Origin of the sequence: Pseudonocardia sp. CA-142604 (assembly GCF_050948475.1) — a bacterium.
GTDB lineage: Bacteria > Actinomycetota > Actinomycetes > Mycobacteriales > Pseudonocardiaceae > Pseudonocardia > Pseudonocardia alaniniphila.
Genome location: NZ_CP192045.1, coordinates 3,512,664 through 3,569,264, shown reverse-complemented (window position 1 = coordinate 3,569,264; position 56,601 = coordinate 3,512,664). Strand labels below are relative to the sequence as shown.

The 56,601-nt window shown below is 68.6% G+C and carries 51 protein-coding genes and 1 pseudogene (2 of these 52 running past the window's edge); 25 read left to right on the top strand and 27 right to left on the bottom strand.

Annotated features, from left to right (window positions below):
* Window positions 1-41 carry the 3' portion of an AMP-binding protein gene (locus ACQPZQ_RS16345; RefSeq protein WP_433296542.1) on the top strand. 1,747 nt of this gene lie to the left of the window's left edge, so only the last 41 of its 1,788 coding nucleotides appear in the window; its start codon lies off the left edge, out of view; the stop codon is at window positions 39-41.
* A 126-nt stretch (window positions 42-167) separates the two neighbouring features.
* Here ACQPZQ_RS16345 and ACQPZQ_RS16340 read toward each other — a convergent pair whose 3' ends face one another.
* From ACQPZQ_RS16340 to ACQPZQ_RS16325, 4 genes are all read right to left on the bottom strand, one after another.
* Window positions 168-356: a hypothetical protein gene (locus ACQPZQ_RS16340; RefSeq protein WP_433296540.1), complete on the bottom strand. Its 189-nt coding sequence runs from the start codon at window positions 354-356 to the stop codon at window positions 168-170.
* Window positions 357-412: 56 nt separating this feature from the next.
* Window positions 413-1,147 (bottom strand): SDR family oxidoreductase, encoded by a 735-nt coding sequence (locus ACQPZQ_RS16335; protein WP_433296538.1) that lies wholly within the window; start codon window positions 1,145-1,147, stop codon window positions 413-415.
* Between the two features lie 344 nt (window positions 1,148-1,491).
* Entirely contained in the window at window positions 1,492-2,427 is a 936-nt protein-coding gene (locus ACQPZQ_RS16330; RefSeq protein ID WP_433296536.1) for a zinc-binding dehydrogenase, read from the bottom strand.
* Window positions 2,428-2,735: 308 nt separating this feature from the next.
* Window positions 2,736-3,653, bottom strand: a complete 918-nt coding sequence (locus ACQPZQ_RS16325) for an NADP-dependent oxidoreductase (RefSeq protein WP_433296534.1) — start codon at window positions 3,651-3,653, stop codon at window positions 2,736-2,738.
* 1,074 nt (window positions 3,654-4,727) lie between these two features.
* Here ACQPZQ_RS16325 and ACQPZQ_RS16320 point away from each other — a divergent pair.
* The 4 genes from ACQPZQ_RS16320 (at window position 4,728) to ACQPZQ_RS16305 (ending at window position 8,967) form a co-directional block, all read left to right on the top strand.
* Complete coding sequence (locus ACQPZQ_RS16320) at window positions 4,728-5,153, top strand: OsmC family protein (protein ID WP_433296532.1); 426 nt, start codon at window positions 4,728-4,730, stop codon at window positions 5,151-5,153.
* A gap of 185 nt (window positions 5,154-5,338) precedes the next feature.
* Window positions 5,339-6,634, top strand: coding sequence for an MFS transporter (locus ACQPZQ_RS16315; protein WP_433296530.1), 1,296 nt, complete (start codon window positions 5,339-5,341; stop codon window positions 6,632-6,634).
* A gap of 105 nt (window positions 6,635-6,739) precedes the next feature.
* A complete protein-coding gene (locus tag ACQPZQ_RS16310; protein ID WP_433296528.1) occupies window positions 6,740-7,957 on the top strand; it encodes an MFS transporter in 1,218 nt (405 codons plus the stop codon).
* Between the two features lie 188 nt (window positions 7,958-8,145).
* Complete coding sequence (locus ACQPZQ_RS16305) at window positions 8,146-8,967, top strand: isocitrate lyase/PEP mutase family protein (protein ID WP_433296526.1); 822 nt, start codon at window positions 8,146-8,148, stop codon at window positions 8,965-8,967.
* A 252-nt stretch (window positions 8,968-9,219) separates the two neighbouring features.
* On the opposite strand, the gene ACQPZQ_RS16300 is transcribed toward ACQPZQ_RS16305, so the two are convergent.
* Together ACQPZQ_RS16300 and ACQPZQ_RS16295 are read right to left on the bottom strand one after the other, a co-directional pair.
* On the bottom strand, window positions 9,220-9,996 hold the full coding sequence (locus ACQPZQ_RS16300; RefSeq protein WP_433299245.1) for an alpha/beta fold hydrolase: 777 nt from the start codon (window positions 9,994-9,996) through the stop codon (window positions 9,220-9,222).
* Window positions 9,997-11,020: 1,024 nt separating this feature from the next.
* The gene (locus ACQPZQ_RS16295) at window positions 11,021-11,491 is read right to left on the bottom strand and encodes a hydantoinase/oxoprolinase N-terminal domain-containing protein (RefSeq protein ID WP_433296524.1); all 471 of its coding nucleotides are present in this window, start codon (window positions 11,489-11,491) and stop codon (window positions 11,021-11,023) included.
* A gap of 520 nt (window positions 11,492-12,011) precedes the next feature.
* Here ACQPZQ_RS16295 and ACQPZQ_RS16290 point away from each other — a divergent pair.
* From ACQPZQ_RS16290 to ACQPZQ_RS16270, 5 genes are all read left to right on the top strand, one after another.
* On the top strand, window positions 12,012-12,671 hold the full coding sequence (locus tag ACQPZQ_RS16290; RefSeq protein WP_433296521.1) for a response regulator: 660 nt from the start codon (window positions 12,012-12,014) through the stop codon (window positions 12,669-12,671).
* 306 nt (window positions 12,672-12,977) lie between these two features.
* Window positions 12,978-13,415: a DUF6197 family protein gene (locus ACQPZQ_RS16285; protein ID WP_433296519.1), complete on the top strand. Its 438-nt coding sequence runs from the start codon at window positions 12,978-12,980 to the stop codon at window positions 13,413-13,415.
* 397 nt (window positions 13,416-13,812) lie between these two features.
* Window positions 13,813-14,208, top strand: a complete 396-nt coding sequence (locus ACQPZQ_RS16280; RefSeq protein ID WP_433296517.1) for a hypothetical protein — start codon at window positions 13,813-13,815, stop codon at window positions 14,206-14,208.
* The gene (locus ACQPZQ_RS16275) at window positions 14,205-14,453 is read left to right on the top strand and encodes a hypothetical protein (protein ID WP_433296515.1); all 249 of its coding nucleotides are present in this window, start codon (window positions 14,205-14,207) and stop codon (window positions 14,451-14,453) included. Before ACQPZQ_RS16280 ends, ACQPZQ_RS16275 begins: the two co-directional genes overlap by 4 nt.
* A gap of 549 nt (window positions 14,454-15,002) precedes the next feature.
* A complete protein-coding gene (locus ACQPZQ_RS16270) occupies window positions 15,003-20,000 on the top strand; it encodes an AAA family ATPase (protein ID WP_433296513.1) in 4,998 nt (1,665 codons plus the stop codon).
* Window positions 20,001-20,012: 12 nt separating this feature from the next.
* Here the strand turns inward: ACQPZQ_RS16270 and ACQPZQ_RS16265 are convergent, their stop codons facing one another.
* The 3 genes from ACQPZQ_RS16265 to ACQPZQ_RS16255 form a co-directional block, all read right to left on the bottom strand.
* The gene (locus ACQPZQ_RS16265; RefSeq protein WP_433296511.1) at window positions 20,013-20,396 is read right to left on the bottom strand and encodes a response regulator; all 384 of its coding nucleotides are present in this window, start codon (window positions 20,394-20,396) and stop codon (window positions 20,013-20,015) included.
* A 621-nt stretch (window positions 20,397-21,017) separates the two neighbouring features.
* Window positions 21,018-22,358 carry an NAD(P)/FAD-dependent oxidoreductase gene (locus ACQPZQ_RS16260; RefSeq protein ID WP_433296508.1) on the bottom strand — a complete coding sequence of 447 codons (1,341 nt, stop codon included), beginning with the start codon at window positions 22,356-22,358 and terminating at the stop codon, window positions 21,018-21,020.
* A 73-nt stretch (window positions 22,359-22,431) separates the two neighbouring features.
* Window positions 22,432-22,806 (bottom strand): hypothetical protein, encoded by a 375-nt coding sequence (locus ACQPZQ_RS16255; RefSeq protein WP_433296506.1) that lies wholly within the window; start codon window positions 22,804-22,806, stop codon window positions 22,432-22,434.
* Between the two features lie 487 nt (window positions 22,807-23,293).
* On the opposite strand from ACQPZQ_RS16255, the gene ACQPZQ_RS16250 reads away from it, so the two are divergent.
* From ACQPZQ_RS16250 to msrA, 4 genes are all read left to right on the top strand, one after another.
* Window positions 23,294-23,905, top strand: coding sequence for a sulfite oxidase-like oxidoreductase (locus ACQPZQ_RS16250; protein WP_433296504.1), 612 nt, complete (start codon window positions 23,294-23,296; stop codon window positions 23,903-23,905).
* An 85-nt stretch (window positions 23,906-23,990) separates the two neighbouring features.
* The gene (locus tag ACQPZQ_RS16245) at window positions 23,991-24,923 is read left to right on the top strand and encodes an NADP-dependent oxidoreductase (RefSeq protein WP_433296502.1); all 933 of its coding nucleotides are present in this window, start codon (window positions 23,991-23,993) and stop codon (window positions 24,921-24,923) included.
* Between the two features lie 149 nt (window positions 24,924-25,072).
* Window positions 25,073-25,474, top strand: a complete 402-nt coding sequence (locus ACQPZQ_RS16240) for a cupin domain-containing protein (RefSeq protein ID WP_433296500.1) — start codon at window positions 25,073-25,075, stop codon at window positions 25,472-25,474.
* Between the two features lie 422 nt (window positions 25,475-25,896).
* Window positions 25,897-26,460, top strand: a complete 564-nt coding sequence (gene msrA / locus ACQPZQ_RS16235; RefSeq protein ID WP_433296498.1) for a peptide-methionine (S)-S-oxide reductase MsrA — start codon at window positions 25,897-25,899, stop codon at window positions 26,458-26,460.
* 195 nt (window positions 26,461-26,655) lie between these two features.
* On the opposite strand, the gene ACQPZQ_RS16230 is transcribed toward msrA, so the two are convergent.
* Together ACQPZQ_RS16230 and ACQPZQ_RS16225 are read right to left on the bottom strand one after the other, a co-directional pair.
* A complete protein-coding gene (locus ACQPZQ_RS16230; protein ID WP_433296496.1) occupies window positions 26,656-27,312 on the bottom strand; it encodes a TetR/AcrR family transcriptional regulator in 657 nt (218 codons plus the stop codon).
* 774 nt (window positions 27,313-28,086) lie between these two features.
* On the bottom strand, window positions 28,087-28,884 hold the full coding sequence (locus ACQPZQ_RS16225; protein ID WP_433296493.1) for an alpha/beta fold hydrolase: 798 nt from the start codon (window positions 28,882-28,884) through the stop codon (window positions 28,087-28,089).
* Window positions 28,885-29,000: 116 nt separating this feature from the next.
* On the opposite strand from ACQPZQ_RS16225, the pseudogene ACQPZQ_RS16220 reads away from it, so the two are divergent.
* Window positions 29,001-29,174 (top strand): annotated as a pseudogene (locus tag ACQPZQ_RS16220) (DUF2255 family protein); the annotation flags it as partial.
* 93 nt (window positions 29,175-29,267) lie between these two features.
* On the opposite strand, the gene ACQPZQ_RS16215 reads toward ACQPZQ_RS16220, so the two are convergent.
* A complete protein-coding gene (locus tag ACQPZQ_RS16215) occupies window positions 29,268-30,176 on the bottom strand; it encodes an aldo/keto reductase (RefSeq protein ID WP_433296491.1) in 909 nt (302 codons plus the stop codon).
* Between the two features lie 508 nt (window positions 30,177-30,684).
* Entirely contained in the window at window positions 30,685-30,849 is a 165-nt protein-coding gene (locus tag ACQPZQ_RS16210) for a hypothetical protein (protein ID WP_433296489.1), read from the bottom strand.
* Between the two features lie 262 nt (window positions 30,850-31,111).
* Here ACQPZQ_RS16210 and ACQPZQ_RS16205 point away from each other — a divergent pair, with 262 nt between their 5' ends.
* Window positions 31,112-32,116 carry a mannonate dehydratase gene (locus ACQPZQ_RS16205; RefSeq protein ID WP_433296487.1) on the top strand — a complete coding sequence of 335 codons (1,005 nt, stop codon included), beginning with the start codon at window positions 31,112-31,114 and terminating at the stop codon, window positions 32,114-32,116.
* A 518-nt stretch (window positions 32,117-32,634) separates the two neighbouring features.
* On the opposite strand, the gene ACQPZQ_RS16200 is transcribed toward ACQPZQ_RS16205, so the two are convergent.
* The 6 genes from ACQPZQ_RS16200 to ACQPZQ_RS16175 form a co-directional block, all read right to left on the bottom strand.
* Complete coding sequence (locus ACQPZQ_RS16200; RefSeq protein WP_433296484.1) at window positions 32,635-33,546, bottom strand: DUF1028 domain-containing protein; 912 nt, start codon at window positions 33,544-33,546, stop codon at window positions 32,635-32,637.
* A complete protein-coding gene (locus ACQPZQ_RS16195) occupies window positions 33,543-34,301 on the bottom strand; it encodes an alpha/beta fold hydrolase (protein ID WP_433296482.1) in 759 nt (252 codons plus the stop codon). The genes ACQPZQ_RS16200 and ACQPZQ_RS16195 overlap by 4 nt, the downstream gene beginning before the upstream one ends.
* Window positions 34,302-34,832: 531 nt before the next feature.
* Entirely contained in the window at window positions 34,833-35,381 is a 549-nt protein-coding gene (locus ACQPZQ_RS16190) for a hypothetical protein (protein ID WP_433296479.1), read from the bottom strand.
* Between the two features lie 244 nt (window positions 35,382-35,625).
* Window positions 35,626-36,501, bottom strand: a complete 876-nt coding sequence (locus ACQPZQ_RS16185; RefSeq protein ID WP_433296477.1) for an alpha/beta fold hydrolase — start codon at window positions 36,499-36,501, stop codon at window positions 35,626-35,628.
* 291 nt (window positions 36,502-36,792) lie between these two features.
* Window positions 36,793-37,443, bottom strand: coding sequence for a VirK family protein (locus ACQPZQ_RS16180; RefSeq protein WP_433296475.1), 651 nt, complete (start codon window positions 37,441-37,443; stop codon window positions 36,793-36,795).
* A gap of 790 nt (window positions 37,444-38,233) precedes the next feature.
* Complete coding sequence (locus tag ACQPZQ_RS16175) at window positions 38,234-38,671, bottom strand: hypothetical protein (protein ID WP_433296473.1); 438 nt, start codon at window positions 38,669-38,671, stop codon at window positions 38,234-38,236.
* A 154-nt stretch (window positions 38,672-38,825) separates the two neighbouring features.
* On the opposite strand from ACQPZQ_RS16175, the gene ACQPZQ_RS16170 reads away from it, so the two are divergent.
* Window positions 38,826-39,272 (top strand): GNAT family N-acetyltransferase, encoded by a 447-nt coding sequence (locus tag ACQPZQ_RS16170; protein WP_433296471.1) that lies wholly within the window; start codon window positions 38,826-38,828, stop codon window positions 39,270-39,272.
* 237 nt (window positions 39,273-39,509) lie between these two features.
* On the opposite strand, the gene ACQPZQ_RS16165 is transcribed toward ACQPZQ_RS16170, so the two are convergent.
* Window positions 39,510-40,238, bottom strand: coding sequence for an SDR family NAD(P)-dependent oxidoreductase (locus ACQPZQ_RS16165; protein WP_433296469.1), 729 nt, complete (start codon window positions 40,236-40,238; stop codon window positions 39,510-39,512).
* A gap of 52 nt (window positions 40,239-40,290) precedes the next feature.
* Between ACQPZQ_RS16165 and ACQPZQ_RS16160 the strand changes: the two genes are divergently transcribed.
* Both ACQPZQ_RS16160 and ACQPZQ_RS16155 read left to right on the top strand, forming a co-directional pair.
* Entirely contained in the window at window positions 40,291-40,908 is a 618-nt protein-coding gene (locus ACQPZQ_RS16160) for a TetR/AcrR family transcriptional regulator (protein WP_433296467.1), read from the top strand.
* Window positions 40,909-41,517: 609 nt separating this feature from the next.
* Window positions 41,518-42,693 carry an FAD-dependent monooxygenase gene (locus tag ACQPZQ_RS16155; RefSeq protein WP_433296465.1) on the top strand — a complete coding sequence of 392 codons (1,176 nt, stop codon included), beginning with the start codon at window positions 41,518-41,520 and terminating at the stop codon, window positions 42,691-42,693.
* 262 nt (window positions 42,694-42,955) lie between these two features.
* Here ACQPZQ_RS16155 and ACQPZQ_RS16150 read toward each other — a convergent pair whose 3' ends face one another.
* The 4 genes from ACQPZQ_RS16150 to ACQPZQ_RS16135 are packed head-to-tail and all read right to left on the bottom strand — an operon-like array spanning window position 42,956 to window position 46,777.
* The gene (locus tag ACQPZQ_RS16150) at window positions 42,956-43,768 is read right to left on the bottom strand and encodes an ABC transporter ATP-binding protein (protein ID WP_433296463.1); all 813 of its coding nucleotides are present in this window, start codon (window positions 43,766-43,768) and stop codon (window positions 42,956-42,958) included.
* A complete protein-coding gene (locus ACQPZQ_RS16145; protein ID WP_433296461.1) occupies window positions 43,768-44,667 on the bottom strand; it encodes an ABC transporter permease in 900 nt (299 codons plus the stop codon). Before ACQPZQ_RS16145 ends, ACQPZQ_RS16150 begins: the two co-directional genes overlap by 1 nt.
* Window positions 44,667-45,791 carry an ABC transporter substrate-binding protein gene (locus ACQPZQ_RS16140; protein WP_433296459.1) on the bottom strand — a complete coding sequence of 375 codons (1,125 nt, stop codon included), beginning with the start codon at window positions 45,789-45,791 and terminating at the stop codon, window positions 44,667-44,669. Before ACQPZQ_RS16140 ends, ACQPZQ_RS16145 begins: the two co-directional genes overlap by 1 nt.
* Window positions 45,792-45,832: 41 nt before the next feature.
* On the bottom strand, window positions 45,833-46,777 hold the full coding sequence (locus tag ACQPZQ_RS16135) for a 2-dehydropantoate 2-reductase (protein WP_433296457.1): 945 nt from the start codon (window positions 46,775-46,777) through the stop codon (window positions 45,833-45,835).
* A gap of 208 nt (window positions 46,778-46,985) precedes the next feature.
* On the opposite strand from ACQPZQ_RS16135, the gene ACQPZQ_RS16130 reads away from it, so the two are divergent.
* Together ACQPZQ_RS16130 and ACQPZQ_RS16125 are read left to right on the top strand one after the other, a co-directional pair.
* Window positions 46,986-48,788 carry a helix-turn-helix domain-containing protein gene (locus ACQPZQ_RS16130; RefSeq protein ID WP_433296454.1) on the top strand — a complete coding sequence of 601 codons (1,803 nt, stop codon included), beginning with the start codon at window positions 46,986-46,988 and terminating at the stop codon, window positions 48,786-48,788.
* A gap of 160 nt (window positions 48,789-48,948) precedes the next feature.
* Window positions 48,949-49,779: a class II aldolase/adducin family protein gene (locus tag ACQPZQ_RS16125; protein WP_433296452.1), complete on the top strand. Its 831-nt coding sequence runs from the start codon at window positions 48,949-48,951 to the stop codon at window positions 49,777-49,779.
* A 534-nt stretch (window positions 49,780-50,313) separates the two neighbouring features.
* Here the strand turns inward: ACQPZQ_RS16125 and ACQPZQ_RS16120 are convergent.
* Window positions 50,314-51,042: an SDR family NAD(P)-dependent oxidoreductase gene (locus ACQPZQ_RS16120; protein WP_433296450.1), complete on the bottom strand. Its 729-nt coding sequence runs from the start codon at window positions 51,040-51,042 to the stop codon at window positions 50,314-50,316.
* 495 nt (window positions 51,043-51,537) lie between these two features.
* Between ACQPZQ_RS16120 and ACQPZQ_RS16115 the strand changes: the two genes are divergently transcribed.
* Window positions 51,538-51,888: a hypothetical protein gene (locus tag ACQPZQ_RS16115; RefSeq protein WP_433296448.1), complete on the top strand. Its 351-nt coding sequence runs from the start codon at window positions 51,538-51,540 to the stop codon at window positions 51,886-51,888.
* A 254-nt stretch (window positions 51,889-52,142) separates the two neighbouring features.
* Entirely contained in the window at window positions 52,143-53,423 is a 1,281-nt protein-coding gene (locus ACQPZQ_RS16110) for an acyl-CoA dehydrogenase family protein (protein WP_433296446.1), read from the top strand.
* Window positions 53,424-53,781: 358 nt separating this feature from the next.
* Here ACQPZQ_RS16110 and ACQPZQ_RS16105 read toward each other — a convergent pair whose 3' ends face one another.
* Complete coding sequence (locus tag ACQPZQ_RS16105) at window positions 53,782-54,498, bottom strand: TetR/AcrR family transcriptional regulator (protein WP_433296444.1); 717 nt, start codon at window positions 54,496-54,498, stop codon at window positions 53,782-53,784.
* Between the two features lie 100 nt (window positions 54,499-54,598).
* Here ACQPZQ_RS16105 and ACQPZQ_RS16100 point away from each other — a divergent pair, with 100 nt between their 5' ends.
* Both ACQPZQ_RS16100 and ACQPZQ_RS16095 read left to right on the top strand, forming a co-directional pair.
* Entirely contained in the window at window positions 54,599-55,009 is a 411-nt protein-coding gene (locus ACQPZQ_RS16100; RefSeq protein WP_433296441.1) for an aldo/keto reductase, read from the top strand.
* 4 nt (window positions 55,010-55,013) lie between these two features.
* Window positions 55,014-56,225, top strand: a complete 1,212-nt coding sequence (locus ACQPZQ_RS16095; protein WP_433296439.1) for a PQQ-dependent sugar dehydrogenase — start codon at window positions 55,014-55,016, stop codon at window positions 56,223-56,225.
* A 204-nt stretch (window positions 56,226-56,429) separates the two neighbouring features.
* Here ACQPZQ_RS16095 and ACQPZQ_RS16090 read toward each other — a convergent pair whose 3' ends face one another.
* Window positions 56,430-56,601 carry the 3' portion of an eCIS core domain-containing protein gene (locus tag ACQPZQ_RS16090; protein ID WP_433296437.1) on the bottom strand. The gene runs 1,178 nt beyond the window's last position, so 172 of the gene's 1,350 nt are visible here — the last part of the coding sequence; its start codon lies off the right edge, out of view — the gene reads right to left on this strand; its stop codon occupies window positions 56,430-56,432.

The following is a 56,601-nucleotide window of genomic DNA, read 5'->3' as shown; positions in this document are numbered from 1 at the left end:
TCCGACGCTGGCTGCGTGGCGAAGCCGCGCTCACGGAATGACCGACGGTGGACCACGACATGCCAATCGGCGTAGTACACGCTCTGAGCTTCCCCGATTGGCCGGAGTCCTTGGAAAGGTCACAGCCAGAATCGCCTCACAAGCCGGACCCGCCTGGAGCCGCGACCTCACCAATCAGCCCCGATCTTGGGTCGCAAGAGGGTGTCGCGTACCCACAGCGGCCAGCAGCCGGTGCGGCCGAGCTCGGCGAGTTCGCCCTCGATGTCGGCCTCGATGGCGCCGAAGAAGTTGATGTTCTCGCTGTGCGCTGGGGAGATGCGCCAGGACCTCGTCGTCGATGCGGCCCCCGGCCTCACCAGGCGACCGTACGGCCGGGGGCCCGCACCACGGAGGTCGTGCAGCCCCGTCTCAGTCATCGCGCGAGCCAGTCCCGATAGGTGGTCGTGGCGATGACGGCGTCGCCCTTGGCGATGAGAGCGTCACTCGAGGCGGCGGCGTATATGCCGGCGTTGTTGTCGGTGACGACGGTGCGCTGGTCGCCGTGGGCGGCCAGGGCGATCCGGCCCAGCTCGTCGAGCGTGAAGACCTCGGGGCCGGCGACGTTGCGGGTGCCCCGCAGCGGGGCTTTCACGCAGACCTCGGCCACGGCCTGGGCGACGTCGGCCGAGGCCATGGGCTGGATGCGCGTGGCGGGCAGGCGGACGGTCTTGTCGTCAGAGGTCCACGACAGTACCGCGTCCATGAACTCGAAGAACTGCGTGGCACGGACGATCGAGTACGGCACGGGACCGGCCTTGAGGATGTCCTCCTGCAGCACCTTGGCGCGGTAGTACACCAGGTCCGGCACCAGTTCGGCGCCGACAATCGAGAGGACCACCGCGTGGCCGACGCCTGCGGACTTCGCGGCCGGCAGCAGGTTGTCCATCGTCGTCTGGAAGAACGCGGGTGAGGCCTCATCGAAGGTCGGCGAGTCCGTCACGTTGACGACGACATCGAGTCCCGCGAACGCCTCGGGCAGGCCCTTCCCGCTCAACAGGTCCAGTCCGGTGGACGGCGAGTGTGGCACCGCCTCGTACCCGCTCGCGTTGAGGATCTTCACCACCTGTGATCCGATGAGCCCGGTCCCGCCGATGACTGCGATCTTCATGTCTTCGACCTTTCTCGCTTCTCGGGTGACTACGATCAGCTCGCGTGCTGGGCGCGGCCAAGCCGCGACCTTTCGTGGCTGGTCAGCCGACTTTGAGCAGCTCGGCGGTCACACCCGAGGTCGGGACAATGGGCCATGTGTGAGGCGTCGATGCGGGTGTGTCGGCGGCGGTGGACATGCGTTTCTGGTCGGTGACGGAATTGGCTCCAGTCATCGGGCGACCGTCGCGGCCGTCGGACGGATGTGGGGGTTCTCCGACGCCGGCCATTTCGCCCGCAGGTTCCGGGCTGGCTGCGGCAGCTGCGTCACGGGGCCGTCGGTGTCGCTAACCTCGGCCTGACCGGTCAGCTCACGTCGAGCACGGCCTTGCCCGCGATCCGGCGGGCGAAAAGAGCCTCCACCGCGCTCGCGACGTCCTTCCAGTCCCCGCGCCGGCCGATCTGCGGGTCGAGACGGCCCTCGGCGAGCATCGCGACGAGGACGGCGAGGTCGCCGGCCAGCTGCCCGCCCATCATGAACGACTGCAGGCTGCGCAGCTCCCCGACGGTCGCATACGGCTCGAACACGGTGGGCTCACCGGAGGTGGCACCGATGCACTGCACCGACCCACCCACCGCGAGCAGACCGAACGCGTGAGCGAGCTGAGGACCACCGACGTTGTCGAGCACGCCGTGCAGCCCCGGCTCGACCCCCTCCAGCCCGACGACGACCTCGGCCGCCCCCAGCTCGGCCAGGCCCGCGCCGCGCGCCGCGCTGCCGACCGAGGCGATCACATGCGCCCCGGCCGCCGCTCCCAGCTGCACCGCGAACCGCCCCACCCCACCGGACGCCCCCGTCACCAGCACCCGCTGCCCCGCCACGAAACCCAGCCTGCGCAGCGCCCGCAACGCCGTGACCCCGGCAACCGGAAGCGCCGACGCCGCTCCGAGATCCACCTCATCAGGCACCACCGCCAACTCGGCGACCGGGACGGCCCGCAGCTGCGCCCACGCACCCGAGGGTGCGAACGTCACGACCCGACTGCCCGAGGGCGGCCCGGAACCGTCGGCCGCGGGGGTGCGCACCACACCCGCGGCATCCCACCCCGGTACGTAACCCGCCGGTTGGTTCGCGACGCCACGCAGCTCGCCGTAGTTGAAGATCGCGCCGCGCAGCTCGCCGTGGTTCAGCGAGATCGCACGCACCTCGACGAGCACCTCGTCGGACGCCGGAACGGGATCTGCGGTCTCGCCGAGCCGCAGCCCGGCCGGGGCGTCGTGGTCCACCAGCAGAGCGAGCACGGTCAACTCCTTCCGTGGCGGTCCTGCGACCGCCTCCTCGGCCGCCAACCGCAGCGGCCCGGCTGGCGAAGGATCGGGCACATGTGCAGCAGCGTCAGGAAATCGGGCTCGTTGAGCGCCGCGCGCATTCACGGCGGCCGGCGCGGCTCCTCGCTGCCGTCGTCCGCGTAGCGTTCGAGCGGCAACTCGACCTCGGTCGTATCGAACGCGGTCGTGGTGGCCACTGACCTCCTACCCTCCTCACCGCCCTGGCCACGCGGCTGACGCTGATCCACGAGAAGGGCAGGACCGCTCGTCGTCCCGAGTCCTCACGGACGAACGCGGATGATCGTCTTCCCCTTGATCCGCTCGGTCGGGTTGAAGGCGGCCACGGCACCGTCGAGAGTCGAGACGTTGCCGATGTTTGTCCGCAGTCGTCCGTCCCGCACCCGCCGGGCGATCTCACTCAGTTGGGCTCGATCGGCCTCGACGACGAAGTCGATCGCCAAGCCGTCCGCAGGCCGAGCCTCGGCTGGCCCGGCGATGGTCACGAGCGTGCCTCCGGGTCGGATCACGCCTGCGGACCGCTTCCCGATGTCGCCGCCGATGACATCGAACACGAGATCGACTCCGCCGACGTCTTCCAGGGTGTCATTCTCGAGGTCGACGAACTCCTGCGCGCCGAAATCGAGCGCCGTCTGCCGGTCGGCGGCACGTCCGGTACCGATGACATAGGCACCCGCCTCGCGCGCGAGCTGCGTCACCATCGATCCGACTCCACCGGCCGCACCGTGCACGAGAACGCTCTGCCCCACCTGGACACGGCCGTGCACGAACAGTCCCTGCCACGCGGTCAGACCCGAGATCGGCAGGCTCGCGCCGACCGTGAAGTCGACGTCGCCCGGCAGCGGCGCGAGGTTACGTGCCTCGACGGCCACATACTCCGCAAGCGTGCCGTCACGAGTCCAGTCCGTGAGGCCGAACACTCGCTGGCCCACCGACAGCCCCGTCGTGCCATAGCCGAGAACGCTGACCACTCCGGCCAGCTCGTGTCCAGGGATCGACGGTGTTCGGTCCCGGCCGAGACGGTCGGTCCAGGTCCCTGGCCACGTCAGTTCGCCCGGGGTGAATCCCGACGCATGAACCTCGACAAGGACGTCGTTCCCCGCCGCCTCCGGCCGGGGTCGCTCCGCCAGCGTCATCCCGGCCGTTCCCGCGGCCTTGTCCTTTACAACAACCGCCTTCATCCGGCACCTCCCTGCATCCAGTCCTCGCCGCGACACCCTGATGCCACGCCAGTCATTTCCGGACATATTAGTCCAGTCTTCGGTGATCGCCCGGTTGCGTAGCGCACGCCGCGACGACGGCCGGCGAAGCCCCTCGTCGAGGGCATCTGAGCTCCTATTTGAGATCTCTGCGGGCCGACGCGCAGTCGACGCGACGCCCGCGCGGAGGCCTGCGACGGCCTGGCCGCTTCGACTATTGGCGAAGCGCTACTGGACTGTCAAGTCTGGCCGCGACGGCGTCCGGGAGCGCGAACAGCTTCAGCTCGCCACCCGGGATGCGTACCCGTTGAGGGCCAGCCGGACCTCGATGCGGCCGATCGCCACTGCCGTCGGCCGCGAGCCCGGCAGGGAACGCAGGTAGTCGTCCGGTAGGCGGCCATGGTCGCGGTGGCGAGCCTCAGGAGGGGGTCGGCACGGGCGTCGAGATCGGCCCACTCTCGCACCGGACTCGGCCCGGCAGCGAGGTAGGACTCCCCATCTCCGCGACCAGCGTCCGAGCTCGGTGACTGGACTTGACAGCATGAATCGTCTCCGTAACATTCGGCCCGACTGGTCCAGTTTCTTGAGAGGAAGCGGAGGGTCGCCGCGCATCGACAGCAACGACGGCTTGTGCCACAGGGCGTGCCGGCCCCCGGCCGGAAGAGCAGGTCATCGGAGAGGATCCCGTGCGACTGGACCAGGAGAGGGCTCACGGCTCGAACACTCCACCGTCATGGGGTCTCCACCGGGTCGCTTCAGGAGAGACCGGCTTTGACCCCCGGACCACCATCCAACGGACTTGACAGTCCAGTCCACACGAAGCGATAGTCCACCAATCAGTGGCTGATTGTGGGGCCCGGCCGTGTACGCGACGCGGCACCCGCATGCCCCAGACGGGCGCTACACCGCCCGTCCGGGGCATGCCCGGGCTCCGTTGAATCAGGCATGGCCGGACCGGGGAACCACAGGCGATCCACACGCAAGGTCCCCGTGACCTCGGCACGGCCGACACCGTTCACCTGCGCTTCCGTCAGAGCCCAATAAAAGGATCCACCTTTGACCAGCAACAACGACGTAATCGTCGCGACCGCACACGCCACGCTCCTGGCAACCAGTCGGCTGGAGACCGAGATCAGGGCCGGTAATTTCACCTACACGGCCGACGATCCCGGGATTGGATCAGCGGCCGCCGGTCCAACGCCGACGGAATATCTTCTCATGGCGCTCGCGTCATGCACTGCCATCACCTTGCGCCAATATGCCGACCGCAAGTATGACTATGCAGGCGACATCACTGTCGACGTCGCTTATCACGAACCGCAGATCGTCGGCGCTGAGCGCTACCTCCAGCGCACGATCAGACTCTCGGAGGAAGTCCCCGAGCTCGACTTTCAGTCGATGGTGAACATCGTCGAACGCTCGCCGGTCACCCTGTTGCTTCAGTTCGCATGGAGCGTTCGGACAGAGATCTTCAACGCATAGATCCCTCCAGGATTCACTGTGTAGGCAAATATCTCCGTGTTCGGCCAACACTGTGCGGCACCTCGACGGCGCGTAGCCAGATCGCAACGTGGGATTTTCGACCGCCCGTGTGACTCGCGCGGATACATCCTGGGGTGTTTACAGAGCAGGCCCGGTCAGGAGCATGCGATGAGTGACGAGAACACATGACCAAAACCGAAGAGGGGACGCCGACACACCGTGCAACGCGGGTGCGCGTGGTCGCGGCGTCGTCGTGCGCCGCGGCCGTCCCGACTCAGCCTGCGGCCGCCCCCGCTGCCGCCCTTGCCGCGGAGCCCGGCAGCAGGCGGGCCTGGGCGTCCGTGGGTGCCGTCGCGCTCGGCGCGTTCGTCGTCGTCATGACGGAGACGATGCCGGTGGGGCTGCTGCCGCAGATCGCCGACGGACTGCATGTCTCGCTCGGCCTCGCGGGGCTGATGGTGCTCGTGCCGGGCTTCAGCGCCGCGGTGTCGGCGCCGCTGTTCTTCCTCCGGTCCGGCCGCTTCGACCGGCGCTCGGTCATCCTCGTCCTGGGCCTGACGGTGCTGGTGTCGAACGCGGTCGTCGCGGTGGCGCCGAACTTCGTCCTGGTGCTGATCGCCCGTATGTCCTTCGGCGCCACCCTCGGAGCCTTCTGGACCGTGGTCTCACCGGTCGGGCCCAAGCTGGTGGGCCCGGCCGGCGGCACTCGCGCCATCACCATCATCGCGGCGGGTATTTCGGGTGGGACGGTGGTGGGGCTGCCGGCGGGACAGTTCCTCGGCAACCTCCTCGGCTGGCGGCTCACGTTCGTCACCGCGGCGGCAGCGACCCTGTTTGTCGTGGTTGCGCAGACGGCCGTGCTGCCGGGTATTCCGCCGGATGGGCGTACGCACCTGCGTGATCTCGTGGGGGTCGTGACGCGGCGGGCCGCCCGATTTGGGATGGCGGCGGGCGCGGTGGTGTTCATCGGACAGTTCACCGCTTGGACGTACATCACCCCGTTCCTGACGGACCACACGCATCTGTCCAGCGGCGTGGTCTCCCTGCTGTTCGTCATCTACGGCTGCGGTGGCATCGTCGGCTCACTCGTCGCCGGATCGCTGTTCAAGCGCGGCGTGATCGGCAGCTTCGCCGGTTCGGCGGCGGTGGTCGCTGCATTGCTCATCGGGCTGGCGAGCTCGGGCACCCTGCCCTGGCTGGCCGCCCTGTTGCTCGTGCTGTGGGGCCTGTTCTGGGGAATCGTGAACCCGGGAACGCTGGTCTGGATACTCGACGCGACCCCGGAAACCCCGGAGGCCGCGTCGGCAATGAATGTGACGAACCTTCAGATAGCCCTGGCAGCAGGGTCCGGTCTCGGTGCGATCCTTGTTTCGTCGACAACCTTGCAGACGGTGTTCCTCACGGCGGGCTTCATCGTCCTTTCCTCGGCCGTGCTCGCCGCGGTGGCGGCGCGGTTCGTGACACTCGCCCCGAGGAAATGAGGAGACCCGAGCGAAGCAGGGGCGCACTCGAGAACGCGTCACGCAGAAGCCCAGGAGTGGTCCTCGACACGTGAAAGGCACAGCTCGATGCACAGCACGGCTCCAGTGACCGACGTGGCCAGCCGGGGGAGCACGCTCCGGCTGGCCTTCATATCTGCGGTGGTCTCCCTGGTGGCCGCGTTTGCCGCCGTGGGCTCGACGATTCCGCTGTTCAACGTCTATCGGGCCGAGGACGGGTTCACCAACGCCGGCATCTCGATGACCGTCGTCGCCTACTCCGTCGCCACTCTCGCCACATTGCTGATGCTGGGGCGACTGTCCAATCATCTGGGCAGACGGCCCACCTCGATCGCCAGCCTCATCCTGCTCCTTGTGGGCTGTGTACTGCTACTGAACGTGCATGAGATCGGCATCCTGATCGCCGGTCGGCTGCTGATGGGCCTGGGCGCCGGCCTGGCCAGCAGCAGCCTCACCTCTTACGTCGTTGACGCCGCACCGGCCCGGCCGGCCTGGCTGGCCTCCGTCGCGTCCAGCCAGACGGTCATGCTCGGCCTGGCCGTCGGCGCCATCGCCTCCGGCGCCCTGGTCCAGTTCGGCCCCTGGCCGCGCGACCTCATCTTCCTGGTCGTCATCGCCCTCCTCGTGGTGTCCGTGGCACTGATCGTCGTCAGTCCGGAGACCGTGACCTCGATGCCGGGTGCATGGCGATCCCTGCGCCCCCGGGTCTATGTGCCGGCCCGGGCCAGGAGTCTGCTCCCGGTCGCGGCCGCGGTTCTTCTGGCGACCTGGGCGGCCGGTGCGTTCTATCAAGCGTTCGTGCCCGCGCTGGTCGAAGATCAGCTCCACACTCGCAGCCCGCTCGCCGTCGGACTGGTGTTCGCCGCCTACATGGGTCCGAGCGTTCTCGGCGCTCCCCTCGCCGGCCGCTTTGCACCCGCGACCGCCCAACGTGTCGGCATGATCGGCTTCCTGGCCGGAATGATCGTCCTTGTCATAGCGATCGCCACCGGCACACTGGTGTTGTTCATCGCCGCCACCATCGTCGCGGGCGCCTCTCAAGGCATCGCCATCAGCGCCGCCACCCGCGCCCTGCTGCACGGCGGCACCCCGGCCGACCGGGCACCGATCTTCAGCGTCATCTACCTCCTCAGCTACAGCGGCGCGACGATCCCCGCCCTCATCGCCGGCCAACTCTCCAACACCTTCTCGCTACCGCAGATCGCCCTCGGATACGGCGGACTCGCCCTCGTCGCCACCCTGTTCACTGTCATCGCTGCACGCAACCCGCACATCGACGCGGCCAGGAACAGCCCAGCACGATGAGTAATCCTGACGAGCCTCACCGTCATCCCATGCCATCCTGTTGATCTGCCCGTCGGCGAGGAAATTTGAGAAGCGGGTCGAGACACGAGCCTGAAGCTGAGATGATGACACCGAGGTGAAAACCGAAGAGCTTCCGGTCTAGGTCGTCGACCAAGAATTTCGCACATCTTGGAAGGGACAGCTCCGTCATGCCTGACATTGCAGCCCGAGCACGCTACGAACAGTTCGCCGAACTCCACCGTGGCCCCGAAACGTTCATCATGCCCAACGCATGGGACGGCCCGTCGGCCTTGCTCTTCAAGGAAGCCGGGTTCAAGTCCATCGCGACCTCTTCAGCGGCTTTCGCCGCGACGCTGGGCCGGATCGACGGCATCCACGCCATCAGCCGCGACACGCACCTTGACCATGCCGCCCTACTCACGACCGTGAGTGGCCTGCCGATCAACGGCGACTTCGAAGACGGCTACGGCGAGACTCCCGAAGATGTCCGGGCCACTGTCGACGCTGCCATTGCCCGCGGTCTCGCCGGCATCGGAGTCGAGGACACCACGGGTGACCCCTCCAACCCGATTCGTGACTTCGACGACGCGGTTCGCCGCATCGAGGCCGCCGCCGCAGCAGCGCACGGACATATCGTCCTGACCGGCCGCACGGACAATTTCTTATGGGGGATCTCCGACATCGACGACACCATCCGCCGCCTCTCGGCCTTCGCGGAGGCGGGAGCCGACGTCCTCTACGCACCGAACTTGCCGGACACGGCCTCCATCAGCGCGGTCATCAAGGCTGTCGCCCCCAAGCCGGTGAACCTCCTCGTCGGCCCCCAGGATACGGCCACCCTCGCCGAACTCCAGACGATCGGTGTCCGCCGGATCAGCCTCGGGGTCGACCCCTACACGCACGCCCTCGGAGCCACACAGGCAGCCGCTGCGAAGCTTGCACAGGGAGACCTGACGGCGCTCGCATCAGACCTCAACTTCGGCCACATCATCGATCTCATCAAGGGCTGACGCGGACGAGCGACCGGGGCCAGACCTAGTTGTTGCTGGCCAGGATGTTGTCGACGGCCGTCTTGATGCACGCGGAGAGTAAGTCCCCTACCCCGGCGGTGAGCCACAGCCCATTCATCCAGCCCTTCGACCGCTCTGCCGCTGGGTCGCGCTGGTGGGGATCCTGGCTACCACCAGCGCGACCCTACCGACGACGTAGATGGTTCCCGCCGTTTGCACGGATCGTCGCGCTTCGTCCCTTGACGCTGAGAGCTACTTCTGCAGGAAGGACTGCAGCAGAGCCGTCACTTCCGTCGGCCTCTCCTCGGTCACGAAGTGGCCCGAACCCTTCAGGACTCGTCCCTGGACGTTCACGGCGTACTCACGCCATTGGTCGGCGATCAGTGAACCGAAGGAACGCTCGCCACCGATCGCGAGGATGGGCATCTGCAACTTGCCCTGAGCCAAGAACTCCTTGTTCTGCTGAATATCTGTGCGGAACGCACGGTACACACCCAACATGGCCGTCAGGCGGCCAGGCTCCTTGAGAAAGTGGGCGTAGAAGTCGAAGTCCGACGCCGTGAACGGCGACTTGTCGCCCGCCACATACTCAAGCATCAAGTCCTCGATGAGGACACGTTCGTGACCGGCGATGAGCTTTTCAGCGAGGGGTAGCTGGAACATGCCGAAGTGCCACGGCGCGGGCTGATTCGGGTCGGCGTTGAGCACGGGGAAGTGGTAAAAGCTCTCATCCGGGATGGGAGCTTCCATCACGGCCATGCTCCGCACTTCCGACCGGAACTGCGCCGCGTAGGCGTAGGCGACCACCACACCAATATCGTGGGCGACTACCTGGACGCCGTTGTTGAGCCCCAGCTGTGTCAGCAGCTGATGCACGTCCTTCGCCAGCTGCGCTGCGTCGTAACCACCCTCGGTGACCTGGGACTCGCCATAACCACGCAGGTCGACGGCGATCACCGTGTGGGTCTTGGAGAGCGGGCCCATCTCCTGCCGCCACTCGGACCACTCCTCGGGGAACCCGTGGATCATCACCACAGGTGAACCTTTGCCACCCCGCACGTAGTGCATGCGAAAGCCATGGACTTCCGCATACTCGGACTGAAAGCCAGCGGGTGGTTGAGATTGCGGATAAGGCGACGGTGACTGCGCCGCCACGGAGCCATACCCGTGACTCTCACCCCATGCTCCGGAGCCCAGAGCCACGGAAACCACCAGGAGGGCCAGCAAGGCCGGGATGAACGCGAAGAGCCTCTTGGACTTTCCTATTCCGATTCGCATTATTCTCCTATTTGGAGTCGGCATCTCGTTATGCGACACCAGACGTGTGACCACAGTGCAGGGACCTACTCGGTCATTTCACTGTCCATGCCCGGGGCGGGCCGGATGGAAAAGTGCCGCCGGACCATGCCCCCGTCGCCTGTTCGTTCGCCTGAAGGCTGGAGGTCGGCGGCACCCCACTTCAACCCAGACGGGCTAAGTGGATCTCAGCGGAATTGAGCCCCTAGGAGGAGCAACTTCTCACCTCCGGCCGTCGAGCAGCCGACTGCCCCACTGCCCGGCAAGATCCGCGTCTGCCTCCGCACGCGGCCCAGGGCTGCACCGCGAAGCGCGATGTCGGGGGCGTAGCCGGCGTACCACCTCGCCAACGTGCACACTTCGCCATATTGGACTAGAACGTCCATATCCGCCTCGTTGTGCACGGGAGGCAGCCGTGAGTCGCACACGCCGCGACGACGGCGGGCGAAGCCCCTCGTTGAGGGCATCTGAGCTCCTATTTGAGATCTTTACGGGCCGACGGCGCAGTCGACGCGACGCCCGTGCGGAGGCCTGCGAGACCCGGCCCAGTCGACTATTGGCGAGGCCGTACTGGACTGTCAAGTCTATCCATGACGGCGTCCGGGAGCGTCCACAGCTTCAGCTCGCCACCCTTGGTGCGAACCCGCACTACGACTTCGACCTCAGCTTCCTCAACGGCGGCAGCCGCCTGGGGGCCGGCCGAGCAGGCCGCCCGGATGGGCATCGACACCCTCGCGCTGACCGACCACGACGGCCTCTACGGAGTGGTGCGCTTCGCCGAAGCCGCCAAGCAGGTTGGCGTGCGCACCGCATTCGGCCCCGGGCCGAGCCTGGACCTGCCCGGCCCGCGGGACGAGGTCCCTGACCCGGCCGGCACCCATCTGCTGGTCCTGCCCGCCGCCGGGCCGGCTACCGGCGGCTGGCCCAGGCGCCCTCCTCGACGCACCTGCGCGGGCAGGAGAAGGGCCGCCCGGTCTACCACCTGGACGGAATGGTCAACGAGCTGGCCGGGCACGCCCTGGTGCTCACCGGCGGCTGCAAGAGCCCGGTCCGGCTCGTCCTGGAGCACGACGGCCCAGACGCCGCCGCAGGGCGGCGAAGGCCGGCCATCGGCCGGATTACCGGGCGTCGAGCGAGTCTTGGCGGTGACGAGTGCCTCCTCATCGAAGGCGACGACGTCCGTGAAGGTCCCCCGGGTATCGATGCCGATCCGGATGCGGCGGGTCATCCGGTTGAACATGGCCAACTCTGCCCATGTCTCTCGCCTCGGTTGGCAGGTGTTCCCGGTAAGTGCGACGTCGTCGACTCACGAACACGACGGACATCCGAAGATCCGGAAGCGATCAGCGGCCGAGAAGACCGTCACCGCTGAGACCTCGTGGGCAACGTACTCGCGGTGCCCGTCACGGCCTCACCACGCGCAGTGGCAGCTGTATGAGCCACTCCTGCCTGCGGTGTGCGCGCTGGGCCGGTCGCGTGTGGTGTGTGAACCTCCACGCCGCATCCGTCCTGCGAGCCGGGACGTAAGCCGAGGGACCCCGGATAATCGGGCGAAACTCACAAACCGAGGCTCCGCGACCGGACTTCAGAACGGGCACATCGGGCACGGCCCACGATTTTCACCCGCGCGCGAGTGGGCCGAAGTCGATAGTGACTCCGGGGGTGACCTGCCCGAACGCTGCCCGACATGTCGTCGGACCGCGATCATCTGTGGAACCCGGGCGTTGGGCCGGTCAATAATCGTGGGCATGGCGGAGAGCCGCGCTCGCGTGGTGTTGGCCGAGGACGACGTGTTGCTGCGTGAGGGCCTGGCCAGCCTGCTCGCGGGGTCCGGGTTCGACATCGTCGGGCGTTACGGCACGCTCACCGAGCTGATGGCCCACGTCTTGCGGCTGCGCCCGGACCTCGTGATCGTCGATATCCGGATGCCGCCCACGCACACCACCGAGGGCTTGGACGCGGCCCACACGATCCGGCAGGAGCTGCCCGACACCGCGATCCTGGTCCTGTCGGGGCACGTCCAGGTCGAGCAGGCCACCGAGCTGCTCAGGGGCGGGCGGCGCATGGGATACCTGCTCAAGGACCGCGTCAGCGACGTCGAGGACTTCCTCTCCACGCTGGACCGGATCATCAAGGGCGCCTCCGTCGTGGATCCAGCGCTCGTGCAGGAGCTGCTCGCCGCCCACCGGGTCGAGGATCCCCTGCGGTCCCTCTCACCACGGGAGCGTGAAGTGCTCGCGCTCATGGCCGAGGGTCTGTCCAACGCCGGCATAGCCCACCGGCTGTGGCTGGCCGAGGGGACGATCGAGAAGCACGTCCGCAGCATCCTCACGAAGCTGGGCATCGCGGAGGCTGCTGAAAGCCACCGGCGCGTGCTGGCCGTCCTCACGTTCCTCGGCAACAACTGACCCGCGCCCGCCGGAGTGCGGGCACGTCACGGTCTCGTCCGCACGCTCCCCTGAGCGCCGGTTTCGTGGAGCACCACTGTGGGACATGCGCGTGCCTGCCAGCAGGTAATTGATGATCCCGCTCGCGGGTACAGCGAATTGCCGCTCACCGGGCGGACGTACCGCGCTTCGGTGACGACACTCACCCTCATCGCCGGCATCGGCCAGATCGGCCGACCCTCCCGCTGAATAGCGAGAAGGGCCCGCCGCCTGCCCGCGACGCGACCCAATCCACGCCAACCGACCCGAGACCTGAGTGGAACCGTGATGGCAACGATACAGCCCGACACACCGATCATCGGGGATCTGTCACCCGCACAGGTCGCTGATCTCATCGACCAAGCCGCCACGCTCATCGAGACCGATGGCCTGGAGGTCGGCGACTACTGGACGAAGGCCCTGTTCCAGCCATATGAGCCCGGGATGCCCTGCTGCACAGTGGGCGCGCTCGCTGCCGTGTCCGGCTACCGCGACGGCATCGACGCTGAGAAGGCGTTCGTCGGGGTCGGCGACTACGACCCTGCGACCGGTGTCACCGAGCCCGACAGTCCGCATCTCGTGATGGTCGCCGCGATGAAGGCACTCGGGTTCCGGGAGGCCGAGGACCTCTACGACTGGTCGGACAACGCCGGTGACCGGGAGGTTGTGGCCGAGCTCCGCAACGCCGCGGCGCAGATCCGCGCTCAAGCAGGCGGGGCGGCATGAGCTGGACGACCGTCGGCGGCGTCTCCGACGAGCAGGTCGACGCCGTCGCTACCGGTCCACCGTGCAGGTGACGATCGGGAGCCTGCCCAACGAGGTTGGGCAGGCTCCCCCGTGCCGTCGCGGAGCGGCTGCACGCCACGCTGGACGAGGCACTTGCGCGAGGCGGGGGCGCGTCCGATGCCTGAGCTGCGTGACCCGATGCCGAAGCAGCGGGAGAACCCACGGACGGCGCGAAGAGCGTCATACCGCTGGAGCCGCCGCCCACCCGCCCCGCTACACCGCCGAGCCTCGCCCGGTTAGGGCGACGGGCCTGGCGAGCGGGACACCCGCACGATCATCCGCAGCCCCTGGACGGCGCGAAGCTCGGAACCGTCTACCGCACCGACTCCGACCCGACGTGGAAGGTCACCGAAGGCGACGCCCTCTGCAAGCCCCCGAAGCCGACCTCGACAACGTCGAGTACGTCGACATCGCCGGGACGAACGAGCAGGTCATCGCCGTGGTAGCCGAGCATGCGCCCGAGCTGCTCGCCCGCATCGAGCGCGTCACCACCGTCGGCGCCGCCGTCGTGGTGGCAGCCCGGGGCGAGGGGCCGCTGCCCGGGATCGAGCGGGTAAAGGCCCGCGGATCCCTTGTCCGCCCCGCCAGGGACGCCGGCCAGGCCGTTGAGCGGATCGTTCAGGTCGGCGTCATCACCTGGGGCGAGCGCTCCCTTTGCCCAGGTCAGGCCGCTGACGAGAGTGAGCTCCGCGGCTACGAGCCCCGCGCACGCGAACGGAGCGCCGCCGCATGACCCACTACCAGCCCGCCCAGAGGGTCCAGGTGTTCGACCCCCAGCTGCAGCGGTACATCGAGGGCGGCGTCCTCACCGCCACGTCCAGCTGCGTCCGCGTGTCGCTCGACGACCGCATGGTGCCGATCAACGTCGACCCCGCTGACCACTTCCGCATCCAGCCCCTCGACGTCCCGCCCTGCACCGGCTGCACGTCGCCGCTGTGCCCCGACTGCGAACCCGGTACGCACGGAAGCCGCAGGTGATCACGATCGCCGGCCTGTTCCGCCGCGCCGGAGGGTCCGGCTCGGCGCCTCCGTAGTCCCCGACGGCCGCTGCGGCGCTGCAGAGCACAGGCGCCGCCCTCGAAGGCACGCCAGACGGGGCGGCCGAGTTCGACACGGTGATCGCCCCGGGCGGGAAGCTCACCGGCCTCTCCGCCGCGCAGCGGGTCCGAATGGACGCTAACGCGGCGGACAACGTGCGCACGTCTGGACTGACGAACACAGCGTGCACGTCCTGATTAACGGCGAGCTGGCCAGGAACGCCCGTCGAACCTGTCTGCCGGCGACCTGGACTCCCAGCCTCACGCTCGTCGACCGGAGCCGCCGGGCGGCCGCGAAGGCCTGCAGACCACCTATTGGCGCGCGTCGGCCCGTTACCCCGCGCCGACTGCTCCGGCGGAAGGAGCACGCCCGTGCCCGGGTACGGCTCGCGGGGTTGAGCCGTGTCGCGGTCTTACGGAGGGTCGCCTTCGCTCTCGAACAGGTGTAGGCACGGTGTGAGCGGGGTCCGACCGTGCGCGGAGGTGGCGGATGGGGGCAGGCGGAGTGCTGCCGGGCCGAGATCCGCAGGCCGAGGTACTGCACAAGAGCGAACGCACGCGCGTGAGTCGGCTGTTCTTGACCGGGCGCACGGTCATCCGGAAGGAGCCGCTGGGGCCGGACGCCGAGCGCCGGCTGCGGCACGAGCGGGCGATGCTGGAGCAGTTGCGCGATGTCACGGGGGTGGCGCAGCTGGAGGCGCCCCGATACCCGGGGTCCATCGTGATGGCGGATGTTGGTGGCACCAGCCTGGCGGGGCTGGCCAAGCCGCTGCCGGCTGACGCCCTGATCGGGCTGGCGACGGGGTTGGCCCAGGCGGTGGCGGGGATGCACCGGCGGGGCGTGATGCACCGCGACATCAGCCCAGCCAACATCGTGATCTCCGGCGACGGTGTCCCGTGCCTGGTCGATTTCGCGTTGGCGACCTCGTTCGCCGAGATCCGCCCGGAGTTCACCCACCACACGCAGATCGTGGGGACGTTGGCCTATCTGGCGCCGGAGCAGACCGGGCGCACCGGCCGCTCGGTGGACCAGCGGGCCGACCTCTACGCGCTGGGCGCGACGCTGTACGAGCTCGCCACGGGGCAGCCGCCGTTCGGTACCGAGGACCCGCTGCGCCTCGCCCACGATCACCTGGCGCGGGTGGCGGCGCCGCCGGCGAAGGTGAACCCGGCGGTACCGGAGCCGCTGTCGGAGATCATCCTGCATCTGCTGGAGAAGGAACCGGACCACCGCTACCAGACCGCCGAGGGCGTGGTTCACGACCTGGAGCGGGTGAGGGAGGTTCAGGTGCGTCCGGCGTCGGCTTCGGTCCGCGTCGGCGAACACGATGTTCCGCTGCGGCTGCTGCCGCCGCGACTGGTGAGTCGCGACGACGAGTTGGCGACCCTGCAGGCGGCGTTCGAGGACGCGCGGGAGGGCCGGTGCCGGGCACTGCTGGTCGGCGGGACACCCGGAGTGGGCAAGACCGCGCTGGTCGACGAGCTGCGGCCGCTGGTGGCCGGCCGCGGCGGCTGGTTCGTGGCCGGCAAGTTCGACCAGTACCGGCGCGACCTGGAGTTCAACGGGGTCCACCAGGCGTATCGGGCGCTGGGCCGGCTGCTGCTGGCCGAGCCGGAGGCCGAGCTGACCGAGGTTCGCGCACGGATCCTGGCCGCGCTCGGCCCGAACGCCGGGCTACTCACCGCGGTGGTGCCGGAGTTCGCCGCGTTGCTGGCGGTGCCGCCCGATCCCGGGGATCCGGTGACTGCGCAGAACCGGGCGCAGCGGATGGGCATGCAGGCGCTGAGGGCGGTCGCGTCGCGGAAACACCCGGTGGCGCTGTTCCTCGACGACCTGCAGTGGGCCGGGCCCACCCCGCTCGGTTTTGTCGACATGCTGCTCGGCGAGGAACCGGTCGAGGGCCTGCTTCTGGTGGGTGCCTACCGTGACGAGGACGTGGACGCGGCGCATCCGCTGGCGGCGCCACTGTCCCGATGGTGTGACCAGGCCGGAGCGCGGCACCTGCGACTGGACAACCTGCCCGTCCCGAGCCTCGTCACCATGGTCGCCGAGATGCTGCGCGCGGTCCCGGCCGCGGCGGCGGGTTTGGCCGAGGTGATCGAGCCGCACACGTCCGGCAACCCGTACGAGACGGTAGAGCTGCTCAACGCGCTGCGCCGCGACGGCGTGCTCACCGCGACCGCCGCGGGGTGGCGGTGGGACACGGCGACGGTGCGCGCCCATCTGAGCCGGTCAAAGGTCGGCGAGCTGCTGGCGGCACGCATCGGGACCGTACCGCCGCGGTCCCGGCAGCTGGTGGAGGCGATGGCCTGTCTGGGCGGGCGCGCCGAGCTGAGCCTGCTGCAGACTGCGACCGGCGCCTCGGCGACCGAGGTGCAACCGATGCTGGCGCCGGCCCTCGCCGAAGGCCTTCTCGTCATGGAGCCCGGCGCCCACGAGGCGGTGCGGTTCCGCCACGACCGGATCCGCGAGTCGATCCTGCGCGAGCTCGACCCGGGGCGGCGCAGCACCCTGCAGCTGGCCACCGCCCGTCGGCTGGCCGGGGTGCCCGAGTTGTACGCGGTCGCCGCCGAGCAGTACCTGCCGGTCGTCGACGCGATCGACAATGCCGGCGAGCGGCGTCGGGTGGTGGCGCTGCTGCGGCGCGCCGCCGAACAGGCCGGTTTGATCGGGGACCACGCGCTGGTGAACGCGCTGCTGGCCGCCGCGCTGCGGCTGATCGAACCGGGCGAGACCGCCACGCTGATCGCGGTGCACAGCGGCCGCCACGCCGCCCTCTACGGCCTGGGGAGCCTGGATGAGGCGGACGAGGAGTACCGCACGATCGAAGAGCTGGGTCCCACCGCGTTGGACCGCGCGGCCGCGACGGCGGTGCAGGTGAGCAGCCTGACCCACCGGAACCGATATGCCGACGCGATCGGGCTCGGCATCGACTTGCTGCGTGAGCTCGGCACCACCGTGCCGGCGGCGGACCGGCTCGCCGCCGAGCTCGACCACCAGTTCGACCGCCTGCACCGGTGGCTGAACCGCACCGACGCTGCCGATGATCTGGCTCGGCCCGATCTCACAGAGCCCACGCTGCTGGCCACGACCCGTCTGATCGGCGCAGTCCAGCCGGCGGCCTACTTCGCCGGTGGCCACAGCACGGTCGCCTGGCTGAGCCTGGAAGCACTGCGGATCTGGCTCGAGCATGGCCCTGGCCCCACCCTCATCGGACCTGCCAGCGCCGCCGCCGTCGCCGCGGTGGCGCTGCGCGGCGACCACGCCGCCGGATACCGGGCGGTGAGCCGGGTCCTGGCGTTGGGCGAGGCTCGCGCCTACGACCCCGGCACCTCCGAAGCCCGCCGCCGGTTCGCTCTGCTGAGCTGCTGGTTCGAGCCGATCGAGAACGGTGTCCAAGCCGCGGAGCGGGCCCGCGAGGGGCTGATCGCGGGGGGCGACCTGGCCAACGCCGGCTACACCTACCACCCGACCGTGCATTACCTGCTGGACTGCGCGCCGTCACTGGACGTCCTCGTCGCCGAGACGGAGGCGGGGTTGGCCTTCGTGCGCCGGACCGGCAACGAGCAGACCGGCCAGTGGCTCGACAGCTACCAGTGGCTGGCCGGTGTACTGCGCGGCGAAAGCGACGCCACAACCGGTAACGCGGCTCTCACCGACAGGTACGCCAACAACCCGATGGCGCTCTTCCACGCGCATCTCAGCCGCGCGCTCGTCGCCGCGGTCTTCGGCGATCCGGTCGGCCTGACGCAGCACACCGCGGCGGCGATGCCGCTGCTCACGCAGCACACCGTGGCGGCGATGCCGCTGCTGTCGTCTGTCCCGGGCCTCTACCCCACCGCCGTCGCCCGCATGCTGCGCGGATTGGCCCTCGCCGAGCAGGTGCGCGCCGGCCACGGTGACGAACGCGACCGTCTGCTGTCCGAACTGGACGAGGTGACGCAGTGGCTGGCCGCCCGCGCGGCGGACGCGCCGGGCAACTTCCGGCACCTGACGCGGTTGCTGGTGGCGGAGCGGGCCTGGGCGGTCGGCGACTTCCGCACCGGCGCCCTCGCCTTCGACACCGCCCGGCGCGAGGCCGCCGGCCGGCAGCGCCCGTGGCACCGCGCCCTCATCACCGAACGTGCCGCCCGCTTCTACCTCGCACACGGGTTGGAACAGGCCGGCCGCGACCTGCTCGCCCGCGCGCGGCAGTACTACGCCGCATGGGGCGCGACGGCGAAGGTCGCCCAGCTGGACTGGGCCTACCCGACCTCACGGCTGGGAGCACTCACGACCAGCGAGCCCGACGGCGACCAGCGAGCCGATGATCTCCGGCTCTCCTCGACGGTCACGACCGGCACGCTCGACCTGCTCGGCATCCTCGCCGCGTCGCAGGCGCTCAGCTCGGAGACCGACATCGAGCGCTTGCACACCCGCGTCGTCGAGCTGCTCAGTGCGATGACCGGCGCCACCAGCGTGCACCTGCTGTTGTGGGACGACGACCGCCACGACTGGCTGCTGCCCACACCGAAGCACCTCACGGACACCGCCACGGCGGGCGGCCCGCATGAACGCGACCTGCCGATGTCGGCAGTTCGCTACGTCCAGCGGACGGCTGAGATCCTGATCGTCGTCGACGCCACCCGCGACGACCGCTTCGCCCGCGATCCGTATATCGCCGGCCTCGGCGCCTGTTCGTTGCTGGCCATGCCCATCCTCGGCCGCGGCGTGCTGCGGGCGGTGCTGTTGCTGGAGAACCGCCTCATGCGCGCCGCGTTCACCACGGAACGGCTCGACGCCGTCAGGCTCATCGCCGCGCAGCTCGCCGTCTCCCTCGACAACGCCCAGCTCTACGCCGACCTAACCGCCTCGCGCGCGCGGATCGTCGCCGCCGCTGACCAGGCCCGTCGGCGGATCGAGCGGGACCTGCATGACGGCGCCCAGCAACGTCTGGTCACGCTCGCCATGCGCGCGCGGATCGCCCGAGCGGCCGTACCGCCCGAGTCCTGCGCGCTGACGGAACAGCTGGAGGCTCTCGCGGACGAAGCCACCACTGCCATGACGGAGCTGCGCGATCTCGCCTGCGGCATCCACCCCCCGACCCTCGCCCAAGGCGGACTGCTCCCCGCCCTCAACGCGCTCGCGCGCCGATCGCGCGTCCCCGTGCGGATCAAGGCGCCCGCCCGACGGCTGCCGGATCCGGTCGAAATCGCGGCCTACTACGTCGTCGCAGAGGCGCTGACGAACGCCACCAAGCATGCCGAGCCCTCGGTCGTGACCGTGGAGGTCCAGATCGAGACCACGCCGGCCGGCGTCGTCCTGCGCGTCCGGGTGCACGACGACGGCCGCGGCGGCGCGCACTTCACCGGCGGGACCGGCCTGCTCGGACTCAAGGACCGCGTCGAGACGCTCGGCGGCCGGCTCGCCCTGCACTCCGCCCCCGGCGCCGGCACGGCCGTTCTGGCCGAGTTCCCCCTGCAGCACGCGGGCGTGGCCCCGACCTGAGCAGGAGTCACCTCACCTTCGTGTGCCGCCTCCGACGTCACGGACCAGCGACGTGACCGCCGCGGCGGACAACGTCGGCTTCCACACGAACCCGATGGCCGGGCTCGCCTCGATCAGGTCGGTGAGGTCCTCCTCAGCGTTCACGGAAATCAGGATCAGGTGACCAGCGTCGAGGTTCGGGTGGCCGGCCAGGTGCCGCGCCAGCTCGAAGCCGTCGGTCGTGCCGAGATCGACGTCGATGAGCGTCACGTCGGGACGCAGCTCGGCAGCCCGGACATGTGCGTCGGCACCCGTCGAGGCGACGCCGACGATCCGGAGACCCTCCTGTTCGAGCAGTGTCCGCGCGGCGCACAGGAAGTCCAGGCTGTCGTCGACGAGCAAGCACCGCAGGGTCACGATCGTCAGGCTAGGGCCGCCGAGCAGGCCCGACTACGCAGCTAGCCGCTATCCGAGCGGGCAGAACCTCGTGGTCGCCCCCTCCCCTACCCTGACCGCACTGGAAACGACCGCCCTCCCGGCTAGCAGGGTTTCCGGTGGGCGGATCTCCGGGCCGGCCATCGGTTGCTGACCGGGCAGACAGCGCCTGGTAGGCCGCGATCCGTTGTCGCAGCCGGCCCACTCCTCCGCCTTCCGGCGCATCGCGCACTCGCGCGCCGACAGCAAAAGTGCCCCCGTTCCCCGGGGGCGCTACATGCTCGCGAAACGAGTGGGCCGTGGGGCGACGGCAGGCGTGTGGCGTGCCCACACGAACCTGCTGGACCGGGACGCCGCTCCCGTGCGCTGGACAGCTACAGGCCGAGTGCGGCGACGACCTGCGGGTGGCACCCGGCGCCGGTCCCGCAGCTCGGAGAGGCTCGCACCGGGGTGGTAGTCCATCACCAGGCAGGCCGAACCGCGGTGTGGAACGAGGTCGTGGAACGACGTTGGGATCGCGTACCCGGGCGGTGAGCCGCGCCTCGGCGCCGATCGGGTGGTGTTCGCGAAACAGTTTGATGGTCGGGCGAGGCCGGTGTTCGGTCATGAGGGGTCCGGCTCGGTCAGCACGGCGGGTTCGCCGCCATTGATGAAGGCGTCGCGCGGGTGTTGCACCGACGCCAGCGAGAGGATGTCGCGGCCGAACAACGCGGCGGTCAGCCAGATCACGAGCACGCGGACCTTGCGTTCCCAGCTGGGCACGGCCAGCACGTGGTAGCCGCGGTGCATCAGCCAAGCGAGCGGCCCTGTGATCACGAGTCGCCGGTACTGGAAGATGCCGTAACCGATGCCGAGCGTCGCAATAGCGCCGAGGCTGTGGTGCCGGTAGTTCTTCGGCTTTCCGCCGTGCAAGGTCGCGGCGATGTTGCGGGCGAGCAGCTTGCCCTGGCGAACGGCGTGTTGGGCGTTGGGCACCGTTCGGGTGCCCGGGGTCGGGGAGGTGAGGTCCTCGATCCCCGCGTCGTCCCCGGCGGCCCAAGCGTCGGGTGCCGGTTCGGTGTCGGTGCCGACCTGCAGGTCGGGCCGGGTGACGAGAAACCCGCGTTCGTCGACCGGTAGGTCGGTGTGCATGCCCACGACCGGGTTCGCCGCGTTGCCCGCCGTCCAGACGATGAGCTCCGAGTCGAACTCCTCGCCGGTGGAGAGCACCACGTGCCCACCGGTCGCCGACTTGACCTGCGTGTCCAGGTGCACCTGCCCACCTCGCTGTTGCAGGAAGCGCACGACCCAGCGGCCAGGCCGCTCGTTGACCTCGGGCAGGATCCGGCCTGACGCCTCGATGAGGTGGAACCGCAGCTCATCGCGGTGCAGTTCGGGATAGCGCTGCAGCAACGCGGTCGCCAGCGACAGCAGCTCGGCGAAGCCCTCGACGCCGGCGAAGCCGCCGCCGACGAAAGTGACGGTGAGCAGCTTCTGCCGCTGCGGGCCCGACGGTAGCGTGGCCGCCCGGTCGAAAGACGTCAGCAGCCGGTCGCGGATTGCGACCGCCTCCTCCACGTGCTTGAGACCGATCGCCTGCTCGGCGATACCGGGCACCGGGAACTTGCGGGTGACCGCGCCCGCCGTGACCACGATCAGGTCGTAGCCCAGTTCGAACGTGTCGCCATCGGTTGGCCGGACCGTGACCACGCGGTGCTTGTGGTCGATCGCGCTCACCATCCCAGCGATGACGCGCGTGCGGTGCAGATGGCGACGCAGCGACACCGCGGCGTGCCGGGCCTCGATCGACCCGGCCATCACCTCGGGCAAGAACGGCTGATAGGTCATGTATGGCCGCGGGTCGACCACCGTCACTTCGGCTTCGCCCCGACGCAGCTTCTTCTCGAGTTTCCACGCGGTGTAAAAGCCGGCGTAGCCACCGCCGACGATCAAGATCTTGCGCATGATGCACTCTCTTTCTTGGGTGCGGTGACCGGGGATAAAGCGCCGACAGTCGCGGCATCGTCAAGCACGGCGTTCAGCGGACCGAGCGATACATCGGACCGCACGTGGCTGCGGAGCGGCGGAGTAGTCCGTTCCAGGCCGTCGGATCGTGGACGTACTTCCGCGCCACCGCGAACGTGCCACCCTCGAACTCGGGGTCGTGGCCGCCGATCAATGCAGCGGCGGCCGCCGTCAGACCCTTCGGGGTGCCGTCGTCGACGAACCCGAGCAGATTGCCCAGGTCCTCGCACAGGGCGCGGACCCGGCTGCCGCAGGCGACGCCGTGGCGCACGGTGAGCACAAGGACGAGCACCGTGGCGGTGGCGGGCCCGAGGACCGCCTGCGGTCGAACGCTGGAGACGGACCCGACATCCGGACCGCCGCCGCGCGCTCGTCGAGGACCGGTCATGGCGTGCACCGCACGCTGACGCGGAGCGCCACCCTCGAATCATCACCTTCCGGGGGATGCCGCATCCAAGCCTGCACGGTCACTCCTACTCGACAGGTTCTGGACTACTTGTTCCATTTCGTGCCGTCCCGGCGTTCACGCTTGCGCCGCAACCGCCGGCCATCATCCCGGCCTCACGAGCCTGCGCTGGTCAGCCGATAGCGTCGTTGCCGGCCAGCCCACCCGGTCCGCGTCCGCGCGTCCCGTCGACAGGACGGACCGATGCGCGACGCCCGGCGCGAGCGTACCCACCCAAAAACTGGACCCGCTAGTTATAATCGGTCCGACCGTCCAGACCGAGCGTGTACTCGTGTCAACACCATGTAGTCGGACTTGACAGTCCAATGACGGTCCGTCCATATTCGGTCTGTCCAGGCCGATGCCGTCCTTCTGCCGGGCGCCGAGACGTGCTCTCGGAGCGATCGGCGACGACGAAGGAGAAACTCAGATGGCGTTGACAAGGGGATTCACCGGTCGCCAGCTCGGCACGCGCGACCCGCGGCTACCTCCTGGCCAGTACGACACCGGTATGGACTGGCCGGTTCTACACGTCGAGCCAACCCCCAGCATCGACACTGCCGGGTGGAGCTTCGAGATCGACGGTCTCGTTGACAAGCCGGTTCGTTGGAGCTGGGAGGAGATCCATTCGTTGCCGGCCTCGCGGTACGAGGGTGCCATCCACTGTGTGACCACGTGGTCGAAGTTCGGCATGCGGTTCGACGGTGTATCCGTCGATACTCTCCTCGACATCGCAGGAGTCGGTGACGACGCGGCGTTTGCGTTGGCAAGGTCCCACACTGGTTACACCACCAACTTCCCACTCGATGACCTCACCGGCGGCAAGGCGTGGGTCGTGTGGGACGTCGACGGCGCCCCGTTGTCCAGCATCCACGGCGGACCGGCCCGCTTGCTCGTACCCCACCTGTACTTCTGGAAGAGCGCGAAGTGGGTGTCGGGCCTGACGTTGCTCGCCGAGGAGCAGCTGGGCTTCTGGGAGCAGCGCGGCTACCACGACAGGGGTGATCCGTGGCTCGAGCAGCGCTACCAGGGGGATCGATGACCATCGTCTCAGGAGGGCCGCCGAGCCCGGGACCGTGGCAGGCCGCCAGGATTACCGGCATCCGCCAGGGGAGGGCCGATCTCCCATGATGGCGTTGCGGGCGCACACCCGGGGTGGTCCCGAGGTGCTCATCTGTGAACCTGCGCCACGGCCGACCCCGGGCGCGGGCGAAGTACTGATTGCGGTCAACGCGGCGGCGATCACGTTCGACGAACTGAGCTGGCCCGAGACGTGGGTCGTCGGCGGGGTCGACCGGACTCCGGTCATCCTGTCCCACGAGTTCTCCGGGGTCGTGGCCGCACTCGGCGACGGTGTCACCGGATTGTCGGTCGGTGACGAGGTCTACGGGCTGGTCCCGTTCGACCGGGACGGCGCCGCGGCGGAGTACGTCAGCGTGCCGGCCACGAGCGTGGCCATCCGGCCGTCCACGGTGTCGCATGTCGTCGCGGCGGCCGCTGTGCTCCCGGCGCTGACCGCGTGGGAGGCCCTCGTCGAGCATGCGGCAGTGGAACCGGGCCGGCATGTGCTGGTGCACGGCGGCGCCGGTGGTGTCGGGTCCTTCGTCGTACAGTTGGCGACGGCGTTGGGTGCGAGCGTCACGGCCACCGTGCGCACGCGTGACGTGGAGTACGTCCTCGGCCTGGGGGCCGAGCGGGTGATCGACACCGACCAGGAGTCGCTGGACGCGGAGACGGGCGTGTTCGACGTCGTGATCGACGCCGTCGGGCGAGACATACCGGAAGCCTTGTTCGCGGCGCTGCGTCGTGGCGGGCGCCTGATCGCCCTCCAGGAGCCTCCCTCGGAGGAGATGGCCGACAAGTACGGCGTCACGGCCCTGTTCTTCATCGTGACGGCGGAGCGCGACCGGCTGGCCCAGCTGGCCGCCATGATCGACGCCGGCAAGCTGACGGTCGCCGTCGCCGCGACGTTCCCCCTGGCCGAGGGCCGAGCCGCCTACGAGAGCGGCGCTTTCCGGAGACCTCGCCCGGGAAAGACCGTGCTCGTCGTCCGGTCCTGACCGGATGAACGATCCTCTGACGAGCAGATTCGACGGCGCGTACGGACACGCTCGGCACCGGGGAAGCGAAACGTATTGCATGATCCACTGGCGGGATTGGTCGGTGGCGAATGGTCGCCGAAGGCGAGAGGCGTGACAAAGGAGATGAAATGCCTACTTCTACCAACATGAGCCAGGAAGATCTGCTGGAAGTCGTGCCGCCGTTCATCGCGCAGGGTTCCTCCGCGATGGTCCGGCTCCTCGAGCTGCCCCCGGGCGACCCGGGCCTGGGTCCGCACCGTCACTCCGGCCCCGTATTCGGCTACATGCTCGAGGGCGAAATGCTCTTCGAGCTCGAGGGAGAAGCACCCTATCCGATCAAGGCCGGCGAGGCTTTCTGGGAACCGGGTGGCGACGTCATCCACTACACGGTCGCGAACCTGCTCGACGACAGGACGAGCCGCTTCGTCGTGGTCATGCTGTGTGCTCCCGGGGTCGAGATGATCACCATGGTCTCCGATGAGGAGCTTGCGGCCAAGGCGAGCCAGCGCATTCCTGCACCGACGCGGTAGTCACGGCGATAGCCGTACCACTGCGATCGACGAGCGCGGGCGTAGCCAACGGTAACTTCCGACGGTTTTCACATCGGCGTCCTTGCCACTTGACGCGATCATTCCGCGCCCTGATCAGACCGGTCCCACCCCCACTAGCAGCCGAGCGACCCTGAGAACGGGAGCACTACGGCGTCACGGTGCGGGAGGCGCACGAGCACGAGAGCCTCGCCGGCCGCCTGGCCCGCGAGCTGCCCGACCCCAGGGACACCGATGTCGGTCGACGTAGAGGCAGCCGGCGAGTGAGACGACGTCGCCTAACTGAACGCCGTCGACGTCGGGAGCAATGGCGGCCAGCCAGTGCCGAGAAAGCAGCCGTTCACATCGTGCGTGATCCCGACGACGTCTGAGCGCGGCTAGCAACGCGCCGAGAAAGGAATCGAATGATGACCGAGCAGCAGCGAGCAGTTCTCGCCGGAGGTTGCTTCTGGGGGATGCAGGACCTCATCCGCGCCCGCCCCGGCGTGTTGGCCACCCGCGTGGGCTACACCGGCGGTGACACCCCCAACGCCACCTACCGCAACCACGGCTCACACGCCGAGGCCATCGAAATCACCTACGACCCGGCGGCCACCACTTATCGCGACCTGCTGGAATTCTTCTTCCAGATCCACGACCCGAGCACGACGAACCGGCAAGGCAACGACGTCGGCGCGTCCTACCGGTCGGCGATCTTCTACCTCGACGACGAGCAGCGCAGGGTCGCAGAGGACACCATCGCCGACATCAACGCCTCCGGGCTGTGGCCGGGCAAGGTCGTCACCGAGGTCACGCCGGCTGGGCCGTTCTGGGAGGCCGAGCCCGAACACCAGGACTACCTGCTGCGCCATCCCTACGGCTACACCTGCCACTTCCCGCGGCCGGACTGGGTGCTGCCGCGACGCCGTGACGTCGCGTCGCGACCGTCGTCCAACGCTTCGAGCTCGAGCTGGACGAGTCGGCCGTAAGCCGACCGCGGACAAGACCTCGCTCAGAACCGGGGTGCGACGGGCGTACCGAGCCGCCGGCCCCGGCAACGGTTCGCGAAGGTCCGCGGCGCACACTCACCGTTGTCACAGAACAGCCGGTGCACCCGCACGCCGGCAACGACTCCCGACCGCCGATCGGGGCGCCGGACATGCCAGTGGGCAGAGTTGGGCTGATCAGCTGGCTGCGTCGGATGCACGTTTCTGCGGTAGCGCGAGGGCTTCCACGTTGCGGATCGCGAAATCGAGCGCCAGTGCCATCGGCCGCGCGCTTCGTGCGGCCTGCGAGAGGAGGTAGCCGCCTTGGTAGGCCGCCACGATGCTGGTGGCGAGTTCAGCAGGGTCGGCTCGGGTATCGAGTTCGCCGCGGTCCTGCATCCGGCGGACGCCCGCGGCAAGGTAGGACTCCCAGTTCTGGAACGTAGCGTTGATCAGAATTCGGGCTGGTTCGGACTGGTCCGCCAGTTCACTGGCCAGCGAGCCGATCTCGCAGCCGTGCACTCCGTGGCGCTCGTCGACGAAACGAACGACCGCGTCACGCCAACGCCGCAGACCCTGCAGTGAGCTGAGTTGTTCGAGGTGGGGTTCCTGTCGCTCTATCACCCGCGCGGCTTGCATTTTGATCACCGCGGTGACCAGGGCGTCCTTGTCGTCGAAGTAGTGGTAGAGCTGTGACTTGCTCGTACCGGACGCCTCTACTACCTGGTCCATCGTCGTACCGGCGACCCCATTCGCGTGCATGAGCTCGGCCGCGGCTCGGACGATGCGGTCGCGCGTGAGGGCACCGCGGGCGGTCAGGCGCCGCGCGCGAGACTCCGCTCCGGCACTCGTCACGGACGCGATCCTAGCCTGACGACGTGATGCCGAACGTCTGAACGCGACATTGCGGACAACCTAACTTGGTGGATTCGGTACGGGGTGCGATGCCGGCTGAGGGCGTCTCGCGCAGGCTGGAGTGGGACAGGCGCCCTCGTCGCTCGACACCGACCGATGCCACAACCAAAGTAGACCAGCCAGTACGGATTTAGCCAGCATCTGCGCGTGTCCAGAGGAACCCGAGGAGCGGGCCCTCGGGCCGGGATGTGGCAACGCGGGACCGGATTGTGCGAGGCGCCGCCCAGGTCGTCGTCCGGGTCGGCGCCGCGGAGATGAGCATCGAGCGAGTCCGCGCCGCGTCATCGGCCAGCCGCTCGCAGGTCCATCGCTCCCAGCCAACGCGTCTCGCTCGCGATCTACAGCACCGCCCGGTGGACAGCATGATCGCCACCCAGCCCTGGATCACTGCCAGCAGAGCGGCCGCCGCCTGGTCGAGGTCCAGCGAGGCCAGAAGCTCGCCGATCTCCTGCACCGCGCGGATGCCGGCGGCGCCACGTGTCGAGTAGACGGCTCGGGCATCTACCGGCGAATGTTCCGCTACTTCCCGCAGGGTCGTCGACCACTGCTCCCTACTGGTGGCGGTGCGCAGACGGGTGGTGGCGGCCGCCCCTCAGCCCCTCAGCACCTCGGCCGCACCCTCGACGATGCGGGCCCGCGTCGCTGCTCCCTTGCGTGTCAGCGCTCCGTCCACCACATTTCCAACCCGCCGCAGGGCCACCACCCACGCTCGCGCTACCCGGCTTGTGCGCCCTTCCACCAGTCCTGGATCGTCGCGTTCACGTCCTCCGGGCGTTCGACCTGCACCCAGTGGCCACCTCCCGGAAGGACGACCGCACGAGAGGCAGGATGTTGGAAGGTCGTCTCCTCGTACGCCGCTCTGGCCGCGTTCCTGTTAATGACCAGCACGGGAACGGCGCGCCGGGCGAGGTAATGGTCCGTCTCCGGCTGGAACGCGATCGGAGCGTGGTCCCAGAGCGCTGCGAAACCCGCCCGGATCATCGCGGGTGACACCGAGTCCACCCGGCGGAGCACCAGGGTGCGCAGCCACTCGGGCGTCTGATCGGTGAAGCTGGCCTGGGTGAAGAACCACGACTTCACGACCTCGTTGGGGTGCTCCCCCGCCAGTTGCTCCCTCGTCCTCTCGACCCTGGCGCGACCGGCCTCGTCGACCGCGTAGGACGCGTCGAGGACGGCGACACCGCGCAAGTGCTTCGGCCGCTCCACCGCCATCGAAGAGGCGATCCCCCCACCGAGCGAGTGACCGACGACAAGAGCAGGCTGGCCTGCGACCCGCTCGATGACGGCCGTCAGATCATCGAGCTGCCGATCCATGCCGTACCCGTCGGCCTGGGCCGAGTGCCCGTACCCGCGCAGGTCGTAGGCGATGACCCGGAAGTTCTGCTGCAGCAACGGAATGAGCCACGAGTAGTCGACCGAGTCAGCGGTCCAGCCGTGCACGAGCACGACCGGCGTTCCGGTTCCCGTAGCCGTGTAGAAGAGTGTTGAGTCACCGGTCTCGAGATAGGGCAAGCCGAATTTCCCGTCTTCCGGATGGGCGTGAGAACGGACCGAGATATCAACGGAAATTGAACAGCAGAGATGGCCGAGAACCCTGAATCCCGCGGTTTTTCCGAGTTCGATCTGGCTTGCATCGGGGACACGACGGAGCCGGAGGTCAGCTCGACCCGAGGGGACGGAACCTGCGCCCGTTCGTGGCCATTTCGGGCGTGCGTGTGGGGGACGCGATCTACGTGCGGTCCGCCCACGGCAGTGGCAACGGCTGGTTCCGCAGGGCCAAAGCCGGCAGGAGCGGCCGGCTCCGCGCCGCCGCATCGAGCGGGACGGCACGTTCGCCAGCCGGGCCGGTTGGTGAGCGCCGGGATCGACGCCGAGTACCACGGCAAGTACGACCGTTACGGTGCCTCGATCGTCGTCGACCCGAAGGTCGCGGCGGCCACGCTCCGCCAGCCCTCCAGCGTGATCGCGTCCGGGTCGGGGCCACCGCGCACGCCCGTGTCGAGGGCATCGATCGCGGCGAGCTCGTCGTCGGTGAGGGCGAAGTCGAAGACGTCGAAGTTCTCGGCGATGCGGTGGGGCTTCGTCGACTTGGGGATCGCGGAGCGCCCCTCCTGCAGGTGCCAGCGCAGCATCACTTGGGCGGGCGTCTTGCCGTGCGCCTTCGCGATCTCGCCGATGGTCGGGTCGTCGAGCGTGCTGCCGTGCTGGCCGTCGCGGTAGAACGTGATGCCGCCGATCGGCGACCAGGCCTGCGTCAGGATGCCGTGCTCGGCGTCGGCGGCCCGGACGTCGGGTTCCGAGAAGTACGGGTGGACCTCGCTCTGGTTGACCGCAGGGACGACGCCGGTGTTCTTCAGCAGGTCGTCGAGGTGGCGGGGCATGAAGTTGGAGACGCCGATGGCCCGCACGCGGCCCTCCTCGAGCAGCTTCTCCAGAGCGCGGTAGGCGTCGATCGTCAGATCGAAACGGCTGGGCAGGGGCTGGTGGAGGATGAGCAGGTCGATCTGGTCGACCCCGAGCTTGCCGGCGCTCTCGTCGAAGGCGTGCAGGGTGGCGTCGTAGCCGAAGTCCTCGATCCAGACCTTCGTCTCGACGAAGACATCCGACCGGGCGAGACCGGAGCGGCGGATGGCCTCGCCGACCTCACGCTCGTTGCCGTACGCGGCTGCCGTGTCGATGTGTCGGTAGCCCGTGGCGAGAGCGGCCTCGACGGCGTCGATGGTCTCCTGAGGAGGTGTCTGGAAGACGCCGAAGCCGAGAGCGGGCATCTCGACGCCGTTGTTCAGGGTCAGATCCGATGTCATGACTTCACCGCAGGCGTGATCTCGACGCCTTCGGGTTCAGTGGCGAGCGAATAGGACTCGGACATCGCGGTCTCCTGTTCGTGTTGGTTGAACTGCGATGTGGCGATCACGACTCAGCGCTCCGTCGATCTACCCGGGCGAGATGAGGCCCTCGTGGACCAGCCGGCACTTGAACTGGACCGACTGTTCCAGGCTATGGCATCCAGCAGGCGGCCCGCAGGAGGGGCGGCAAGTGGCGCGCACCACATCGCCCATTCGTCCTCCACCCAACGCGCGATGCATCCGGATGGCCACGCTGTCAGCCAGCTCACCTGCGCAAATCAGCGGAACAGCGCCCGGACCTCCCAGCGACGGCGAGCAACCGGACGTGCCCTCAAGGGGTCGGCGGTGCTCCGATCGATCGTCCGCCCGCCGTCCGCGCTCGCAGATCCCACGCCGGAATGCGCTGCGTGTATGGACCATCTAGTACCAACGAGGAGGTCCGCACCCATAGGGTCGGCTGTCGAAGTCACGTCGTCTTCACCCGGGCACGACCGCCATGGATGACGAAGCCGGTCGCCGCCGCGTCTTCCTCGATGGCGAAGTGGCGCCGCATCGTCCCCTCGCCCTCGGTGACCCGGGCCCGGCAGGCGCAGACGCCGCGCTTGCATGCGAACGGCGGGCCGCCGTACACGCCTGCGCCACGTCCAGGATGGACTCGCGTCGGGGCAGGGTCAGGCTGTGGAGCGGCGGCCGAGCACGACGGTGACGTCTGGTGGCTCCTGTCTCTACCGGTTTGTCGTTCTCACCGGCCCGGCGGCGGCTCGTCACTGCTCGGCCGCGCCCGGAGATCGTTGCGCAGCCGGCCGAAGCTGCACTAGCGTCCGATCCCAGGACGCGGAAAACGCATTCCACGTACCGGAACGCGTGGTTCCCGCGACCGGAGAGGTGGGCAAGTGCGGATCGCGGAGATGCTGCCCGTCGAAGGCGCGGGTGGGGACCTCTGGACGCTCATGCGACAGGCAGGCGTCACCGACGCCGTCGGCACCCTGCCCCAACCACCGCCCCGGATCGACGCGAACAGCGGCGACCTGCCGTGGGACTACCTGCCCATGGCCCGCACGAAGGACCTCTACGAGCGCAACGGTTTCCAGCTCGGCGTGATCGAGTGGCGACCCCCACTCAACCTCGCCAAACGCGGGCTGCCCGGCCGTGACGAACAGATCGATGCTGTCTGCACCCTCCTGCGGAACATGGGCCGACTCGGCATCCCGGTCTGGTGCTACGAGTGGATGACCGACCGCAACTGGGTACGCACGAGCACCGCGATCCCATCCCGCGGCGGCTCGACCGTCACCGGCTTCGACCGCAGCGTCTTCGAAGCAGGCCCGCCGCCACCACTCGGCCCGATCTCCGAAGCGCAGATCTGGGCCAACCTCGAGTACTTCCTCGCCAAGGTGCTCCCCGTGGCCGAGGAGGCAGGCGTCCGCATCGCCATGCACCCCGACGACCCGCCGCTCTCGCCCCTCGGCGGCATCGGCCGGATCATGTCGAGCGTCGCGGGCTTCGAGAGACTGCTGGAGATCTCCGACAGCCCGGTCAACGGCATCACGTTCTGCCAGGGCAACTTCCGGCTCATGACCGACGACCTCCCGGCCACCATCCGAGAGCTGGGCGCAACCCAGAAGATCTTCTTCGTGCACTTCCGCGACGTCGAGGGCACAGCCGAGAACTTCGTCGAGACCTGGCACGACGCAGGCCCAACCGACATGCTGGCCTGCATCGAGGCCTACCGGGACATCGGCTTCGACGGTCTCATGCGCTCGGACCACGTGCCGACGCTGCACGGAGAGGTCGGTCTGCCCGCCGGGTACGGCGCACTCGGCCGCTTGTTCGCCGTGGGATACATGCGCGGACTGCTCGAGGGAGCCGCCCGCACAGCACGGCCGGGATCCCGTTGACCTGGAACGCCGGCCGGCCGCCCCCTGCTTCAGCGTTCGGTCGAGCGCCGACAGCCAGGTAAAGGCGGAACCGCCGGTGCGGGCAGCGACGGCGGCTGATCCGTCACAGAGCTGTTCGCGGCCGGCCTGTTACGAAGCGATGGCTCGCGACTGGGCATGCGGCCGGACACCGTCGAGCTCATGCGAGATCCGTACCACCGCGATCCTACTCAGGTCGCGCAACTCGTCGTCTACGGCCATGAGCTGCTGGAAGATCCTCGCTTCCTGGGAGCAACAGGCCCGCCTACCGGCTCCTTGACAGGCCGGAGCACACGGTGGCCGCAGGCGACCACGTCCTCGATCAGCACGAGCGCGCGTGCGGCTCTGGTCACCACGGCAACCGTGCCGTTGAGCGTTTGCGTGGCTGCTGTCTCGCGGGTCGGTCGAACTTCTTCACAACCGGGAGGACCTCGCGTGCGAACAGCTCCAGGCTCGCGTCGGACTGCTCGGCCGGCATTCCGCCGATGTCCATGAGCGGGTCACAGATACTCCTCGACGTCGTCCAGGAACCCCAGCGGGGCGATCCCGGCCAAGAAACCCCGCAGCTGCGGACGGGCGGAGAACAGGTCGTCGAACAGGGCACGGGCGGCCTCCCGGTCGCCGCTGCGGGCGAGCAGGAGCGCACGCCAGAAGTCCGCCTCCCGGTTGCCGGCACCGAGTAACTCCGCCGCCTCGGCCAGACCGGTGAGCTTCTCCGCGAGCAGCTCCGGAGGCACCCGTCGGTAGGGCCCGATCGTCAGGCCCGGCGCGAAGATCACACCGCCGATCAGGTCGAAGGCCCGTTGCCGGGGCAGCAGGCGGGCAAGCTCGCCGACCGGATCCGGGTGGTCGTCGACCCTGATGTCGACGACGGTCTCGGCCCAAGGGGTATCGGACCGTTCGCCGGACATAACCTTCAGCACCGCCGACTGCGATCCCCGCACGTCGCCGCCCGCTTCTTCGGCCGCGGCCAGCGCCGCGAGCAAGCGGTCCGCGAGGTCGCCACCGGAGCTCTGGTAGGCCTCGAGCATGGCCGGCCACACCCGCTCGGAACCGAGCATGTTGCCCTGCACGGCCACGCCGTCGCCGACCAGACCACCCGCCGCGGGCGCACAGCTCTCCCCGGTGAAGGACGCCGCCGTGCCACAGGCGTCGACGACCCCGAGCTGCCGGTAGCCGCGCAGCTCGTCGGTCGCGGTCACCGTGTCGACGACCTCCTGCGCCGGGAGCCCGCGGGCCAGTGCATCGAGCGAGGCCGGCCCGTAACCGACGTTGACGAACGCCTGCGTAGCAGCGGCACCGACGCCCGAGGCGACCCAGCCGACCACCCGCCCCACGCCGAAGAAGTGAGACTGGGAACCGACACCGAGCTGCCCCGTCGCCGGGTCGCGCGCGACGATCGAGTACGTCACCGGCCGGCCCCCGCCCCGACCCGGACCGACACGTCCACCTGCCCGACCCCGTCGAGCAGCAGCGGCGAGGCGCCGGTTGCGGCGGCGATCTCCTCGGTCATCGCGGGCGGGCAGGTGGGATCCTCCGTTCCCGTCGCGGCGAACACCGGGACCGCCACCTTCCCGACCAGGTGCCTGATGTCCGCACCGAGCGCGCCGTACCGGATCGCGGCGACGACGGACTCGGGCCGGTCTCCCGCCGCCGACCGCGTCCCGTCGAGGACCCGCTGCCCGGCCCGGTAGGCCGTGCCGACGACGTCGGGCATCGGCTCGGCGAAGTACCCAGCCGTGCCCATCTCCTCGAGCCCGGCGACCACCGTGTCGATCGCCTCGGTGGGGACCCCAGTGCACCCGAAGGTCACGACGCCGAGCACGCGCTCGGAATGCAGGGCCGCCACCGCCAGGGAGATCGACCCACCGAGCGATCCCCCGGCCAGGTGGAGCCGCCCCAGTCGTCCCAGCGCGTCGAGCACGGCGACCACGTCGTCGACGTAGCCGCCTTGGACGGTGAACGGGCCCTGCGTGGCGGAGCCGCCGTGCCCACGCAGGTCCAGCACGACTGTCGGGCGCCTCGACACTGCCGACGCGTGTTCCCACACCGCCGCCGCGGAGTTGATCGGATGCACCAGCACGACGGTCCCGTCCAGCACCGGGATTCCGTAGATCGTGACGTTCCGCGGCCCGGCAGGGCCGTCCACCGTCCGGCTCGTGGTCACGGCTCCCCTCACTCCGTCCCGTACTTGGGCGTGCCCTAGGCGCGCCCTCGCTGATGTGCATGTGCCAGGTCCGCCAGTCGGGGGTTCCCCGTGCCGTCGTCGCGCCGGTAGAACTCGGGGTTCCGGAATCGGGTCAGGCCGGGCTCCGGTGGGGCTGGGCAACAGCAGCTCGCACTCGCCGAGGGAGGTGAGCAGGGCGACGTCACTGAAGACCTGGATCTCCGGTTCAGTCGGCTGGTTCCAGTTTGTCGTCCCCGACCGGCCCGCGCGGCCCGCTGGGCAACGTGCTGCTGCCTGACGCCCGACGCCTCCTCCTGGCACACACCGCTGTGCACCCCTCGACACCACGGCCGGCGGACCCGATTGCCGTCTCGTTCGAATCCTCGGGAACACACCGACCTTTCGCGATGACTATGAGAATTCGTCCGAACGGCGCGACGAAAAGGAACGCGATCCTACGGCAATCGCCCGCCCCACGACCGAAATTACCACAGTGTGGGCGCTCGCAGCACTGGTGACCCATGAATGATTTCACTGACGATCTTCCGAGACGCGAATTGGCACATGACTCGGTTCAAACCATGGTGGCGGAACCTGCCCGTGCAGAAACCTGGCAGTCCTGATGCCGCGATACGGGTTGCCGCACGTGACACGCCGCACAGGGCGAGAAACGCCCGGCTTTCGGGAGGTATGAGGCGTTTGTCGAAGGTGAGCATCATTCGGTCGGACGGGTCGGATCTCGATGAGGTCGCCGATATGACATCGTCCGGACTCCTCGATTCCCTGCAGGCCGATACCCTTCGGGCTCGGCGCGAGATCGCCCTCGGAAACCTGGCCACCCGGCGACAGAATCCTGCAGGCCGCGCTCACCGACGCCCGCGCCGACGCCGACGCCGACGATGTCGCAATCGCCGTGCTGAGCATGAACGTCGACAAGGCGAAGCTGTTGCGGGAAACGCGGCGGCCGCGCTGACGTCGCTCGATGAGAGCGACAAGGCGATGGACCGGACGCTGCTTGAGCCGACCACCGGACGCAGCGAGTTCGCGATGCAGGTCGAGCATCGCGCGATAGGCGATCACGTGAGGCCCTCGGTCCTCGGGATGGATCTTGGGCGCAGAATTCCTAACGGGGAGCCCGCGCCGGCACTTCACGGATCGACGCAAATGCCTGTGTCGCCAGACGCCCCATCAGTTTCCTGCTGAGATCACTCACTGGGACATTCACGTGGCAGCGGGGCCTCGAACTCGTGAAGCCGCTTGAAACCTTTCGCCCCAGTCTCTGCCGGGGCCTCCGCTGGGCAACGGGTGGCAGTCCCGAACGGAATCACCGCGTGAACTCCACAATGGCTTGCACGAATATGTCCGGCTGCTCCAGGTAGCCGAAGTGGCCACTCTGGTTCAGCTGGAGCATCTGCGCGTTCGGCACTCCCGCGTGGATCTCCTCCGAAAACCGCCGTGAGCAGATGACATCGTAGAGACCTGAGATCACCAGAGTCGGCACATCGATTCGGTCAAGCGTCCGGCGTGCATCCCAGTCGCTGTCTTTCCGTGCCGGATCCCAGGTGACGTCAAAGGCGGCCGGACCTGTCCGGGCGACGGTCTTCCAATAGTCGCCGAAGTAGGCCGGCAGGATCGCCCGCAGCCAGTCTATACGTGACTCCCGATCGACGAGCAGCGTGTTGCGCGCATATGAAGCAGATCGCCACGCGCGGCGGGCTTTCTCGGCGTCCGGCTGGTCCGGCCAGCGCGCGACGAACGCCTCCATCTCGCGCGTCGCCTCCTCGAACAGCTCGGCGTTGTAGACGGGAGCAGTACTGTAGGCAACCAGCCCGGCGAGCAGGCCAGGGTTCCGGATGGCCAGCTCTAGACCGACGAACCCGCCGTGGGAGTGCCCGAGGAAATAGGGCTGATCGGCGCCGAGATGATCGATCACCGCCTTGGAGAAGCGTGCGTAGGTGGACACGCTGTAGTCGCCGCCGGGAAGTAGGTCGCTACGTCCGGTGCCGATCGGATCGAGGTACACCATTGTCAGATGCTGCTCGAGCAGCGGCATCCGTAAATAGTCGGAGTTGATACCGGGACCACCTGAGTGAACGACGCACACCGCGCCACTTCCGGCAATCTCATACGCCTGGCGGACGCCGTCGAACTCGAAATCGTACCAGCCGGGCACGAGACTGAAGGATCGAATGCCGGACATCACATCTCACTTCCATCGGACGACCATGAATTCACGGTCGGGTGCCCGGAGGGCAAGAACGGGTGGCAAAACTCACGCGCGCGGCCGGGCACGACATCTTCTGTCACGATGATTACAGACCAAAAATATGACCTCACTCGGGGCGAGGGGCTTGAGGATCCAGCTATATAAGATTCGCGACATCGATCACTTTCCTTCTTGCGGAGCTGCGGTGATCTGCGCCGAATTCTGCAGTGGTGTCTGGCCGGCCTGGATGTCACGGGCGAGCTCGTGCGGCCTGTCACGTGACGGTCAGCCGTCGCGCTCGGTGAAGGATGCTCCACTGCCCATGGGGCACCGATAGCTGGGCGACCGGAGCACTCGGGAGTCGGCAGCCAGGGTCGTTGTGCTGACCGACACGACATCGTCCGGAGTCACCTTGTATCGGATATATTCGGTGATTGGATGATTCTGAAGATCGAGTGTCTTGTGCACGTCCGAGAAGGCGACATAGTTCTCCTGACTCCTGAGAAACGCGTTGATATGGAGACCGCCGATAACCGCAGGTCCGGCAGCGCCGGTGCCAGCAGCGATGCACTCTGAAAAGGAGATCGTGACGGTGACGTCCGCGCCGCGGTTCAATGCAGCGATAAGCCGAGGATAGGTCGGCAGGGCCTCACCGTAATTGCGGCTCGACATCACTACCTGTGATCCGCTCGCGCTGCCCTGGGACAGCAAGACCAGGCCGGCCACGGTGATCAACGACATCGCCGACAGGACAAGATACCTGTTGAGCATCCGCTGGCACTCCGTCGTCATCGGGGTTGTTGTCTGCAAGCAGACGTGATTCGCACGGGATGCGCTCTTGCCGCGCTTCCGCCACCAGCGCTGCTCAGTGCCGGAAGTGGACCACGATGCACTGGCCTTACGATCGGTCGCTGGCGCCGCACGAGCGGAGATCACGCACTGGATAGTGACGTCGCAGACGACGCCGTCTGCGATCTGGGGCCGAGATCGTTGGGGTCGGGAACTGGCGACTGTCCGTCCTCGACGAGGATCATGACCGTGATGGTATCGACGAGTTCGGAGGCCGACGGCCACCGCGACGTGCCTATTTCTCATGCCCCCGATTCAAAAAGCTCATACTCGAAGGTGTCGATGCCAGGCCCCTTCCGTGCTTCAGCAGCATAGATTTTTCGATCATGAGAGCAACCTCCGTCAACACGCCTACTCCCCCGCGGTCCCAGGCCGAGCTGCGGTGGGCTGGAGAAATGACTTGCCCGAAGAGCCGGCCGTCGGGTTGGGTCGGCCGCACTGGACTGCAGAGTCGCCTCCGGGCCCGCCGCTGACGCCCGCGCCATCGGCACCGCCATTACCTCCGGGTGAGTCCGCTCATGGTTCGTGATCAGGTATGACTCCGGATCGGAGTAGCGGACCGCAGCCGTCGTGAAGGACGCCGCTTCCTCGTCGGGTCCTGGGCGAATAGAGCGTTCGCCGCCTTCAGGATTTCATTGGCCCGGCGGAGCTCGGCGTTCTCTTTACGGAGCCGGCGCAGTTCCTCCGCCGCGGTTGGCCTCGTCCTGACGGATCCAGCTACGCAAGGCTCAGCGGTGCACTCGCAGGCGTCCCTCGCCATCGATCTGCGGCTCGACCCGACAGCCGCCGATCTCCACAGGGCCTCCCGCGTCCGGCTCAGACGTCCTCGGTCACACCGCTGTCCTCCCTCGCCGCTCGAATTGATGAGCAGCCCAGGTCACAGCGAGACAGGTCGTGACACGCCGGCGAGCGCGGCGACCTCGTGGGGCAGATCAGGGCCGGCAGACAGCGTGCGCACAGCGTCGGCGCGCAAGGTGTCGCAGATCTCCCGGACGAGCCGGGCGAGGAGGTCGGCCGGGCCGGTCAGCGACGAGAGGACGGCGTGGTCGCCGGTACGCCGCACGACGGCGTAGGCGGACGGCGAAGGATCGCTGTCGCCGACCTCGCACAGCAGGTAGACGTCGTGGCGGTCGTCCGACACCCCGCGCGCCGACCGGAACCGGGCGTCGCCGCGGAGCAAGAGCAGCCCGTCGCTGAGCGGGGCGGAGAGCGGGTCCCCCGGCGGCGGGTCGAGGGACGAGCTCTGAGTGAGCCTGTCGCTCTCACCACCAGCGGACCGCGCCCACCGAGAAAGCACCACAGCGGCGAAGCCCATGTTCGCGAAGCACGAGGCGGAGTGGGCCGGAACACCAGCAGGTCGCCTGAGGGGGCAACGAGTCGACGTTCGGCTGATATCTGCGGCCGTCGGTACTTCTCGAGCCGGCCGGGTGAAAGTGTGTCCACGGGGCCGGACACGAGGAGGGCACGACATGACGGGCGTGCACCTGCGGGAGATCACCGATGAGAACCGCGACGCGGTCTGTGCGCTGCGTGTGCGCAAGCACCAGAGGAAGTTCGTCGCCTCCGTGTCCTGCTCGCTGGAGGACGCGGCCGACGAGCCCGAGGAGAATCCCTGGTATCGCGCGGTGTACTCGGGAGAAGAGCCGGTCGGCTTCGTCATGGTCTCGCTGCCCGACTCGGACGGCCGGTTCTACCTGTGGCGGCTACTGATCGACAAACGCCACCAGGGCCGCGGCATCGGTCGGGAGGTACTCGCACAGATCGTCGACACGGTGCGCTCGGAAGGCGGCTCCGAGCTGTTCACCAGTTACGAGCCCGGCAAAGGCGCGCCCGGACCCTTCTACCGGAAGTTCGGGTTCGAACCCACCGGTGAGATCGACGACGGCGAGATCGTCCTCAAGCTCAGCCTGCGCTGACACCAGCCGTCACCCGGGTTGCATCGCGCGCCCGGCGACAGGCGGTGTCACCGCTCGCGCCGGACGTACGCTCGTCGAAGTGAATGATCTCCGCTGAACAGGCGCGTCGATACCGCGATCTCGAGTCACCTGGAACTGGAGCTGGTCCTCCAGCTCCGCTGACTCCGCGGAGAACGACGCCGCCCAGACCACCCTCGAGCCGATCCCCGTGGGCTCCACGCTCAGCAACGACGTAGCTCAGGAAGCCGGGGTGAGGGCGTCGAACACCGCCTCCGCCTCGTCCCGGGTCACGTACATCCGCCAGGCGGTGCCGGCGATGTCATCCGGGTTGAGCGTGGGTAGCTGCGCGCCCTGTTCCACAAGCGTGCGGTGGATGTCGCCACGTTCGATCAGCCCGCCGATCGTCAGAGCCGCGGCATAGACGCCCTGCTCCCGGACGGCGGCGGCAAGCGTCAGGACGTACATGCGCAGCGCTGCGGACGCCGGTGCGAGGGTGCCCAGCATCGGCATCGGTTGCAGACCGCTCAGCCCACTGCCGAAGAAGAGGGCTCCGTCGCCGCGTTCGAGCATCCGCGGCAGCACGGCTGCGACGAGGTCGACGGCGGGCACCACCGTGTTTTCGAAGGGCGCCCGCACCGCGGCAGCGTCGGCCCCGGGGAGCGGGGCGATCCTCGCGCCGAGGTCCGCCGCCGCCGGTCCGTGGTACACGGTGTCGATCTCGCCGAGATCGGCGGCGATGCGGGCCAGCACGTCGCGCACCTGCTCCGGGTCGGTGACGTCGGCGGCGTAGCTGCGGGACTCGATCCCGTCGGCTGCGAGCTCGGCCCGGTATCCGGCGTGGCGCGCGTCGGTGCGCGACACGAGCGCCACGGCGAAGCCCTCCCTCCCGAACCGCCGGGCCATCGACATCCCGAGCCCCGGGCCCGCGCCGAGGATCGCGATCACCTTCACAGAACTTGAGGTCATACTCAACTTTCTACCGGTAACCTGAGACACCCGTCAACTTCTTGGGTGGAACATGGCCTTGCGCAAGGACGCTCAGCGCAACCGCGAGCGGCTCGTCGAGGCCGCACGCGCGGTCTTCGCCGAACGCGGTCTCGATGTGGCCCTCGACGAGGTCGCCCGCCGGGCGGGCGTGAGCATCGGCACGCTGTACAACCGCTTCCCGACCCGGGCAGAGCTGGTGCGGGCGGTGTTCGCCGACCGTGCGGAGACCGTCGTCCGCCTCGCCGAGCACGCGCTGGCGATGGACGACGCATGGGCCGGGTTCACCCACTTCGTGGAGCAGGTCTGCCAGATGCAGGCCGCCGACCGCGGCTACAACGACCTGTCCGCGCGCAGCATCCCGCAAGCAGCGCCGACCCCGAACCACGCGCGCGGGTACGAGCTGATGACCGAGGTCGTCGAGCGCGCGAAGCGCGGCGGGGCGCTGCGCCCGGACTTCGTCCTGTCCGACATGGCGTTCGTGACCTGGGCGATCACCCGGACCATCGAGGCCACCGCCGACGTCGACCCGGAGGCATGGCGCCGCCACCTCGGCTTCGTCCTCGACGGCCTGCGCGCCGCCGCAGCCCACCCGCTTCCGGTGCCCGCGCTGGAGCCGGAGCAGGTCGCGCGCATCATGCGCGACTGCTGACCCGGCCCGCGCTCGGCGCCACGAGCGCGATGAGCACGCCGCCGACCACCACGTGCATGGCGAGGAGCACCGACGTCGCGGCAACCCGAACGCCCGGCGAGAGCGGAGGCGAGCGAAAGCACGGGCAGCCCTGCCCGTCCTCGCAGCTGGGTCGACCCCTGCCGCCGCTCGTCCCGCGCCGGTCGGTCCCTGATCGCCTCCACGACCAAGGGCACCAGATGCTGCCACGGCGGCGACCCCACGACAGTCATCGGCCCGAGCAGCGCTCTTGCCGAAGTAGGCCGCCACCGTCTCGATACTGCGGGCCATCAGGTCCGCGACCGATTTTGCAACAGACGGTGCAGGTAGCTACGGCCAGCGCTACCGGTGCTGTCCTCGAATCGTCCGAGCGTCGATGGCCGTTGCTGAGCGATCACGCGCGAGCCGCGACCACGGGCCCGCGTAGCTCCTCGACTCGAGCAGTGCAGACCGGTCCAGGACCATCGCGTCGTACCTCTCTACGGGTTCCTCGGCGGGATCCTGCAGAGGCTCACGCGGTGGCCCCCCTCACTCCCCCAGGCACGCCGTCGAGACCCCGAACCTCCACCACCGGCACCTACCCTTTCTTGTATGAGCACGCTGCGGGTGGCAGTCGTAGGCGGAGGGATCGGTGGCCTGTTCGCCGCGATTGCGCTGCGGGAGCGAGGGATGGAGGCGACGGTCTACGAGCAGGCTGCCGCGCTCGGCGAGATCGGTGCGGGCGTCTTCGTGACTCCGAACAGCCTCCGCCTGCTCGACCGGATGGGGTTGCTCGGCCGGGTCGAGGAGGCGGGCGCGCTCATCGGTCCCAACTCCGCGTACTTCCGCGACGACGGCACTCCGATCCCCGCTCGCGTGAGCTCGGACCCGAGCGGCTCGCGCCCCATCTACGGCATGCACCGTGCCGACCTCATCGAGATCCTCGCCGGCGCGCTGCCCGCAGGCGCGGTCGCGACCGGGCACCGCTGCGTGGGCTACGAGGAGACCGACGGCGGTGGGCGGCTGCGCTTCACGAACGGCACGACGGCGGACGCCGACGTCGTCGTTGGCGCCGACGGCATCCACTCCGTCCTGCAAGGGCACGTCGTGGAGCCCTCCACGCCCATCCCCTCGGGCTCGGTCGCCTACCGCGGGCTCGTCCCGCGCAGCGTCCTGCCGGGCTGGCCCGTCGAGGCACGCCTGCTGTGGATGGGGGAAGGCCGGCACATCATCGTCTATCCCATGCGCGGCGACACACTCCTGAACTTCGTGGGCTTCGTTCCCGCGGACGACGTCATGCGCGAGTCGTGGTCGGCACCCGGCGACCCGAAGGAACTCGCCGCCGAGTTCGCCGGCTGGGACGCACCGGTCGGGCGGCTCCTCGAGCACGTCCAGTACACGTTCCGTTCCGCGCTGCACGACCGCGAGCCGCTCGCCCGGTGGACAGCCGGGCGCCTCACGCTGCTCGGCGACGCCGCGCACCCGATGCTCCCGCACCTGGGGCAGGGCGCGAACCAGTCGATCGAGGACGGCATGGCGCTCGCGACGCTGCTCGCCGCGAGCCCGCAGGAGCCCCAGCGGGCGCTGCTCGCCTACGAACGCATCCGCAAGCCGCGCACCGACGCGATCCAGGCCGGCGCACGTGGGCAGGGCCGCCGCTTCAACTCCGAGTTCGACGAGCTCGACGAGCGTGACGCCGCGATGGCCGAGTCCGAGCGCTTCCTCCACTGGCTCTACGACCACGACGTCCTCGCCGAGGCGGAGGAGGAGGGCCTCGCCCTACGCTGAAGCGCGGTCTGCAGGCAGGTAGCTCGACCACATCTCTCCCGCAGCACGTCATCAGCGAGGGGGTCAGTCGGACGCACCGGGCCCGGTCCACCGCGGCCCTCACGATCGCTCCTCCCCCAGGCATGGTGGAGCCCGCCCGGCGAGGGCGCACGCGCTTCCGAACCATGAATCCCGCGAAACAAGATCCATATCTCCCGGCTGGCCTCGGACGCCCGGCGGGGTGGTTGCCGCTGATGACGGGCTCTGTGGGGTGTCGCCGCCATCAGGTCCTCTCCGGTGGTGCTCTGTCGGTGATCAGGAGCCGGTCGCTCGCGGTGTCCTGGGAGGCGGTGATCAGATCGACGAGCGTGGAGACGGTGGTCCGGCGTTTGGTGTCCGCATCGAGGTCGGCGATCACCCGCCCCCGGTTCATCACCAGCAGCCGCTGGCCGAGTTCGAGTGCGTGTTGCATGTTGTGCGTGATCATCAGCGTGGTTGTGCCCATTTCCGCGACCAGCTGTTGGGTGAGGCCGCGCACGCGGATCGCGGTGGCGGGGTCGAGCGCGGCGAGGTGCTCGTCGAGCAGCAGCACGCGGGGCCGGGCCAGGGCGGCCATCACCATGGTCAGGCTCTGTCGCTGGCCCGCCGAGAGTAGCCCGACCTTGTCGGCCAGCCGGTTCTCCAGGCCGAGACCGAGGCGTGCCAGCTGCTCGCGCATCCGCGCGCGTTGCGTGCGGCCGAGCGCGAAGCGCAGCCACCGGCGCCGGCCTCTGGCCATCGCGAGCGCCATGTTGTCCTCGATGCTCAGCCCTGGCGCTGTTCCGGCCCGCGGGTCATCGAATACCCGCGCCACCCTGCCGGCCCGGCGGTACTCGGGCTGGCGGGTGATGTCTGTCCCGTCGAGCCGGACACGGCCCGCGGTCGGCCGCGCGGCGCCGGAGACGACCTGGACCAGGCTGCTCTTGCCGGCGCCGTTGCTCCCGATCACGGTAGCGAACTGGCCGTCGGCCAGGGTCAGCGTCAGTCCGTCGAGTGCAGTGATCTCGTCTGCACGGCCCTGGTTGTAGACAAGCCGGACGTCGTGGATCTCCAGCATCAGGACGCCTGCATCGGCTCGCGGGCCAGGACGCGGCCAACCCGGCGCAGTCCGGAGCCGAGGTAGCGGTGTGCGGCCACCGCGATCACCAGCGTCAACGCGGTCACGCCCTTCAGGTCCGCGGCGGGCAGTCCGATCCGCAGAGCGCCGACGAGGATCAGCCGGTAGACCAGCGTGCCCACGAGCACGCAGATCAGGATCCGCCTGATCGCCGAGCCGTCCGGGCGCGCGATCAGCTCGCCGAGCAGGATCGCCCCGACACCGGCGACGAACGTTCCGATGCCCATGTTGACATCCGCGTACCCCTGGGTCTGCACCACGAGCGCGGCCCCGAAACCGGCCAGGCCGTTGGCGAGCACGAGCGCCAGCATGGTCATGGCCCGCTCGTCGACACCCTGGCTGCGGGCCATCTGCGGATTGGCCCCGCACACGCGCAGCGCGAGCCCGATCTCGGTGCGCAGAAACAACCCATACAGCGCAAGCACCGCGGCGACGATCGCGGCGAGCAGCACCGAGGACGAGATGTCCCCGCCGTGCCCGAACAGTGTGATGGCGCCCAGCAGACTCACCGTCGGCGCTCCGAGCACGTGCAGCGTGACGCTGAACAGGCCGATGCTCATCACCAGCCCGGCGAGCAGGACCGGCACCTTCAGCACGAGGTGCAGCACAGCCGTGACGAGCCCCGCGAGCGCCCCGGCACAGGTGCCGGCCAGCACAGCGAGGACCGGACCGATCCCGGCCACGAGAGCGATCGCGGTGACGGCACCGCCGAGCGCGAAGCTCCCCTCGACGGTCAGGTCGAAGTCGCTGCGCAGTCGGAACACCGTGTGGATCCCGAGGAACACCACCACCAGCGGCAGACCGGTGACCAGGGTGTCCAGCAGGAGGTGCTCGAGCATCAGCGCACCGTCGCCGTGCTCAGGATTGCCTGCGGGAAGCTGAGACCGAGCTGGTTCATCGTCTTCTTGTTGATCGCGAAGTTGATTCCGGTCGGGCGACCGAACGGGACCTCGCTCACCGGCGTCCCGGTCAGGACCCTGGCCGCTGCCCGGGCGGCCAGCACCCCGAGGGTCGGGTAGTCCGGCCCGATGCTCGCCAGCACGCCGTCGACGTTCGAATCCCCGCCGGACACGTAGACCGGAACGCCGGCCGCGCCGACCGTGGAGCCCACCGCCGGAAGGCCCGCCAACACCGCCGCGTCCGGCCCGACGAGCACCGCGTCGGCGCGTCCGACGAGGCTGCGGGCCCCGCTCGCGACATCGGCAGGCCCCGAGATGGTCGCCTCCACCAACTCGAGCCCGGGGTGCGCAGCGACAGCCCGGCGCAGGGCGTCGATCCACACCACCATGTTCTGATTGGACGGGTCGTACACGGTGCCCAGCCGGGTCGGCGCCGGCCGGACCGTCATGATCTGATCGAGCAGCCGCGCCGGGTCGACGTAGTCGATGCTGCCGGTCACGTTCCCGCCGGGCCGCTCCAGGCTCGTCGCGACGCCGGCACCCACCGGATCGCCTATCGCGAGCGCAAAGATCGGGCGGCTTGTCTCCTGATGAGCCAACGCGATCACGGCGGGCGTCCCGATCACCGCGAGGGCGTCGTCGGCCGAGCCGGCGAGATCCCGCGCCGCGCTCGCGATAAGGCTCTGATCGCCCTGCGCATTGATCACATCGAACGTCACCGGCTTCGGTGCCATCGCCCGGGACAGCCCGTCCCGAAACGCGCGCACCGTCGCATCGATCACGGAAGCCGAGCTGATCTGCAACACGCCGATGCGGTAGCCGGCGCGATCGGCAAACGGTCTCGCATCACCCCGAGGGCCTGCACCACACCCGGCAACAAATACCGAAACCAACAAAAACCCGGCAGCCGCAGGCATCGTGCGGCGCCAGAAACGACGGGTCACGTTCCCACCTCCGGGTTGAGCGAGAAGAAGAATTTCTCGTAGGAAAGGAGAGCAGCTCGACTGAGGAAGAATATGCAGACTCTCCGGGTGTGAATGACTCGCCACACGGTCCGCCTGCACAGGGGCATAGCTACGGCGCTGACAGGAGGGTGCGCCGGGCGTCAGATTGTGTCTCGTGCTCGGTCGTTGACGGAAAGGCCACGCAGCAGGGCCAGGATGGTGTCGCTGACCGGGGTGGGGATGCCGTGCCGGCGGGCCAGGCGTACCACCGTGCCGGTCAGTCCTTCGTGTTCCAGGCCTCGGTTGTTCTCCAGGTCCTGCAGCATCGAGGTGGTGCCGTGCGGGTCGAACGCTTGGAGCCTGACCAGTGCCTCCGAGGGCGAGGACTCGTCGAACCGGGCCCCGACCGCCCGTCCCACCTGGACGGTCTCTTCCAACAGAGCCAGGGCCAGCTCGGCGACCGGTGGTTCGCCGAGCACCTCGAGCCGCCGGCGGGTCAGGACGGTCAGCGGGTTCGCTGTGGCGTTGATGAGCAGCTTGCGCCAGGCCTGGGTGGTGAAGTCGGGTTCGGTTTCGGTGACGATGCCGCTGTCGTTGCACAGCTGGGCGGCCTGCCGGCCGATCTCGTCGTCGGGCAGCACCAACTCAGGATCGGCGTGGCGAATCTGCACGCTGCCCACCGCGAGTCGCTCGGCGATGAAATAGACGAGCGCGGGCACGACGGGCGCGGTGGTGAGTTCGGCGAACCGCTCGCGGTGATCGACCCCGTTCTGGGCGGCGACGATGCGGGTGCTCGGGCCGACCAGCGCGGGTAGCCACTTGGCCGCCGCCGGTGTGTGCGGCAGTTTGGTGGCCACGAACACCCAGTCCGCCGAGGTGTCTGCCTGGGCCGGATCGGTGTGCCAGCGCACCGGGTAAGCCCGAGGGCCGTCGCCCTCATCGATCACGACCACTGGCCGCTCCGGCGCGCTCCGGCTGCCGGCCACTACGCGGTGTCCGGCACGTGCGAACCAGGCGGCCAGGGCCGTGCCCACCGCACCGGTGCCGACCACAGCGATGGTTTCGGGTGTAGCGGCGGCCCCGGCGCTGGTGGGTGGGCTCGACATGGGCATCCTTTTTGTTGATCAATTGCAAATATTCTGCGATGGGCGAATATGGCCCAGAGTGCCCGTTACGGCAATACACCGGAATGTCAGGAATCAGTGGCCCGCATCCTCCACAGCAGTTGTCATGCCTCGAGCCTAGAAAGCAAGCGCGTAGTGTGGCATGGATAGACCAGCCAGCTTCCATCCTGGCATTGTGGGGTTTCTCTACATGACAACATGGCTTGACCTCCTGCTGGCCGACGTTCCGGTCGAGGACATGCACCGTCATGGGGAGGGGCTGGCCGAGGGCGAGCGGCAACTCGAGGCGGCGTTGCAGCTACGCGCGCTGCTCGAGCAGCGTCGCCGCAGAGCTGCCGAACTGACGGCGCTGAACGATGTGGCCGCACAACTGACGAGCACACATGTCGTCGACGATCTCCTTCAGGAGATCGCGGTGCAGGCCCGGCGGCTGCTCGGTGTCGACCTGGCCTACATCGGCCTGATCCGCGGCGACGAGACCGTCTTCGAGGTCGTCAGCGGCGGCTTGACCACACAGTTGCTCGGTCGACGTATCCCACGGTCAGCAGGAATGCTCGGCCTCGTCATCGGGCGTGGCGAGCCGTACTGGACCAGCGACTACACCGGTGACACGGCGTTCAGGGGGTTCGACGACATCGCCACCGCGGAGCAACTCCATGCGCTGCTCGGCGTTCCCCTGCAGATCCGCGAGCGGGTGCTCGGAGCGTTGTTCGCGTGTAAACGCAGCGAACGTCACTTCACCGACGATGAGGTCGCCCTGCTGGCCTCGCTGGCATCACATGCCGCGATCGCGATCGACAACGCGACCACGCTGCAGCGCCACCGCGAGACGGCGGCAGAACTGCAGGCCGCGAACCGGAGACTCGAGCGAACCCTCGCATGGGATCGGCAGCTCACCCGCGTTGTCCTGCGTGGGGGCGGGGTCGAGGAGCTCGTGGCCGAGATCGCCGCCGCGGCCAGCGGCCGAGTCGTCCTCCTCGACAAGGGCGCGCCCGCACCGGCGGATCTCGCGCAGCGCTTCCCGGCGCTGTCGGATGCACTCGCGTCGATCAGCGCGCACCCCCGATCAGGACCGTCTGCGCTCGGCGAAGGGTCCGACGCAGTCCTCGTCGCCGGCGTCGTCGCCGACCGCGAGGTACTTGCCACGCTGCTCGTGGTCGACGGCGAGGACGACGCAGATGACCTGCTGCTGCTCGAACGGGCAGCTCCGGCGGTGGCACTTGCGATGGTCAGGGAGCGCGCGGTGTCCGAAGCGACCCGCCTGACCCGGGACGCGATGGCTATCGACCTGCTGACCCGGCCCGCGTCCGACCCGAGGGCGTTGCGTCAGAGGATGCGCAACGCCGGTCTCGACCCCGCTACCGCTTACTGCGTCATCGCCGCCGCCTGGCAAGGCGAGGTACCTCGCGATAGTCGCGACGACCTGACTACAGGGCTACCGGCACACAGCGTGGTCGTGCCCGACGGCGACCGACTTGTCGCGATCGTTCCCACGCAGGAACCGAACGCACTGGTGCGTGACTGGAGCGCTGGTTCACGACATGGAGCGACCGCCGGCGTCGCCGGGCCCGCCGAGCGGCCCATGCAGCTGCATAACTGCTACACCGACGCAGTTGCCACGCTGGACGCCCTGTTGACGCTCGGGCGACACGGCGAGGCGGCCACGGCGGAGCAACTCGGCCTCTACCGGATCCTGCTGACCCACACCGGACGGCGCGCGATGCACGCGCAGTTCGACCACGAGCTCGGCCCTGTTCTGCGCGAGCAGCAGCGCCGCAGCATCCCCATGTTGGCGACGATGAAGGCATATCTCGACCATGGGGGTCGGGTAGCTCCGGCGGCGCGGGCGCTGGGAGTCCACGTCAACACGATCTACCAGCGCGTCGCCGTACTGGACGACCTGCTCGGCGACTCCTGGCGTAAGCCGCCCCGCTCCCTGGACCTCCACATCCTGCTACGGATCATGTCAACGCCCGGTCTCGCGCAGGCATGACATGGCGAAGGCAACTGTTCGGGGTGTCGCACTCCGCGGGCGCATCGCGCCCAGCAGCAGATCCAGCCATGTTGTCATGTAGAGAAACCCTACAATGCCAGGACGAAAGCTGGCTGGTCTATCCATGCCACATTACGCGCTTGCTTTCTAGGCTCGAGCCATGGCAACAGATGTTCATGATGCCCCCGTCGAACAGCGAGGGCGGCACGGCGAGGTGAACGTTTTCCGGGCCGGTGACAGTGGCCTGCCCGCCCCACCGCAGAATCTGAGCTCCGCCGAGGAGCGACTTCTGCGCAAGCGGGAACTCGCCGCAGCCTTCCGCCTCTTCGGAGAGTTCGGATTCTCAGAGGGAGTCGCCGGCCACGTCACGGCACGTGATCCCGAGTATCCCGACCACTTCTGGCTCAACCCGTTCTCGATGAGCTTCAGCCAGATCCGGGTCTCCGATCTGCTGCTGGTGAACGAGCAGGGCGAGGTCGTCCAGGGCAATGGCGTGGTCAACCAGGCCGGTTTCTACATCCACTCCGCGGTGCATCAGGCGCGGCCGGACGTGATCGCCGCCGCACACGCCCATTCGCTGCACGGCATGGCATTCGCCTCGCTCGGAGTGCCACTCGACCCAATCACACAAGATGGTGCGGCGTTCTATCGGGATCTCGGGCTCTACACCGAATACGGCGGCCCGGCGGGCTACCAGGACGAGGGCCAGCGCATTGCCGCCGCCGTCGGGGACACCAAGGGCGCGATCCTGCGGAACCACGGGTTGATCACCTGCGGACACACCGTCGGCGAAGCAGCGTGGTGGTTCATTACGCTCGAGCGCTCATGCCGGGTGCAACTGCTGGCGATGGCGGCGGGCACTCCGATCAGCATCGACGACGAGACTGCGGAGTTCACACGCAAGGAGGTCGGGTCGCATTACGCCGGCTGGCTGAGCTTCCGTCCCCTATGGGACCAGATCACCACCCAGCAGCCTGACTTGTTCGACTAGAGCCTGTCCTCATAGGGTGTTTGATCTTGGACGGGCTCCCACCATTTCTTGATCATGGACCAGAGCTCGATCACTCCGGCGTTGTGGACGTCGTTGAGGAAGCTGCGGTTGACGTTGCCGTAGCCGCCGTAGTAGCCGGGTGAGCAGCTTTCGAAGTAGGCGCGACGCGGTTCGCCGATCCTATGCGTCAGTTCGCACCACTGGGCTCGAGCAGCCGGTTCGGGTTCGACAGTGGTGGTGATGTCGTGCTCGACGTTTCGACCACGTCCGCCGAGCGCCGTGGCCTCACGTCATCCTGGTAGTAGCGCTGCACAGTCTGCAGTGGGCGCATTCTCCTTCGTCGTCCAGTTCGAGCAGCGGCCATGATCGACCCGCAAATCCCGGGCCGGAGTCCGGACGACCCGTGGCCGGTCGGCTCGATGCCACCGACCCCGGTGTGGGCCCGGGTGTGGGCGAGCACCCGGGGCACCCACCAACCCCACCGCATCCGAGCCCATCGGATCCCCCTCGCCCGTCCTCGGCATCACCTTCGGATCAGGGCGCGAGGTAACCGCCGTCGACGACGAGTGAGGTGCCGGTGACATAGCTGGCCTCGTCGCTGGCGAGGAACAACGCCGCGTACGCGGTCTCGATCGGCACGCCCGGTCGCTTGAGCACGGTGCCCGCAATGAGCGCCGCATTGATCTCGGGAGCCTGGTACTCGTTCATCGGCGAGAGGATGTAGCCGGGATGGAGGGAGTTGCAGCGCACCCCGTCCTGGCCGTGGGTGGCCGCGACGTTCTTGCTGACGTTGAGGATCGCACCCTTGGCGGCCTGATACGCATACGAGTTGGGCACGCCGGCCAGGCCCCAGATGGACGAGACGTTGATGATCGAGCCCGCCCGCTGCTGGATCATGTGCGGCAGCACCTCGCGCATGCCGAGGAAGATGCTCTTCAGGTCGATATCGAGCACCCGGTCGTACTGCTCGTCCGTCGTCTCGAGGATCGGCTCGTACTCGCACACCGCCGCGTTGTTGATCAAAATGTCGATACGTCCGTGCTCGGCCACGATGTCCGCCACGACGGACTTCCACTGATCGGGCTGTGTGACATCCATCTTCACGAAGGTGACCTTGCTGTCCACGGCGTCGGCTGCGTCGAGGACGTCGCCCGACACGACGGCCGTCGCACCCTCGCGCATGAACAACTCGGCCATCTCACGGCCCTGGCCGCGGGCTGCGCCGGTGATGAGCGCGACCTTGTCCTTCAGGCGATCCACCATCGGATTCCGCTCCTAGCTCGAGGTCGTGGGTCAGGACTTGTCGTCGGGCAGCGCCACCCCCGCCGCTTCGATCTCCTTGAGCAGGATCAGCACCGCCGACGTCGCGGCGCGAATGCCGAGGACCGAGTCTCCTGGTGCGCCCCGCCGTAGCCGATCGCGTTCTCGATGTGCGGCTTCCGCCCCTTCACGTACGCCGCGTCGCCGCCACGTCGAAGGTGATGTAGATGAACTCGTTCACCTTCGGTTCTCGGGTGCCGTCCCGACACGGGACGTCGTACATCTCTGCTCCCTCGGGTCGGCTTGCTCCGCCGCCGCGACCGACGGTGGCGTCCGACTGTATGCTTGTCGGACAAAAATCCGCAAGCGCGCAAGGCCAGCAGTACCAGGTGCGAGCGGTGGGCGCCCCGAACGTGAGACCGGGCGGAGCCAGCGACCGAACCCCCGAGCCGCGACAGCGATCCTGCACGAACAGCCCTGCTACGCCACCATCAGCGCATGCCGAAGTACCGGGTCAACGACGCCGCGGTCGACCACGCCCACCACCTCATCGACGCCCGACGCTACGTCCTCCGAAGCCGTTGGGGAGACGTTCAACCCTCCGCCGCCGATGCCACTCGCTATCTCAAGACCCACACCTGGGACGAGTACGCCGCCTGGCATCTCGGCCTCACCGACGGCGCAGACGAGCACACCAAGCGCCGCTATGCCTTCGTCCTCGGCGACTACACGCGCATCCATCGGATGGGGATCATCTCTTGCCACTATCGAGCCGCGGAGTGGGGCCACAAGGACATCGAGCTCGCCGCCCACGAGATCCTGCAATACCTGGACAACTCCCGCAAATGACGGACACCGATAGCAACACCCATCGACGGGGGACGCCGGCGCCGCCCGAATCAAGTTGGTCGACGTGAATACTTTCATTCATGTGGGTACTAGAGGGTCGGACTTGTCCGCGGATACCCGTTCCTCGGCGGGGTACTGTCGAGTGAGTCGCGGTCATGGGGGATCTCGGGTCGAGCGGAAAGCGACGCCCTTATCGTGGGGCGTGTGCAGTTAGGGACGAAGCCCGCTCCGGCGCTCGATCGGGGTGGGCTTTTATGTCGATTCCGGTCAATCGATCGCAGGCCGGGCGAAATTGCCGACAGCATCGAGGGGACTGTATGAGTGCGTCCGTGTCCGTGCCGACCGATCTCAACGACCCGGCTGAACGGGCGGAGCTGACCGCTGCTGCTCGGGAGCTGGTGCCGCTGCTGCGGTCGCAGGCGGCGGAGACCGAACGGCGGGGGAATCTGACGCCGGAGGTGGATGCGGCGTTGCGCGCGGGGGGTTTCTACACGTTGACCGCGCCGCGGAGGTTCGGTGGTCGCGAGGCCGGCGTGCGGACGGTCATCGACGTGTTCGCGGAGCTGGCTCGTGGCTGCGGGGCGAGCGCCTGGGTCGGGAAGATTTATTGCGGTTCTGCGTTCATGGCCTCGCTGTTCGACGATCAGGCCCGGTGCGACATCTGGGGCACGGACGCTCACGTGGCGGTGAGCGCGGCGCTGAAACGTGCCCCGTCGAACTCGGTGCGGTCGGCGCCGGGTGGGATCAGGGTCAGCGGGGAATGGCGCTACGCCTCGGGGATCCATCAGGCGCAGTGGGTGCTGTTGCGGGTGCTCGTCGATGCCGGCTCGACGCGGGAGCCCGATGACCGCCTCGTCCTTGTCCCGGCCTGCGACATCGAGGTGAAAGACAGCTGGGACATGGCCGGCATGGAGGGCACCGGCAGCGACAGCGTCGTCGTTCGTGATGCGTTCGTGCCGGAGTACCGCACTATGGCCGCGCGGAGGTTGCGCGGTTCGCGGCAGCGGTGGCAGGAGGGCGAGCGGGTCTATCTCGCGCGGGTTCAATCGTGGCTGCGGGTGTCGCTCGCGGGCCCGATCACCGGGATGGCCCAGGGTGCGTTGGAGCATGTGCTCGAGACGCTGGGTGGCGGGAAGCCGATCACCGGCTCGACCTACACCGATGCGATCCGCTCGCCGAGTGTCCAGTTGGGGATCGCCGAGGCCGCCTCACTCATCGACACCGCCCGGCTGCACGCCTACCGCGCGGCCGCCGACATCGAAGCCGCCTCGATCGACGGCCGCCGGTTGGACGTTGCGGCCCGGGCCCGCATCAGGATGGACAACGGCGTGGTCATGCAGCGGTGCCGGGAGGCAATGGAACTGCTGCTCGACATCGGCGGAATCGCGGGCTTCCGTCGCAGCAACCCACTCCAGCGGTTCTGGCGCGACCTGGCCACCGGATCCCGGCATGCGGGGGTGTCGACCTCGCTGGGCAGGGAGATCTACGGGCGGGCCCTCCTGGGCGTCGAGAAACAGATCACAGGGGTTGTCTGAGGGCGGCGCCTCGATCGTCCGTTTCGGTGGGCTCGGGCGGCTACGGAATTCGACCAGAGGGGACGCTGTGAATGTCGCGGAATTCGCATCCGGTGCACTGCGCGAACCCGCGGAACGGAGTAGATGTCCAACGCCCGTGAGCTCGTCCCGCTGCTGAAAGCGCACGCGGTGGAGACCGAACGGCTGGGTACCCGCCCCGGAGGGGCACGAAGCCCTGCGCTCAGCCGGCTTCTACACATTGACCGCACCGCGGGTGCTGCTCGGTATCGACCGTCACACCGGCGAGTCCGGCGTGGTCCTGGCGGCGCAGCCCGGCCGCGCGGCAGGCCCGGGCCACCAGCAGACGGCTGCCGTTTCGTCAGGAGGCGCGGGGCGCGGCTCGGCCCTCGGCGGCGACCCGGTCGAGCCACTCCCGCAGGAGCCCACGCTCGGCGTCGGTGAGCACCGTCAGCTCCGGCAGGAGGGCCCGCAGTGTCACAGCCGTGGCGACGGACCCGGCACCGGCCTCGGTGCGGCCGCGTCCGTCGGTCGTTATGGCACTGATCACCGACTCCCGGGCGAACTCGGAGAGGTCGAGATCGCGCTGCTCGGGAGCCATGCCGATCAGCGTGAGCGTCACGCCGCGCCCCGTCGAGTGCACCAGGTGCGCAGCCCGCTCCTCACCCACCCGTAGGCGGCCCGCCGCGGCGACGCGCCGGATCATGCCCGCGAGCACAGCGGCGGCCTGGCGCTCGGCCGCCGACTCGACGCCCGGCCGCGCTTCCCCGAAGACGAGCGCGTAGAGCGCGGGGTGCTCCAGCCCGAAGCCGACGTGCAGGTCCCACCCCCGCCGCAGGTCCACCACCGGATCCGGATCCCGCTCCCGAACGGTCTTGCTGTGCAGGTATTCGGCGATCCCGTGGACGGCGACAGCTTCGAGCAGACCCTGCTTGTCACCGAAGAGGCGGTAGATCGTCGGTGCCTGCACACCCGCCGCGGCGCTCACCGCCCGCGTCGACACCGCCTCGCGCCCGCCCTCCGCCAGCAGCTCAGCCGCCGCCTCGACGATGCGCCCTCGGGTCGCGTCCGCGTCCATGTTTCCAACGATAACACAGAGCCGTTATCGATGATTGCATAATCACTGGAAACATGCTTCGGTTATCGCTGGAAGCGAGACCGACCCGAGGAGGATGACAATGGACACGCGCAGGCTGGGCACCGACGGCCCGCAGGTCTCTGCGCTGGGACTCGGCGCGATGGGTATGTCCGACCTCTACGGCCCGGCCGACGAGGCCGAGAGCATCGCCACGATCCACCAGGGTGAGAACCTGGCCGTCAACCTGGCCCTCGTCGACGCCTTGCGTACGGTCGCGGAGTCGATCGGGGCCACCGTGGCACAGGTCGCGATCGGGTGGGTGGCCTCCCGTGGCGCCGATGTCGTGCCGCTCGTGGGCGCCCAGGGACGCGACCGTCTGCAGGAGTCGCTCGCGGCCGCCGACCTCGTCCCGAGCGATGAGGTCATCGGGGCCATCGGAGCGGCCGTGCCCGCCGCCGCCGGTGAGCGCTACCCCGAGCAGCAGATGGCCGGCCTCGACAGCGAGGGATGACGAGATGCCCAGGAAGTCTCGCTCACCGTTGCCGGCGCTGCTCGCTCTCGCGCTTGTGGCGGGATGTGCAGCCACGCCCGGGGGCCCCCTCGACTCAGCGCCCACCGATAGCACCGCTGTCTCGAGCCGCAACTACCCCGACGACGACAGCGCACCCGCGGTCAGCCCGGTGGTTCCACCGGTGACCGGCGCACCGCGAGGGCCCGTGGCTCCGGTCGAGGTCCCGCGGCTGGGGGCGGTCACCGAGGTGGCCTCGGGACTGCGTATGCCGTGGGGTCTGACGTTCCTGCCGGACGGATCGGCGCTGGTGTCGAGCCGCGACTCCGGTGACATCAGCCATGTCCCGCCGGGCGGAGGGTCGGTGTCGAGGGTCGGGACGATCCCCGGGGTGACCGAGAGCGCCGAGGGCGGCCTGCTGGGCCTTGCCGCCTCCCCGGACTTCGCCGTCGACCGGACCGTGTACGCGTACGTGTCCGCCAGCCCGACGAACCGGGTGGTCGCGGTGCAGGTCGCCGAGGACCTGCGCTCCATGACCGTCGGGCGGATCGTCCTGGACGGGATCGGCACGGCGGACCGTCACCACGGGGGCAAGCTGGTCTTCGACCGGGACGGCAACCTCTGGATCGGCACCGGCGACGCGTTCGAGGGCGGCCGTTCCCCCGACCCGAACTCGCTCAACGGGAAGGTGCTGCGGATCCGCCCGGACGGCTCACCGGCGGCGGGCAACCCCTTCGGTACCGCGGTGTTCTCACTGGGGCACCGCAACGTGCAAGGGATCGCGTTCGGGCCGGACGGCGCGGTGTATGCGTCGGAGCTCGGCCACCGCACCTGGGACGAGGTCAACCTCCTACGACCCGGCCTGGACTACGGGTGGCCCGCAGCCGAGGGTGTCGCGGGATCCACCGGCGAACCGCCGATCTTCGCGCTGCACCCGGACGAGGCGTCGCCTTCCGGCATCGCACTGACCGCCAACTCCCTCTGGATGGGTGCTCTGTCCGGGCAACGGCTCTGGCAGCTCCCGGTCAGCTCCGGGCAGCCTGCCGGCGAGCCGATCTCGCATTTCGTCGGCCAGTACGGGCGGATCCGAGCGGTCGAGCTCGCCCCGGACGGCACGCTGTGGATCGTCACCTCCAACACCGACGAGGCGACCTGGGGAGGCACCGACCCCCGTACCGGCGACGACCGGATCCTCCGCGTCGAGCTGATCGCTCGATGACCGGCCCTGGCGTCCACCGCCGCATGGGTCGGGGACAATCCACGTCGCCGTGACTGCGGCGATAGATCATTGAGATGCGCTGGCGTCGGCCCGGGACAACCACCGTGAGCAATCCACGTAGTGGGCACGACCTGCACCTCGAATACGCCGGCGTGTTACAGCAAATCCCCATCGACTTCTTCGCGACGTTCAGCGATCAGACGGTCATGCGCCGTGCTTCGTCTCGGCCAGTCCGATCACAACTCCGAAGTGTCGGCTCATCCGGCGAGCGACATTGTCCATCCACCGCAGGGAGTCCTCGGTCCTGAGCCCGGGACGCACCTTGCGACCCATGTAGCGACCGGACTTGTCGTTGATGACGAAATGGCCGGGCCCC

Bases quoted from the DNA above. Each gene is read 5' to 3' on its own strand.
- ACQPZQ_RS16335 (WP_433296538.1), bottom strand. From the start codon at position 1,147: ATGAAGATCGCAGTCATCGGCGGGACCGGGCTCATCGGATCACAGGTG.
- ACQPZQ_RS16325 (WP_433296534.1), bottom strand. From the start codon at position 3,653: ATGAAGGCGGTTGTTGTAAAGGACAAGGCCGCGGGAACGGCCGGGATG.
- ACQPZQ_RS16315 (WP_433296530.1), top strand. From the start codon at position 5,339: ATGACCAAAACCGAAGAGGGGACGCCGACACACCGTGCAACGCGGGTG.
- ACQPZQ_RS16305 (WP_433296526.1), top strand. From the start codon at position 8,146: ATGCCTGACATTGCAGCCCGAGCACGCTACGAACAGTTCGCCGAACTC.
- ACQPZQ_RS16300 (WP_433299245.1), bottom strand. From the start codon at position 9,996: ATGATCCACGGGTTCCCCGAGGAGTGGTCCGAGTGGCGGCAGGAGATG.
- ACQPZQ_RS16295 (WP_433296524.1), bottom strand. From the start codon at position 11,491: ATGACCCGCCGCATCCGGATCGGCATCGATACCCGGGGGACCTTCACG.
- ACQPZQ_RS16290 (WP_433296521.1), top strand. From the start codon at position 12,012: ATGGCGGAGAGCCGCGCTCGCGTGGTGTTGGCCGAGGACGACGTGTTG.
- ACQPZQ_RS16285 (WP_433296519.1), top strand. From the start codon at position 12,978: ATGGCAACGATACAGCCCGACACACCGATCATCGGGGATCTGTCACCC.
- ACQPZQ_RS16275 (WP_433296515.1), top strand. From the start codon at position 14,205: ATGACCCACTACCAGCCCGCCCAGAGGGTCCAGGTGTTCGACCCCCAG.
- ACQPZQ_RS16270 (WP_433296513.1), top strand. From the start codon at position 15,003: ATGGGGGCAGGCGGAGTGCTGCCGGGCCGAGATCCGCAGGCCGAGGTA.
- ACQPZQ_RS16260 (WP_433296508.1), bottom strand. From the start codon at position 22,358: ATGCGCAAGATCTTGATCGTCGGCGGTGGCTACGCCGGCTTTTACACC.
- ACQPZQ_RS16255 (WP_433296506.1), bottom strand. From the start codon at position 22,806: ATGACCGGTCCTCGACGAGCGCGCGGCGGCGGTCCGGATGTCGGGTCC.
- ACQPZQ_RS16250 (WP_433296504.1), top strand. From the start codon at position 23,294: ATGGCGTTGACAAGGGGATTCACCGGTCGCCAGCTCGGCACGCGCGAC.
- ACQPZQ_RS16245 (WP_433296502.1), top strand. From the start codon at position 23,991: ATGATGGCGTTGCGGGCGCACACCCGGGGTGGTCCCGAGGTGCTCATC.
- ACQPZQ_RS16240 (WP_433296500.1), top strand. From the start codon at position 25,073: ATGCCTACTTCTACCAACATGAGCCAGGAAGATCTGCTGGAAGTCGTG.
- msrA (WP_433296498.1), top strand. From the start codon at position 25,897: ATGATGACCGAGCAGCAGCGAGCAGTTCTCGCCGGAGGTTGCTTCTGG.
- ACQPZQ_RS16215 (WP_433296491.1), bottom strand. From the start codon at position 30,176: ATGACATCGGATCTGACCCTGAACAACGGCGTCGAGATGCCCGCTCTC.
- ACQPZQ_RS16185 (WP_433296477.1), bottom strand. From the start codon at position 36,501: ATGTCCGGCATTCGATCCTTCAGTCTCGTGCCCGGCTGGTACGATTTC.
- ACQPZQ_RS16175 (WP_433296473.1), bottom strand. From the start codon at position 38,671: ATGGGCTTCGCCGCTGTGGTGCTTTCTCGGTGGGCGCGGTCCGCTGGT.
- ACQPZQ_RS16170 (WP_433296471.1), top strand. From the start codon at position 38,826: ATGACGGGCGTGCACCTGCGGGAGATCACCGATGAGAACCGCGACGCG.
- ACQPZQ_RS16165 (WP_433296469.1), bottom strand. From the start codon at position 40,238: ATGACCTCAAGTTCTGTGAAGGTGATCGCGATCCTCGGCGCGGGCCCG.
- ACQPZQ_RS16160 (WP_433296467.1), top strand. From the start codon at position 40,291: ATGGCCTTGCGCAAGGACGCTCAGCGCAACCGCGAGCGGCTCGTCGAG.
- ACQPZQ_RS16155 (WP_433296465.1), top strand. From the start codon at position 41,518: ATGAGCACGCTGCGGGTGGCAGTCGTAGGCGGAGGGATCGGTGGCCTG.
- ACQPZQ_RS16150 (WP_433296463.1), bottom strand. From the start codon at position 43,768: ATGCTGGAGATCCACGACGTCCGGCTTGTCTACAACCAGGGCCGTGCA.
- ACQPZQ_RS16145 (WP_433296461.1), bottom strand. From the start codon at position 44,667: ATGCTCGAGCACCTCCTGCTGGACACCCTGGTCACCGGTCTGCCGCTG.
- ACQPZQ_RS16135 (WP_433296457.1), bottom strand. From the start codon at position 46,777: ATGTCGAGCCCACCCACCAGCGCCGGGGCCGCCGCTACACCCGAAACC.
- ACQPZQ_RS16130 (WP_433296454.1), top strand. From the start codon at position 46,986: ATGACAACATGGCTTGACCTCCTGCTGGCCGACGTTCCGGTCGAGGAC.
- ACQPZQ_RS16125 (WP_433296452.1), top strand. From the start codon at position 48,949: ATGGCAACAGATGTTCATGATGCCCCCGTCGAACAGCGAGGGCGGCAC.
- ACQPZQ_RS16120 (WP_433296450.1), bottom strand. From the start codon at position 51,042: ATGGTGGATCGCCTGAAGGACAAGGTCGCGCTCATCACCGGCGCAGCC.
- ACQPZQ_RS16115 (WP_433296448.1), top strand. From the start codon at position 51,538: ATGCCGAAGTACCGGGTCAACGACGCCGCGGTCGACCACGCCCACCAC.
- ACQPZQ_RS16110 (WP_433296446.1), top strand. From the start codon at position 52,143: ATGTCGATTCCGGTCAATCGATCGCAGGCCGGGCGAAATTGCCGACAG.
- ACQPZQ_RS16105 (WP_433296444.1), bottom strand. From the start codon at position 54,498: ATGGACGCGGACGCGACCCGAGGGCGCATCGTCGAGGCGGCGGCTGAG.
- ACQPZQ_RS16100 (WP_433296441.1), top strand. From the start codon at position 54,599: ATGGACACGCGCAGGCTGGGCACCGACGGCCCGCAGGTCTCTGCGCTG.
- ACQPZQ_RS16095 (WP_433296439.1), top strand. From the start codon at position 55,014: ATGCCCAGGAAGTCTCGCTCACCGTTGCCGGCGCTGCTCGCTCTCGCG.